The 57,671-nt window shown below is 61.3% G+C and carries 39 protein-coding genes (2 of these 39 cut by a window edge); 26 read left to right on the top strand and 13 right to left on the bottom strand.

Annotated features, from left to right (window positions below; genetic code table 11):
* The 6 genes from ACYZTK_RS01420 to phaR all read left to right on the top strand — a co-directional run.
* On the top strand, positions 1 to 691 hold the final stretch of the coding sequence (locus ACYZTK_RS01420) for an acyl-CoA synthetase (protein WP_462012800.1). Its footprint begins 932 nt before the window's first position; 691 of the gene's 1,623 nt are visible here — the last part of the coding sequence; its start codon lies beyond the left edge, outside the window; the stop codon is at positions 689 to 691.
* A 118-nt stretch (positions 692 to 809) separates the two neighbouring features.
* Positions 810 to 1,136, top strand: coding sequence for a DUF485 domain-containing protein (locus ACYZTK_RS01415; RefSeq protein WP_462012799.1), 327 nt, complete (start codon positions 810 to 812; stop codon positions 1,134 to 1,136).
* Entirely contained in the window at positions 1,136 to 2,806 is a 1,671-nt protein-coding gene (locus ACYZTK_RS01410) for a cation acetate symporter (RefSeq protein ID WP_462012798.1), read from the top strand. Before ACYZTK_RS01415 ends, ACYZTK_RS01410 begins: the two co-directional genes overlap by 1 nt.
* A gap of 63 nt (positions 2,807 to 2,869) precedes the next feature.
* Complete coding sequence (locus tag ACYZTK_RS01405) at positions 2,870 to 4,642, top strand: acyl-CoA dehydrogenase C-terminal domain-containing protein (protein WP_462012797.1); 1,773 nt, start codon at positions 2,870 to 2,872, stop codon at positions 4,640 to 4,642.
* A 126-nt stretch (positions 4,643 to 4,768) separates the two neighbouring features.
* Positions 4,769 to 6,037 carry an OprD family porin gene (locus ACYZTK_RS01400; protein WP_462012796.1) on the top strand — a complete coding sequence of 423 codons (1,269 nt, stop codon included), beginning with the start codon at positions 4,769 to 4,771 and terminating at the stop codon, positions 6,035 to 6,037.
* Positions 6,038 to 6,116: 79 nt separating this feature from the next.
* On the top strand, positions 6,117 to 6,665 hold the full coding sequence (gene phaR / locus ACYZTK_RS01395) for a polyhydroxyalkanoate synthesis repressor PhaR (protein ID WP_462012795.1): 549 nt from the start codon (positions 6,117 to 6,119) through the stop codon (positions 6,663 to 6,665).
* A gap of 34 nt (positions 6,666 to 6,699) precedes the next feature.
* On the opposite strand, the gene phaP is transcribed toward phaR, so the two are convergent.
* On the bottom strand, positions 6,700 to 7,278 hold the full coding sequence (phaP, locus tag ACYZTK_RS01390; RefSeq protein WP_462012794.1) for a TIGR01841 family phasin: 579 nt from the start codon (positions 7,276 to 7,278) through the stop codon (positions 6,700 to 6,702).
* Positions 7,279 to 7,519: 241 nt separating this feature from the next.
* On the opposite strand from phaP, the gene ACYZTK_RS01385 reads away from it, so the two are divergent.
* Positions 7,520 to 9,343: a DUF3141 domain-containing protein gene (locus ACYZTK_RS01385; RefSeq protein WP_462012793.1), complete on the top strand. Its 1,824-nt coding sequence runs from the start codon at positions 7,520 to 7,522 to the stop codon at positions 9,341 to 9,343.
* 16 nt (positions 9,344 to 9,359) lie between these two features.
* Here ACYZTK_RS01385 and ACYZTK_RS01380 read toward each other — a convergent pair whose 3' ends face one another.
* On the bottom strand, positions 9,360 to 10,397 hold the full coding sequence (locus ACYZTK_RS01380) for an AraC family transcriptional regulator (protein ID WP_462012792.1): 1,038 nt from the start codon (positions 10,395 to 10,397) through the stop codon (positions 9,360 to 9,362).
* A 312-nt stretch (positions 10,398 to 10,709) separates the two neighbouring features.
* On the opposite strand from ACYZTK_RS01380, the gene phaC reads away from it, so the two are divergent.
* The 3 genes from phaC to ACYZTK_RS01365 all read left to right on the top strand — a co-directional run bounded on the left by phaC (position 10,710) and on the right by ACYZTK_RS01365 (position 14,594).
* Positions 10,710 to 12,413: a class I poly(R)-hydroxyalkanoic acid synthase gene (gene phaC / locus ACYZTK_RS01375; RefSeq protein WP_462012791.1), complete on the top strand. Its 1,704-nt coding sequence runs from the start codon at positions 10,710 to 10,712 to the stop codon at positions 12,411 to 12,413.
* A gap of 72 nt (positions 12,414 to 12,485) precedes the next feature.
* The gene (locus tag ACYZTK_RS01370; RefSeq protein WP_462012790.1) at positions 12,486 to 13,631 is read left to right on the top strand and encodes a MalY/PatB family protein; all 1,146 of its coding nucleotides are present in this window, start codon (positions 12,486 to 12,488) and stop codon (positions 13,629 to 13,631) included.
* Between the two features lie 183 nt (positions 13,632 to 13,814).
* Positions 13,815 to 14,594: a TSUP family transporter gene (locus ACYZTK_RS01365; protein ID WP_462012789.1), complete on the top strand. Its 780-nt coding sequence runs from the start codon at positions 13,815 to 13,817 to the stop codon at positions 14,592 to 14,594.
* Here ACYZTK_RS01365 and nudC read toward each other — a convergent pair.
* Together nudC and ACYZTK_RS01355 are read right to left on the bottom strand one after the other, a co-directional pair.
* Positions 14,562 to 15,392, bottom strand: a complete 831-nt coding sequence (nudC, locus tag ACYZTK_RS01360; protein ID WP_462012788.1) for an NAD(+) diphosphatase — start codon at positions 15,390 to 15,392, stop codon at positions 14,562 to 14,564. The two genes, ACYZTK_RS01365 and nudC, sit on opposite strands and share 33 nt — an antisense overlap.
* Positions 15,393 to 15,398: 6 nt before the next feature.
* Complete coding sequence (locus ACYZTK_RS01355) at positions 15,399 to 16,211, bottom strand: crotonase/enoyl-CoA hydratase family protein (protein ID WP_462012787.1); 813 nt, start codon at positions 16,209 to 16,211, stop codon at positions 15,399 to 15,401.
* Positions 16,212 to 16,769: 558 nt separating this feature from the next.
* Here ACYZTK_RS01355 and glgA point away from each other — a divergent pair.
* The 13 genes from glgA to ACYZTK_RS01290 all read left to right on the top strand — a co-directional run bounded on the left by glgA (position 16,770) and on the right by ACYZTK_RS01290 (position 35,956).
* Entirely contained in the window at positions 16,770 to 18,356 is a 1,587-nt protein-coding gene (gene glgA / locus ACYZTK_RS01350; protein WP_462012786.1) for a glycogen synthase GlgA, read from the top strand.
* Positions 18,357 to 18,371: 15 nt separating this feature from the next.
* Entirely contained in the window at positions 18,372 to 20,168 is a 1,797-nt protein-coding gene (gene treZ, locus ACYZTK_RS01345) for a malto-oligosyltrehalose trehalohydrolase (RefSeq protein ID WP_462012785.1), read from the top strand.
* The gene (malQ, locus tag ACYZTK_RS01340) at positions 20,165 to 22,243 is read left to right on the top strand and encodes a 4-alpha-glucanotransferase (RefSeq protein WP_462012784.1); all 2,079 of its coding nucleotides are present in this window, start codon (positions 20,165 to 20,167) and stop codon (positions 22,241 to 22,243) included. The genes treZ and malQ overlap by 4 nt, the downstream gene beginning before the upstream one ends.
* Entirely contained in the window at positions 22,240 to 25,017 is a 2,778-nt protein-coding gene (locus ACYZTK_RS01335; protein ID WP_462012783.1) for a malto-oligosyltrehalose synthase, read from the top strand. Before malQ ends, ACYZTK_RS01335 begins: the two co-directional genes overlap by 4 nt.
* A gap of 21 nt (positions 25,018 to 25,038) precedes the next feature.
* Positions 25,039 to 25,368 carry a DUF2934 domain-containing protein gene (locus tag ACYZTK_RS01330; protein ID WP_462012782.1) on the top strand — a complete coding sequence of 110 codons (330 nt, stop codon included), beginning with the start codon at positions 25,039 to 25,041 and terminating at the stop codon, positions 25,366 to 25,368.
* Between the two features lie 228 nt (positions 25,369 to 25,596).
* Entirely contained in the window at positions 25,597 to 27,756 is a 2,160-nt protein-coding gene (glgX, locus tag ACYZTK_RS01325) for a glycogen debranching protein GlgX (RefSeq protein WP_462012781.1), read from the top strand.
* A gap of 1 nt (position 27,757) precedes the next feature.
* Positions 27,758 to 28,750, top strand: coding sequence for an acyl-CoA dehydrogenase (locus ACYZTK_RS01320; RefSeq protein ID WP_462014992.1), 993 nt, complete (start codon positions 27,758 to 27,760; stop codon positions 28,748 to 28,750).
* Complete coding sequence (locus ACYZTK_RS01315; protein ID WP_462012780.1) at positions 28,747 to 29,505, top strand: PIG-L deacetylase family protein; 759 nt, start codon at positions 28,747 to 28,749, stop codon at positions 29,503 to 29,505. The genes ACYZTK_RS01320 and ACYZTK_RS01315 overlap by 4 nt, the downstream gene beginning before the upstream one ends.
* Positions 29,502 to 30,101 carry a class I SAM-dependent DNA methyltransferase gene (locus ACYZTK_RS01310; protein WP_462012779.1) on the top strand — a complete coding sequence of 200 codons (600 nt, stop codon included), beginning with the start codon at positions 29,502 to 29,504 and terminating at the stop codon, positions 30,099 to 30,101. The genes ACYZTK_RS01315 and ACYZTK_RS01310 overlap by 4 nt, the downstream gene beginning before the upstream one ends.
* Positions 30,102 to 30,233: 132 nt before the next feature.
* Positions 30,234 to 30,992 (top strand): PIG-L deacetylase family protein, encoded by a 759-nt coding sequence (locus ACYZTK_RS01305; RefSeq protein ID WP_462012778.1) that lies wholly within the window; start codon positions 30,234 to 30,236, stop codon positions 30,990 to 30,992.
* 55 nt (positions 30,993 to 31,047) lie between these two features.
* Positions 31,048 to 31,848, top strand: a complete 801-nt coding sequence (locus tag ACYZTK_RS01300) for an endonuclease/exonuclease/phosphatase family protein (protein WP_462012777.1) — start codon at positions 31,048 to 31,050, stop codon at positions 31,846 to 31,848.
* A 109-nt stretch (positions 31,849 to 31,957) separates the two neighbouring features.
* Positions 31,958 to 34,579, top strand: a complete 2,622-nt coding sequence (locus ACYZTK_RS01295) for an autotransporter family protein (RefSeq protein ID WP_462012776.1) — start codon at positions 31,958 to 31,960, stop codon at positions 34,577 to 34,579.
* Between the two features lie 312 nt (positions 34,580 to 34,891).
* A complete protein-coding gene (locus ACYZTK_RS01290) occupies positions 34,892 to 35,956 on the top strand; it encodes an autotransporter domain-containing protein (RefSeq protein ID WP_462012775.1) in 1,065 nt (354 codons plus the stop codon).
* Positions 35,957 to 36,066: 110 nt separating this feature from the next.
* On the opposite strand, the gene glgB is transcribed toward ACYZTK_RS01290, so the two are convergent.
* The 4 genes from glgB to ACYZTK_RS01270 form a co-directional block, all read right to left on the bottom strand.
* On the bottom strand, positions 36,067 to 38,298 hold the full coding sequence (gene glgB / locus ACYZTK_RS01285) for a 1,4-alpha-glucan branching protein GlgB (protein ID WP_462012774.1): 2,232 nt from the start codon (positions 38,296 to 38,298) through the stop codon (positions 36,067 to 36,069).
* Positions 38,299 to 38,300: 2 nt separating this feature from the next.
* Entirely contained in the window at positions 38,301 to 41,642 is a 3,342-nt protein-coding gene (gene treS, locus ACYZTK_RS01280) for a maltose alpha-D-glucosyltransferase (RefSeq protein WP_462012773.1), read from the bottom strand.
* A 188-nt stretch (positions 41,643 to 41,830) separates the two neighbouring features.
* Positions 41,831 to 43,828 carry an alpha-1,4-glucan--maltose-1-phosphate maltosyltransferase gene (locus tag ACYZTK_RS01275; protein WP_462012772.1) on the bottom strand — a complete coding sequence of 666 codons (1,998 nt, stop codon included), beginning with the start codon at positions 43,826 to 43,828 and terminating at the stop codon, positions 41,831 to 41,833.
* 510 nt (positions 43,829 to 44,338) lie between these two features.
* Positions 44,339 to 44,845, bottom strand: coding sequence for an MgtC/SapB family protein (locus ACYZTK_RS01270; protein ID WP_462012771.1), 507 nt, complete (start codon positions 44,843 to 44,845; stop codon positions 44,339 to 44,341).
* A 121-nt stretch (positions 44,846 to 44,966) separates the two neighbouring features.
* On the opposite strand from ACYZTK_RS01270, the gene ACYZTK_RS01265 reads away from it, so the two are divergent.
* From ACYZTK_RS01265 to mapR, 3 genes are all read left to right on the top strand, one after another.
* Entirely contained in the window at positions 44,967 to 45,200 is a 234-nt protein-coding gene (locus ACYZTK_RS01265) for a DUF3203 family protein (RefSeq protein WP_462012770.1), read from the top strand.
* 195 nt (positions 45,201 to 45,395) lie between these two features.
* Complete coding sequence (ccoG, locus tag ACYZTK_RS01260; protein WP_462012769.1) at positions 45,396 to 46,826, top strand: cytochrome c oxidase accessory protein CcoG; 1,431 nt, start codon at positions 45,396 to 45,398, stop codon at positions 46,824 to 46,826.
* A gap of 148 nt (positions 46,827 to 46,974) precedes the next feature.
* Positions 46,975 to 48,384, top strand: a complete 1,410-nt coding sequence (gene mapR, locus ACYZTK_RS01255) for a GntR family transcriptional regulator MpaR (RefSeq protein WP_462012768.1) — start codon at positions 46,975 to 46,977, stop codon at positions 48,382 to 48,384.
* 112 nt (positions 48,385 to 48,496) lie between these two features.
* On the opposite strand, the gene ACYZTK_RS01250 is transcribed toward mapR, so the two are convergent.
* The 5 genes from ACYZTK_RS01250 to ACYZTK_RS01230 form a co-directional block, all read right to left on the bottom strand.
* Positions 48,497 to 49,243 carry an SDR family oxidoreductase gene (locus ACYZTK_RS01250; protein ID WP_462012767.1) on the bottom strand — a complete coding sequence of 249 codons (747 nt, stop codon included), beginning with the start codon at positions 49,241 to 49,243 and terminating at the stop codon, positions 48,497 to 48,499.
* A 194-nt stretch (positions 49,244 to 49,437) separates the two neighbouring features.
* On the bottom strand, positions 49,438 to 51,519 hold the full coding sequence (locus tag ACYZTK_RS01245; RefSeq protein WP_462012766.1) for a putative bifunctional diguanylate cyclase/phosphodiesterase: 2,082 nt from the start codon (positions 51,517 to 51,519) through the stop codon (positions 49,438 to 49,440).
* 291 nt (positions 51,520 to 51,810) lie between these two features.
* The gene (locus ACYZTK_RS01240; RefSeq protein ID WP_462012765.1) at positions 51,811 to 53,286 is read right to left on the bottom strand and encodes an efflux transporter outer membrane subunit; all 1,476 of its coding nucleotides are present in this window, start codon (positions 53,284 to 53,286) and stop codon (positions 51,811 to 51,813) included.
* Positions 53,283 to 56,390 (bottom strand): efflux RND transporter permease subunit, encoded by a 3,108-nt coding sequence (locus tag ACYZTK_RS01235; RefSeq protein WP_462012764.1) that lies wholly within the window; start codon positions 56,388 to 56,390, stop codon positions 53,283 to 53,285. Before ACYZTK_RS01235 ends, ACYZTK_RS01240 begins: the two co-directional genes overlap by 4 nt.
* On the bottom strand, positions 56,387 to 57,671 hold the 3' portion of the coding sequence (locus ACYZTK_RS01230; RefSeq protein WP_462012763.1) for an MdtB/MuxB family multidrug efflux RND transporter permease subunit. The gene runs 1,820 nt beyond the window's last position; the window shows 1,285 of its 3,105 coding nt (coding positions 1,821-3,105); its start codon lies off the right edge, out of view — the gene reads right to left on this strand; the stop codon is at positions 56,387 to 56,389. Before ACYZTK_RS01230 ends, ACYZTK_RS01235 begins: the two co-directional genes overlap by 4 nt.

Raw genomic sequence — 57,671 nt, 5'->3', positions numbered from 1 at the left:
GATTGGCGCCGTGGAGCAGATGGGCATCAAGGTCACCCACGTGTATGGCCTGACCGAAACCTATGGCCCGGTAACGCTCTGCGCCTGGCACAGCGAATGGGATGAATTGCCGCTGGAAGACCGCGCGCAGATCAAGTCCCGCCAGGGCGTACGCTACCCGACACTCGAAGGGGTGATGGTTGGCGATTCGAAGACCCTCGAACCGACCCCGCGCGATGGACAGACCATCGGCGAGGTGTTCATGCGCGGCAATACCGTGATGAAGGGCTACCTGAAAAATCCCACCGCCACCGCCGAGGCCTTCGAAGGCGGCTGGTTTCATACCGGCGACCTGGCGGTGTGTCACCCCGACGGCTATGTCGAGATCAAGGACCGGCTCAAGGACATCATCATTTCCGGTGGCGAGAACATCTCCACCATTGAACTCGAAGGTGTGCTGTATCGACATCCCGGTGTGATGGAAGCGGCAGTCGTCGCCCGGCCCGATGAAAAATGGGGGGAAACTCCCTGCGCGTTCATCTCGCTCAAGGCCGATCACCAGGACGTTCGCGAGGCCGACATCATCAGTTTCTGCCGTGAACACCTGGCCGGCTTCAAAGTCCCGCGCACAGTGATCTTCACCCTGCTGCCGAAGACCTCGACCGGAAAAGTGCAGAAGTACGTCCTGCGCGACAGGGCCAAGGCGCTCTAACCCGAACAACGCGTCAACTCCTCAGGCGGCAGGTGCATTCCTGCCGCTTCGGGTTCGTGCGGGGCGAATTTGGCCTCGCGCCTCACACCGATAACAACAACACAAGGTGGAGCTACCCATGAAAGACATCCATTCAACCGATACCCAACGCTGCGAAAGGATTCGGGCCAACCCGAAATTCCTGCAACTGGTCAGCAGCCGTTCGCGCCTGGCCTGGTCACTCAGTGCTGCGGTGCTGGGCACCTATTACCTGTTCATGCTGGTGGTGGCGTTCTTCCCGCAATGGCTGCATGCACCACTCGCCGAGCATCGCATGCTGACCCTCGGCATGCCGGTGGGCGCGGCGATCATCGTGTTTTCCTGGTTACTGACGGGCTGGTACGTGTACCGCGCCAACACCCGCTTCGATGCGCTGGGCGCGGCCATTCTCGAGGAGAGCAAGTGATGAGTATCCTGCGCAAACTACTGGCAGCTGCCACCGGCCTGCTGCCCGCGACCCTGGTATGGGCCGCACCACTGACCGGCGTAGCTGAAAAACAACCAATGAACCTGCACGCGATCGGCATGTTTTTCGTGTTCGTCCTTGGCACTCTGGCCATTACCTGGTGGGCCGCACGCCAGACCAAATCCACCGCCGATTTCTACACCGCCGGCGGTGGCATTACCGGCTTCCAGAACGGCCTGGCCATTGCCGGCGACTATATGTCCGCCGCCACACTGCTGGGGCTGTCGAGCCTGGTGTTCGCCAAGGGCTACGACGGTTTTATCTACACCATCGGCTTTTTTGTCGGCTGGCCGATCATCACCTTCCTGATGGCCGAGCGGCTGCGTAATCTGGGGCGCTACACCTTCGCCGATATCGTTTCCTATCGCCTGGACCAGAACAAAGTACGGATCTTCGCCGCCTTCGGTTCGCTGACCGTGGTGTGCTGCTACCTGATCGTGCAGATGGTCGGTGCCGGCCAGTTGATCAAGCTGCTGTTCGGCCTCGACTACCCGGTGGCCGTGGTGATCGTCGGCGCACTGATGCTGGTGTACGTGATTTTCGGCGGCATGATCGCCACCACCTGGGTGCAGATCATCAAGGCCGTGTTGCTACTCGCTGGCGGCACCACCCTGGCGGTGATGGCCATGTCGCAGTTCGGTTTCAGCTACGAGGCCCTGGCCACCCGGGCAGTCGAGGCGCATGCCAGCGGCTGGAACATCATGGGGCCGGGTTCAATGCTGGCCGACCCGATCAACACCGCCTCGATGTCCCTGGGGTTGGTATTCGGCATTGCCGGATTGCCGCACATCCTGATGCGTTTCTTCACTGTGCCCAATGCCAAGGAAGCGCGTAAATCGGTGTTCTACGCCACCGGTTTCATCGGTTTCTTCTTCCTGGTGGTCTGCACCCTCGGCTTCGCTGCGATGGTGATCATCGGGACGGACCCGCAGTACTACGTCAACGGCGAAGTCGGCGGCACCCTGGTGGGTGGCGGCAACATGGTCGCCATGCACCTGGCCAAGGCAGTGGGCGGCAACCTGTTCTTCGGTTTCCTCTCGGCCGTGGCCTTCGCCACCATCCTGGCGGTGGTGTCGGGGCTGGCACTGGCCGGTGCTTCGGCAATTTCCCATGACCTGTACGCCACGGTCTTCAAGAAAGGCAAGGCCACCGAGAAGCAGGAAATGCGCGTGACCCGCATGGCCACTGTGGGCCTGGGCATCATCGCAATTCTGCTGGGCATCCTGTTCGAGAAGATGAATGTCGCGTTCCTGGTAGGCCTGACTTTCGGCATCGCCGCGTCGACCAACTTCCCGGTGCTGATCATGGCCATGTACTGGAAGGGCCTGACCACCAAAGGCGCGATCATCGGCGGCTTTGCCGGGTTGATCTGCGCGCTGGTGCTGGTGATCCTTTCGCCTGCCGTCTGGGTCACCGTGCTCGGCCATGCCCACGCGATCTTCCCTTACGACCACCCTGCCCTGTTTTCCATGCCGCTGGCGTTCCTGGTGATCGTCGTGGTGTCGAAACTCGATCGCAGCGTGCGGGCCGACAAGGAGCGTGATGCCTACGCCGACCAGTTTGTCCGCGCCCAAACCGGCCTTGGCGCCGCCAGCGCTTCAAGTCATTGATTGACCGGGCGCGGCTGCTTGAACAGGCCGCCGCGCCCATCGTCCAACTGTGAGGTTCACGTTATGCCCGAATTCAACGCCCCGCTGCGCGACATGCGCTTTGTCCTGCACGAAGTGTTCGACGCCCCGGCCCTGTGGGCGCGCCTGCCGGCCCTGGCCGACAACGTCGACGCCGCCACCGCCGATGCGATTCTCGAGGAAGCGGCCAAGGTCACGTCGCACCTGATCGCGCCGCTCAACCGCAGCGGCGACGAAGAAGGCGCTCAATGGCAGGACGGCCAGGTCAGTACGCCGATCGGTTTTAAACAGGCCTACAGCACCTACATCGAAGGCGGCTGGGTCGGCCTGTCGGGCAACACCGATTTTGGCGGCATGGGCATGCCGAAGATGCTCGCCGTGCAATTCGAAGAAATGCTCTACGGCGCCAACTCGAGCTTCGCCCTGTACTCGGCACTAAGCTCCGGCGCCTGCCTGGCACTGGATGCCCACGCCAGCGAAACCCTGAAACGCCTTTACCTGCCGCCGATGTATGAAGGTCGCTGGGCCGGCTCCATGTGCCTGACCGAAGCCCACGCCGGCACCGACCTGGGCTTGATCCGCACTCGCGCCGAACCTCAGGCTGACGGCAGTTTCCATATCACCGGCAGCAAGATCTTCATCACCGGTGGTGATCAGGACCTGACCGAGAACATCATCCATCTGGTGCTGGCCAAACTGCCGGATGCACCGGCCGGGCCAAAGGGTATCTCACTGTTTGTGGTGCCCAAGGTACGGGTGAACGCCGACGGTTCCCTCGGTGCCGCCAACGCCGTGAGTTGCGGTTCGATCGAACACAAGATGGGCATCAAGGCCTCGGCCACCTGCGTGATGAACTTCGACGGCGCCAGCGGCTGGCTGGTCGGTGAGGCCAACAAGGGCCTGGCAGCGATGTTCACGATGATGAACTACGAGCGCCTGTCCATTGGCATCCAGGGCATCGGCTGCGCTGAAGCGTCCTACCAGAGCGCGCTGACGTACGCCCGTGAACGGGTGCAAAGCCGCGCGCCGACTGGCGCCATCGCTCCCGACCAGGTGGCCGACCCGATCATCGTTCACCCGGATGTGCGCCGCATGCTGCTGAGCATGAAAGCCATGACCGAAGGCGGTCGGGCGTTTGCCAGCTACGTCGGCCAGCAACTGGACCTGGCGAAGTTTGCCGATGATGCAGAAGAACGTGACAGCGCACAGAACCTGGTGGCGTTGCTGACCCCGGTGGCCAAGGCGTTTTTTACCGACAGTGGCCTGGAAAGCTGCATCCATGGCCAGCAGGTGTTCGGTGGTCATGGCTACATCCGCGAGTGGGGCCAGGAACAACTGGTGCGCGACGTACGGATTGCGCAGATCTACGAAGGCACCAACGGCATCCAGGCGCTGGACCTGCTCGGGCGCAAGGTGGTGGCCAATCACGGCGTAGTGCTGCGCCAGTTCACTGACGAGATCCGCCGGTTCACCGACCAGCCCGATGCACCTTACGTGACGCAGCTGCTCGATGCCGTACGACGCCTGGAAAACCTCAGTGACTGGGTGCAGGACCAGGCCGAGACCAACCGCAACGAAATCGGCGCGGCGTCGGTGGAGTATCTGCATCTGTTCGGCTACGTCGCCTATGCCTGGCTCTGGGCACGCATGGCCCACGTCGCCGGAAAAAAACGCAGCACCGACGACAGTTTTTACGGCGCGAAGATTGCCACCGCCGACTTCTACATCCACCGCCTGCTCCCGCGCATCCTGAGCCTGGAGCAATCGATTCGCGCCGGCAGCGCCTCGCTGTACGGCCTGACGGCTGAACAGTTTTAACGATTGAACCGCGCGCGGCGTCTTGCTCCTCTCTTTGGGCGTCGCGTTTTTTCTTCGAACAGCCCTCGCCGCCCGGCGGGGGTCGCCAGATCCGTTTTCTCATAATAAGAACAAAGGGGCTTTACCATGGATCGTCACACCCGCACTCTCGCGACCCGACTGCTGCTGGCCGGGGGCGTCATCAGCCTCGCGGCTCCCGCCTCTGCGGACTTTATCAAGGACAGCAAAGCCAGCGTCGAACTGCGCAACTTCTACTTCAACCGCGACTTTCGCCAGGACAACGCCGCGCAATCGAAACAGGAGGAATGGGCCCAGGGTTTTCTCCTTCGCTTCGAATCGGGCTTCACCGCAGGCACCATCGGCGTCGGCTTCGACGCCATCGGGTTGCTCGGGGTCAAACTCGATTCCAGCCCTGATCGCGCCGGCTCCGGCTTGCTAAAACGACATGGCGATATCAGCCAGGGCGCACAGGACGAGTACGCGGAAGTTGGCCTGACCGCAAAACTGCGCGCAGCTAAAAGTGTGCTGAAACTGGGCACACTGATGCCCAAGCTGCCGACGCTGCTGGCCAACGATTCGCGCCTATTGCCACAGACTTTCCAGGGCGGCCAGTTGAGCTCCCTGGACATCCAGGGCCTGGCCGTGGATGCCGGGCGCCTGACCCAGGTCAACCAGCGGGACTCTTCCGATTACGAGGACATGGGCATCACACGTACGGGGGCGAAAGGCATCACCACCCGCAACCTGACCAGCGACAGCTTTGATTTCGCCAGCTTGAACTACAAGTGGACACCGGACCTGGCCACCGGCTACAGCTACGGCCACCTGGACAATTTCTACAGCCAGCATCTGGTTAACCTGACCTACGTCCTGCCCGTTACGGTCGGCCAGTCGTTGAAAACCGACCTGCGCTTCGCCCGCTCCACCGACGATGGCGGCAGCAATGTCGACAACAATGCGCTGGGCGCGATGTTCACCTACAGCCTGGGCGGACATGCCTTCGGCTTGGGCTACCAGGGCATGAGCGGCGACACCGGTTATGCCTATGTCAATGGCACCGATGCGTTCCTGGTGAACTTCGTGCAGATCGGTGACTTCGCCAGCAAGGACGAAAAATCCTGGCAGGCGCGGTACGACTACAACTTCGCGGCCATGGGTATCCCTGGCTTGACCTTCATGACTCGCTATATCACCGGGTCCGACATCGACCTGGGCAATAATCGCCCCGAAGGCAAGGAATGGGAGCGCGACACCGACATCGGCTACGTGGTGCAAAGCGGGCCGCTTAAGAATGTCGGGGTGAAATGGCGCAACGCGACCGTGCGCTCGAGCCACTTTGGCAGCGACCTGGATGAGAACCGCTTGATTGTCAGCTATACCCTGCCGATCTGGTGAGCACGAGTTCGTCCCCACGCCCTGTGGGGACGATTGGCGAAGGCGCGCGCAACGGCACTGGCGATGAGAGTAGGATAAGATGCCTGCCAACCAGGCCCGCCGCGAGACGCCCCGCATGACCGATATCACTCCCCGCCTGATCAAGAAATACCCCAACCGCCGCCTCTATGACACCCACACCAGCAGTCACCTGACGCTGGCGGATATTCGTCAATTGGTGGTCGACAAGGTGGTGTTTCAGGTCGTTGACGCCAAGACTGGCGAGGACCTGACGCGCAGCATCCTGCTACAGGTCATCCTGGAAGCAGAAAGCGGTGGCGAGCCGATTTTCACCAGCGAGATGCTGATGGGCATTATCCAGTTCTACGGTCCCTATCAAGGTGTGCTCGGCAGTTATCTGGACAAGAGCATCCAGACCGTGATCGATATCCAGTCGCAGACCGGCGCGCAATCTTCCGAAGCCTGGAGCACCTTCATGCACCAGCAGGCGCCGGTGATGCAGGACCTGATGCGCCAGTACGTCGATCAGTCCAAGGCGCTTTACCTCAACACCCAGAACCTGTTTGGCATGTTCGGCGCAAAGCCGGATACCGAAAACGGACCGAAAAAAAATGGCGACGGGGAATAACCCATCGCCATCGGTGCCGCTGGCCTGATCTGACTTACTTGTTACCGCTGGTAGCCTTACCGCTGGCTTCTGGTGCGGCCTTTGCCGGTGCGACGGCTGCTGCGGTCGCTGCGGTGAAACCACTCTGAGCCACATCCGCGGCCTGCTTCGCGGCTTTCTGTGCGCTTTCAAACACGGTGCCGGCATTGGCCAGGCCCGACTTGAAGGCGGCGACTACTGGCTCTGAACCGGCTGGCGCATTTTTGCTCAAGGTCTCGACAAACTCTTGAACCTGCTGGGTCCCGCTCTCGACCTGGCTCGAACTCAGCTTGGCGATATCCGCCTGGGTGTCAACGATCAGCGCTTGAACCTGGCGGTTGAACTCGGCCAGGCGTTCGCCCTGCGCGCTCGGCTGGGTGAACGAAGCCTGCAGGTCGGCGAAACCCTGTGGATCACGCACGGCCAGCAACTTGCGCACACCAGCGAAGTGTTCCTCGGTGGAGTCGCGCAGTGCCTTGAACTGCAACTGGCTCAGTTGTTCAACGCTGGCGAAGACTTTGCCGCTGATTTGCTGCAAAAGATCGAGGTTGGCTTTCTGGGCGGTCTGCAGTTTTTCCGAATTGAAAAAAGACATGCTGGAATCTCCTGGTACTGGAAGGCCCGAAGGGCCAAGGACGCGACGGCGATCCTGCAGTCATCGCGTTAGTGTTGATATTGCAGTGCACAAAAGCGTTTGGCAACGGGTATTTTGTGCGGCGCACAATTAATCGTGTTCGCCTCGCTGCTATTGGCGCTAGACTCCTGTTCATCGGGCATCCCGTTGGATTTTGTTAGCGCCAAGGGGCAGCTCCCATGCAGGGCGTCAGGAGAACACCATGGACCAGGCAGAAAATATTGCAGCGCACGATAACACGCCAAACACGCCGCCCGACTTGCTCGCACACCTGAACCAGCTGCAGCAGCTCAACCTGCGCAACGTGCTGAGCGCAGTGCATGAGCGCCAGGCCAGCACCTTTGCGCCATCAAGGCTGGAACAACTCAGGCAACCCACCGTCGCCGACTGGCAGCAATACCTGACCGATCTCGGCCAACGCAGCCTGCTGTTCTGGGACACCCTGCGCCAGCGCGGCGACAACACCCTGGCGCATGAACGCGCCGGGTATCCGCTGCTGCTCAAGTTCGACCATGAACTGCTGCTCGCCGGCGAGGACCTGCCGCGCCCGGTCAATTACTCGCTGCTGAAAATCTTTGATCGCCCGGGCCAACCCATCGACCCCGGCCAGCCGCCGGTGATCATCATCGATCCGCGGGGCGGTCATGGCTCAGGTATCGGCGGTTTCAAACAGGACTCGCTGATCGGCGAAAGCTTGCGGGCCGGGCATCCCACCTACTTCATCGCATTCAGCCACGCGCCCAGCCCAGGGCAGACCCTGTACGACATCGTGCAGGCACAGGCGCAATTCATCGCAATGATCAGCGCCCGCCACCCTGACTGCGCCAAGCCGGTGGTCATCGGCAACTGCCAGGCCGGTTGGGCACTGATGAGCCTGGCGGCCCTGAGGCCGGAGCTGCCAGGCCTGATCATCGTCAACGGCGCGCCGCTGTCCTATTGGGCCGGCACCCATGGGCGCAACCCGATGCGTTACACCGGCGGCCTGCTGGGCGGCGGCTGGATGGCGCGGCTGGGCAGCGACCTGGGTAATGCGCGGTTCGACGGCACCTGGCTGGTGAGCAATTTCGAAAGTCTCGACCCGGCGAATGCCTGGTGGGGCAAGTACTATCACCTGTACCGCGAGGTCGACAGCGAGGCCGAACGTTTTCTCGACTTCGAGCGCTGGTGGGGCAGCCCGACCCTGCTCAATGGCGAAGAGATCGAGATGATCGTCGACCAATTGTTCATCGGCAACCAACTGTCCGGTGGCGTCGGGCGCAAGAGCAACGGCCTGGACCTCAAGCGCATCGAAGTGCCGGTGGTAGTGTTTTGCTCCGCTGGCGACAACATTACTTCGCCGCAACAGGCGCTGGACTGGATCACTGATCTCTACCCAAGCGATGCCGCACTGAGCGCTGCCGGCCGCACCATCGTCTACCTGCGCCATGCCAGCATCGGGCACCTGGGAATCTTCGTCTCCGGCGAAGTGGCCCGCCGCGAGCACCGTGAGCTGCTGGGCGCGGTTGACACGATCAATGCATTGCCGCCGGGGCTGTATGAAATGCTGATCGAGGATTTGCCGGAACACGCGCCGACGCCCTATTCGGTGCGCTTCGAACCGCGCTGCATCGCTGACATCCATGGCGATACGCAGGCACCTCGCAATAACGAGCGCGAGTTCGCATTAGTCGAACGCGCCTCTTCCTTCAACAACTGCGTTTACGATGCCTGGGTCCGCCCATTGATGCGGCAGGTGATCAATGAACCGGCGGCCGAGCTGCTGCGCCGGACGCATCCGTTCCATCAGCAGCAATTGCTGTGGAGCAGCCTCAACCCGGCACTGTGGTGGCTGGCGGCAGGCGCGGCCGAGGCCCGGGGAAATCGCCAGTGCGCCAGCGCGGACAACCCATTGCTCGCCTGGCAGGACCTGTATTCCGATCAGTTGCAGGATGCCTTCAACGGCTACCGCGATGTGCGAGATGCCGCTCAGGAAATGAGTTTCTACGGGGTGTATGGCGCGCTGGACGGTCTCATCGGCGATCGATGAAGGGCTCAACGCCGCGTCACACTGGCGCGGCTTCCTCGATCTCGAACGACTCATCAGCGCGATACTGCCCCGGCGTCATGCCAAACCAGCGGCTGCAGGCCTTGTTGAAGCTGCTGTGATCATGGAAACCGAGCAGGTACGCCACATGCTTCATGTTGAAGTGCGAATGGCGCAGGTAGAAATCCGCCAGCTGGCGGCGCACCGCATTTTGCACATCCTTGAACTGCGCACCATCCTTTTCCAGCGCCCGTTGCAGCGTACGCTTGCTGATGTTCAGCGCCGCCGCGATGGACTCCATGTCGCATAGGCCCTGGCCCTGGCTGAGGCGCTCGGTAATCAGCGCGCGAATCCTGCCGAGCATGGTAAAACCGAACAACAGGTCCAGTTGCGCCTCGGCAAAACTGTCGTGTACCAGTGCCAACGCTTCGTTGGCCATGCTCAAAGGCCGCAGCAGTTCCTGCCCATCGAACAGGATGCTGTCGTAGGCCGAGCCGAAATGCAGCTCGCAGCCGAACAGGCGCTGATGTTCTGAAGTATCTGGCGGCTCGGGATAGCTGAACTCAACACTGATGGGTTGCGGCAACTTGCCGTCACCCAGCCAGCGACAGATACCCAGCAGCGAGGCCAGGCCGGCATCGGCATATTGTCGGGGCTTGATCGAGCCGGACTGCTGGTGGTCGAGTGACGCCAGGCGGTAGTGGCCCTGCTCCGGCACGAAAAACAGACTGAAGCCGGTGCCGATCAACGGGCTGAATCGCACCAGTCGTTCGAGGGCGCGTTTCAGATTGAGGCTGGACATCATGGTGTAGCCGACGATCTGGAAACTGCGGGGATGGAAATGCCCATAGGCTTTGAGGCCGATGTCCGGGTCCGCACTGGCCTGGGCGGCCAGTTGCCACAGGCGATAGATCACCCTGCGCTCACACAGCGCCCCCGGGATGCTGGCGAGCGTCATGTCCAGTCCGGCATCGTGGCACAAGCTGGCAACATCCAGCCCTTCGGCCGAGAGCGTGTTGACCAGCACATTGGCGTAGCCTGAACTCATTCTGTACATGGTGTCCTCGATGACGTGGGTGCTGGACACGCGTGCAGCTGATGATAGGCGCCGGCCTGCTTCGGGGTGTTGATCTGTGTCGGATATGCGAGGACTTTGTCCTCGAACGCAGCCTCGCGTGGCTCGGCAGCTGCTACAACCTCCTGGCGGCTTGGCGCCGTTGGACACCAGACAGTCACCCTGCAACACTTCCGCACGACCCGGCGATCGCCAACACTCACCCATCTTGCAGCGCAAAACAATAAAAGCCACGGACTGTATGAAGTCGCTTGGTCGTATTGCGTTGTTCTCGGCAAATAGGGGTGGGATTTGATGGACAACAAAGCGCAAGCGTTCACTAGCTACTGGTCAGGCCAGGTCCCGTTCATTGCCTCCTTTGCAGTGCAACAATTACGACAGTGGGTCAGCAGTAATGCCTGGTTTACCGGGCAGGACTACGACGCCTGGTTCGAGCTGCCGCGCGCAACCCTCGATCGCCTGCAAGCCGAGTATCAGCAGCAATGGGCCGAGCTGGGCCAACGGGTGCTAAGCGGCCAGCCCTTCAGTTTTGAAGACCGACGATTTGCCAGCGGCAACTGGAGCCAGCCGCTGTACGGCTCTCTCGCGGCGTTTTACCTGCTCAACGCCGGCTTTCTGCTAAAGCTGCTCGATCAGTTGCCGATCGAGGCGAAAAAACCGCGCCTGCGCCTGCTGTATCTGGTGGAGCAAGCGATCGCGGCAGCTGCACCGAGTAATTGCCTGGCGAGTAATCCCGACGCATTGCAACGGTTGGTCGACACCCAGGGCAGCAGTTTGCTCACGGGCTTGTTGCATCTGGCCAGCGATCTGCAGGAAGGCAAGATGCGCCAGTGCGACCGCGATGCTTTCAAGGTCGGCGTCGACCTGGCCAACACGCCCGGGCAAGTCGTATTCGAGAATTCGCTGTTCCAGCTGATTCAGTACTGCCCGCAAGCACCAACCAGCTATCGGCGCCCGGTGTTCATCGTGCCACCGTCGATCAACAAGTTCTACATCCTCGATTTGCGCCCGGACAACTCGATGGTCGGCCACTTGCTGCAACAGGGACATCCGGTGTTCCTGATGTCGTGGCGCAACTTTGATCAGGCACACGCCGGCACCACCTGGGACGATCTGATCGAAACCGGCATCATCCAGGCGCTGCAAGTCACTCGCGAAATCAGCGGCGAGCCGCGGCCCCACTGCGTAGGGTTTTGCATCGGCGGCACGCTGTTGAGCACGGCACTGGCCGTGTTGGCAGCCCGTGGTGATCGCGAGATCGCCAGCCTGAGCCTGCTGACCACCTTCCTCGATTACCGCGACACCGGCCCCATCGACATCTTCGTCGACGAACAGCTGGTGGCTCACCGCGAGCGCACCATTGGCGGCATCGACGGCCCGATTGGCCTGTTCAAGGGCGAGGACATGGGCAACACTTTTTCACTGCTGCGCCCCAATGACCTGTGGTGGAACTACAACGTCGACAAATACCTCAAGGGCCAGAAACCCAATGCCCTCGACCTGCTGTTCTGGAACAACGACAGCACCAACCTGCCAGGCCCGTTGTACTGCTGGTACCTGCGGCATACCTACCTGCAGAACGACCTGAAATCGGGCGAGCTGCAGTGTTGCGGGGTCAAACTGGACCTTCGCATCATCGAGACGCCCGCCTACATCCTGGCTACCCACGACGACCACATCGTGCCGTGGCGCAGTGCCTATGCCAGCACTGAACTGCTCGGCGGCCCCACACGTTTCGTGCTGGGAGCGTCTGGGCATATCGCTGGCGTGATCAATCCGCCGGCCCGGGAAAAACGCCATTACTGGACCCATGATCAGATCACCCTGGATCCGGATGCCTGGTTCGAAAATGCCCGGCAGCACCCGGGAAGCTGGTGGAATGACTGGTTTGCCTGGCTCGCCGAACACGCCGGTGAGCGCCAGCCATCGGTGCAGCAGATGGGCAATGCGCAGTACCCGGCACTGGAACCGGCACCGGGGCGTTATGTCATGCAGTGAATACGTGGCTCAGACAGGGGTTGGGCGTTTATCATGGGCGCCATTCCACCCCTGCCTCTAATGAGCACCTGCATGACTTTCGATTTTGATCAGGTCTACGACCGCCACGACACCGGCAGCACCAAATGGAGTCGTTACCCGAACGATGTGCTGCCGATGTGGGTCGCCGACATGGACTTCGCCGCACCACCAGTGATCATCCAGGCGCTGCAAAAACGCCTGGAGCATCCGTTGCTGGGCTACAGCGTGTGCCAGGACAATCTGCGTGAAGCGATCGTTGCCGATCTGTGGCACAAGTACGCCTGGCGCGTCGATCCCCAGGCACTGATCTTCCTGCCGGGTGTTGAATCGGGATTCAACATGGCGTTGAAGGCGCTGGTCCAAGTGCAACAGAACGTCGTGGTGCAGGTGCCCAATTACCCGCCGCTGCGCCATGCACCCGGGCATTGGGGGCTGAACAAGGTCGAGCTGGGTTTCGATGCCCAGGCGGATGGCAGCTACAGCACTCCACTCGATACCCTGCGCCAGGCACTGAAAGGTGGCGGCGCCTTGCTGCTGAGCAATCCGCACAATCCACTGGGCAAGGCGTTTGGCCGGGAAGAGCTGCAAGCGGTGGCTGATATCTGCGTCGAGCAGGACGCCTGGATCATCTCTGACGAGATCCACGCCGAGCTGTGCTTTGACGGTCGTGTGCACATTCCCACGGCGTCGCTTGGCGCAGACATTGCCCGGCGCACCATCACCTTGATGTCTGCGAGCAAGGCCTACAACATTGCCGGCCTCAAGACTTCTTTCATGATTATCGAAGATCCGGCGGTGCGCGCGCAGGTCAACCACGCTCGCTGTGGCATGGTCGACAGCGTCAACCCCCTGGGGCTGGAAGCTACCCGAGTCGCCTATAGCGAAGCCGGGCCGTGGCTGGCTGAACTGAAAACCTACCTGCAAGCCAACCGCGACTGGCTGGTGCAGGCCGTGCACAGCCGCTTGCCGGGGGTGAGCATGAATGTGCCGCAGAGTACCTACCTGGCCTGGCTCGATTGCTCGGCATTGGGCCTGGCCAATCCGCAGCAATTTTTCCTCGAACAGGCCAAGGTCGGTTTGAGTGCGGGCCTGGATTTTGGCGACCAGCATCAGCAATTCGTGCGCCTCAACTTCGGTTGCCCGCGGTCGTTGCTGGAAGAAGGGATCGCCCGTATGGAACGCGCCCTGAATTCCTGATCTTGGTGGGAGCAAGGCTTGCCCGCGAATGCGATGCTGAATGCATTGGCGCCATCGCGGGCAAGCCTTGCTCCCACAGGGGGCAATTGCGCATGCGAAAACTGTATTTCACCCCGACCACTGGGTAAGATGTCGCCCCTTCCCCCGCAGCCCCGTTCTGCACCCGCCGAATAAGCCGATTCCATGCCTTTCGAACTCAGCGTTGACCTCACCACCCTGGCCATTCTCGCCGTAGTGGCTTTTATTGCCGGTTTCATCGATGCCATCGCTGGCGGTGGCGGGCTGTTGACCACTCCGGCGTTGCTTACCGCCGGGTTGCCGCCGCACCTGGTACTGGGCACCAACAAGCTCAGCTCGACCTTCGGCTCGGCCACGGCCAGCTTCACCTTCTACCGGCGCAAGCTGTTCCACCCGCGCCAGTGGGTGCACGCCATCGTTGGTACGCTGATCGGTGCGCTAACCGGCGCCGTGGTCGCGCACTACCTGCCCGCCGAGTGGCTGAACAAGATGCTGCCGGTGATCGTGTTTGCCTGCGGCCTGTACCTGTTGTTTGGCGGCACGCCCAAGGCGCCGCTGGACAGCGATGCGCCGATCCGCAAGAAGTGGCAGTCGACCCAGGGCTTCACCCTGGGCTTCTATGACGGAGTGGCCGGCCCCGGTACCGGTGCATTCTGGACCGTCAGCAGCATGCTCATGTACCCCATCGACCTGGTGAAGGCCAGCGGCGTGGCGCGCAGCATGAACTTCGTCAGCAACATTGCGGCGCTGTCGGTGTTCGTGTTTTCCGGGCAGGTGGACTGGATCATCGGCCTGAGCATGGGCCTGTCGGTGATGGTCGGGGCATTTTTCGGGGCTCGCACCGCCATCAGCGGCGGCGCGAAGTTCATTCGCCCGGTGTTCATCACCGTGGTGCTGGGCCTGACCGTGCGGTTAGCCTGGCAGCACTGGTTCAGCGTGGCCTAAGCGGCGGGCCACGTAGACGTCGATCAGGTAACGGGCAATCGAGCGCGACGCCGGCAATGGCGGCAGCTCGTGCACGTTGAACCACTGGGCGTCTTCGATCTCGTCTTCCTGGCAGACAATTTCGCCCCCGGCATACTCGGCGTGAAAGCCCAGCATCATCGAGTGCGGGAACGGCCAGCACTGGCTGCCCAGGTACTGGATGTTCTGCACTTCAATCTGTACTTCCTCGCGCACCTCGCGCACCAGGCACTCCTCGGCCGACTCTCCTGGCTCGGCAAATCCGGCCAGCGTGCTGTAGACCCCGGAGACAAAACGCGGTGAGCGCGCCAGCAGGATTTCATCACCACGGGTGATCAGCACGATCATGCTCGGGGAGATCCGCGGGTAGCTGCGCAAGTCGCAAGGTGCGCAGTACATTGCCCGTTCCCGTGGCACCTGCTGCATCGGCTGGCCGCAATTGCCGCAGAAGCGGTGCTCGCGAGCCCAGGTGCCGATTTGCGCGGCATACCCCAGCACCTTGTAGAGCGTGTGATCGCCTTCGAGCATGAACGCGCGCAGGCCTTTCCAGTTGCAGCCCGGTACTTCGCTGCTACTGCGCAGCTCCAGCAGGTACACCGGCTCACCGTCCAGATGGCCGATGCCATGCTCCGCCAGTACCGACAGATCCTGGCGTTTGAGCCATTCCCGGGGGAACAGCGCGCCGTTGTCGTCGTACAGAAAGCCTTCGGGGCTGCGGGCCACGGCCCAGCCGCCGGGATGATCAGTGTCCAGTACTGCAGTGGTCCAGCGTGAAGTCATGTTTATTCAATCCAGAAATTCGGGTTTCTGTTTACTCATATGGGCGGCCATGGCCACGCGCAAGTCGGTGGATTGCAGCATCGCGGCATTCCAGGTGGCGACATACTCAAGGCCATCATCGATGCGATGGTCGCGCATGTAGCTGATCATTTCCTTGGTGCCAGTGATGGCGATCGGTGACTTGCTGGCGATCTCACGGGCAATGCCCAGCACGCCGTCGAGCAGGCTGTCCTTGTCGCTGTAGAGGCGATTGACCAGGCCCATGTCGCGCGCCTCCTCGGCGCCAAATGAGCGACCAGTGTAAGCCAGTTCGCGCAGCATGCCGTCACCGATGATGCGCGGCAAGCGTTGCAGGGTACCGACGTCAGCCGCCATGCCGATATCGATTTCCTTGATTGAAAACTGCGCGTCCTCAGCTGCGTAGCGCATGTCGCACGCGGCAATCAGATCGATCGCACCGCCCAGGCAGTAACCCTGAATAGCCGCGAGCACCGGCTTGCGGCAGTGGTCGACAGCGGTGAACGACGCCTGCAGGGCAAGGATCTTGCGCCGTAACAGGCGGGCATTGCGCCCGACATCCTTGCCCATTTCATTGGCGACGCCGGCCAGCATCATCAGGTCGATGCCCGAGGAGAAATGCTTGCCTGCACCACTGATCACCACCGCCCGCACTTCGTCGGTGTCGTCGATCCACTGAAAGATCTCGATGATCTCGCTCCAGAACGCCGCGTTCATCGAGTTGATCTTTTCCGGGCGGTTGATCTGCACATGGGCGACTTTATCCGCCAGTTCGACGGTGAACGCAGTGTACTGAGACATGGCAGTGATCCTTGACCTGGGAAAAATAAGGCCCGAACTATAACAAGGCTACCTGTCCCCCAGTAAGGCAGTGGTTCGGCCAAATGCGGGACTGGCCTGCACGCACCACAGCAGTGCAACGAAGTTGTCACAGTCCGCCCATTATTGTGACCCGCCGGTCATATTGTGAGGCGCCATGCAAAAAAAACTGCCCTTCGTCGGTGCGTACACCTATCGAAGCGCTCAGGCCGTTACCCTTTGAAACGGATTGTCGAACAATTTGTCCATCTGGACTGGCCCGCTCTAGGTTCTGGCCTAGACTCATTTCTGGTGGGTAAAACCGGTCGGTCACAGGTCGGGAAAATAGAAGAAACTTTTGCCGCTGGCGGCAGGTCAGCTTAAAGGTGGGTGAGTTGCGGATGGTTCGATCCTTGCAATAGCCCTCTCCAGCCATTGTGCTTCAACGCGTTGGCAGCCTTTGCTCACCGACGCGGCGCGTTTGCGCCCGGCCACAGGGATAGGCCTAAAGACACCGTTGGTGGCAGTCCTGGAATTAGATCAATAACACGGGAGATCCAAATGATCAGTGCGGCTTTAGATATTCAGGGAGAACGTGCTCATCAGCAGGTCGGCGAGTCGAGCACCGTCAATGCGCAAGCAGCTTCACCAGTCATCGTGCCCAGTGCACGTACGCTGACACCGGTAGCCAGTCAGAATCCGAACAAGAAACGCGTGTTGTTCGTTACCTCCGAAATTGCCGACCTGGTCAAGACCGGCGGCCTGGGTGACGTGTCCGCCGCGCTGCCGCGAGCGATGGCGCACCTGCACGACGTGCGAGTGCTGATTCCCGGTTATCCGCAGGTGCTCAACAGCGAGAATCCGATCCATATCATTGGTGAGCTCGGTGGTCATGCAGCACTGCCACCTTGCAAGATCGGGCGCATGGACATGCCTGATGGCCTGGTCATCTACGTCCTGATCTGCCCCGAACTCTACGAGCGCGAAGGTTCACCCTACGGCGCCAACAATGGCCGGGACTGGCCCGACAATCATATTCGCTTCGCCCGCCTGGGCTTGGCCGCTGCCGATATTGCTGCCAACCTGGCGCAGATCCACTGGTGCCCGGACCTGGTGCACGCCCATGACTGGCCAGCCGGCCTGGCGCCTGCCTACATGCACTGGCGCGGCCAGCGCACCCCGACGCTGTTCACCATTCACAACCTGGCCTATCAGGGCGTGACCAGCCTGGGTTCTTGCCCGGAGTTGGGCATCCCGACCCATGCCCTGCAACAGGAAGGCATGGAGTTCTACGGCAAGATGTCGTTCCTCAAGGCCGGTATGGCCTACGCCAGTCACATCACCACAGTCAGCGCGACGTACGCCCAGGAAATCACCACGCCGGACTTCGGTTGTGGCCTCGACGGTTTTCTCGCCGCCAAGACCCAGCAAGGCCTGCTGAGCGGTATTCCCAACGGCATCGACGAAAGCTGGGACGCGGCGACCGATCCACACCTGTTCTGCCCCTTCAGCATTGGCGACTGGGACGGCAAGGCGGTCAACGCTGCGCACGTACGCGAGCTGTTCGGCCTGGATGACTCCGAAGGTCCGCTGTTTGCGGTGGTTTCGCGCCTGGTCTATCAGAAGGGCCTGGACCTGACCGAAGCAGTCTCCGAATACATCGTGCAGTCAGGCGGCCAGATCGCAATCATCGGTCGTGGCGAGCCGGAAGAAGAACAAGCCATGCGTGAACTGGCCCTGCGTTTCCCCGGCAAGATCGGCGTGCGCATCGGGTTCAACGAAACCGACGCCCGACGCATGTTTGCCGGCAGTGATTTCCTGCTGATGCCTTCGCGCTACGAACCTTGCGGCCTGAGCCAGATGTACGCCCAGCGTTTCGGCTCGTTGCCGGTGGCACGCAATACCGGCGGCCTGGCCGACACCATTGAAAACGGCGTGACCGGCTTCCTCTTCAACGAATCCAGCGCCGAAAGTTATCAGGAAGCCCTGAGCCGCGCGTTCAAGGTATTTGCCTATCCGCAACTGCTCAACGCCATGCGTTGCCGGGCCATGGCTGCACCCTTCAATTGGTGCAAGGCCGTGGAACCCTACGCCGAACTTTACGAACAACTGGTCGCCAAGGCGCTGGGAAAATCGCACCGACAGTAAGAGGATGCTTTAGAGATGCCGTTACGGACCCTTGAAACCTGGCCCCACGGCGCAATTATGCTGGACGCAGAGCACACGCGTTTTGCCTTGTGGGCGCCAGATGCGTTTGACGTCAGCGTCGAACTGGAAGATGGAAAATCCTTACCACTGCTGCCCCAGGCTGATGGCTGGTTCGTGATAGAGACGCGCTGCCCGGCCGGCACGCGATACCGCTACAACATCGATGGCAGGTTGCAAGTCCCGGACCCGGCCTCCCGGGCTCAGGCCAGTGGCGTGCACTTGCACAGCGTGGTGGTCGACCCCAGCGCCTATCAATGGCAACACACCCGCTGGCAAGGTCGGCCGTGGACCGAGGCAGTGATCTACGAGCTGCACGTCGGTGCACTCGGTGGCTTCGTGGCCGTTGAGGAGCACCTGCAGCGCCTGGTCGACATGGGCATCACCGCGATTGAACTGATGCCCCTGGCGCAGTTTCCCGGCAAGCGTAATTGGGGCTATGACGGCGTCCTGCCCTATGCACCCCAGTCGTCCTACGGCACCCCCGAACAACTCAAGCATTTAATCGACACCGCCCACGGCCTTGGCCTGGCGGTGATTCTCGACGTGGTTTACAACCACTTCGGCCCCGATGGCAATTACCTGCATTGCTACGCCAAGGGCTTTTTCAACCAGGACAAGCACACCCCCTGGGGCGCGGCGATCGATTTCCGCCGCCGCCAGGTGCGCGACTTCTTCATCGATAATGCGCTGATGTGGCTAATGGAATATCGCTTCGACGGCTTGCGCCTGGATGCAGTGCACGCCATCAAGAGTCCGGATTTCCTTCACGAACTCGCCCAACGAATCCGCGAGCAAACCGCCCCGTCGCGCCACGTTTGGCTGATGCTGGAAAACGAACACAATCAGGCCAGCCTGCTGGAAGAGGGCTTCGATGCGCAGTGGAACGATGACGGCCACAACGCGCTGCACGTGCTGATCACCGGTGAGACCGAGGCCTATTACGCCGACTACGCCGAGCAGCCGACCCAGCAATTGGCCCGATGCCTGAGCGAGGGTTTTGTGTTCCAGGGCCACATCAATCGCCATGGCGAGACCCGAGGTGAACCGAGCGGGCACCTGGAGCCCACGGCGTTTGTGCTGTTCCTGCAGAACCATGATCAGATCGGCAATCGTGCCTTTGGCGAACGCCTGCATCAACTGGCGCACCCCGATGCGTTGCATGCGGCCACCGCGTTGCTGTTGTTGTCGCCGATGATTCCGCTGATGTTCATGGGCGATGAGTTCGGTGCTGAAGAACCGTTCCTGTTTTTCACCGATCACCACGGCGAACTGGCGGAACTGGTGCGCGAAGGCCGACGCAATGAGTTTGCGGCATTCAGTGCCTTTGCCGATCCGGAAAAACGCGAGCGGATTCCCGACCCCAACTCGCCGCAGACCTTCGAAGCATCCATACCCAATCTGGCGCCTGCCGAACCCCCGGCCATCCATGCGCTGTATCGCCGCCTGCTGAGCCTGCGCCACCAATACATCATTCCCCGCCTGCCCGGCGCTTGTTCCCTGGGTGCCGACGTGCTGGGCCAGGGTGCGGTGGCGGCGCGCTGGCGCCTGGGCGATGGCAGTGAGCTGCGCATTGACCTGAACCTCGGCGACGCGCCCGTGGTCCACACTTCACAGGCCGGTGCCAAGGTGTTGTTCGAACACCCCGCACGGACAGCCAGCCTGTTGGATGAGGGGCATCTAGCCCCGTATAGCGCGCTAGTCAGCCTCAAGGCCGCACCCCCTTTGCCAACCCCGGATGGAGAGCGCCAATGAGTGATGCGCAACTGGAAATTCTCGCCAGCCGCGCCGGCCTGGCCGTCGACTGGATCGACGCCAACGGCCGCCCGCGAAAAGTAGCCGCCGCAGTCTTACGCAATGTCCTGAGCGGCCTTGGCCACCCGGCCGGCACCGCTCAGGAAATCGACGCCAGCCTGTTGCAGCTGCAAGAAGTACAACAGACTCGCCACCTGCCGCCCCTGCTCACCGCAGACGTAGGCGTCGGGGTCGACCTGGCCCATTACTTCGAACCTGAAACGCCTTGTGAAATCCACCTTGAAGACGGCTCGCGCCTCAGTCTCAAGCTGGATAGCAATTCGGTGTTGCCAGGGCTGGTGCCGGTCGGATATCAACACGTCAGCATCGACGGCCAGCAATTCACCCTGGCCGTGGCACCCGCTCGCTGTTACAGCGTCGGGGATGCGGTGGACAGCCCAATCCCCCGCGCCTGGGGCCTGAGCGTACAGCTGTATTCCCTGCGTCGTCCGGGCGATGGCGGATTCGGCGATACCCTAGCCCTGGAAGATCTGGCCCGGGTGGCCGGTGAACGAGGCAGCGAAGCGCTGGCGATCAGCCCGATGCACGCCATGTTCAGCAGCGACAGCCAACGTTACAGCCCGTATTCACCTTCCAGCCGCCTGTTTCTCAACAGCCTGTACGCCGCCCCGGGGGCCATTCTCGGCGAACGCGCGGTGCGCGCCGCCATTGACGCCACCGGTTTGGCCGCGCAATTCAAGCACCTTGAAGAACTGCCGCTGATCGACTGGCCTGTTGCCGCCGAGGCCAAGCATCGTCTGCTGCAGGCGCTGTATGAAGGCTTCGTCCAGGGTGAGCACCCGCTGCATGTCGACTTCAGCACCTTCCGTCACGCCGGTGGCGAGGCCCTGGAAAATCATTGCCGTTTCGAAGCCATTCAAGAGGCTCGCGCCGCCAAGGGTGAATCCCTCGACTGGCGTGAGTGGCCCGAACAATGGCAGGACCCGCGCAGTACTGCGCTGGCCGAGTTTGCTGAAGAAAACGCCGGACGCATTGGCTTTTTCGCTTTCTGCCAATGGCTGATCACCCGCTGCCTGGAGCGCGCGCAAACCGTCGCCCGCGGCAGCGGCATGCGCATCGGCCTGATCGCTGACCTCGCCGTGGGCGCCGATGGCGGCGGCAGTCAGGCCTGGAGTCGCCAGGACGAACTGCTCGCCTCCCTTACCGTTGGCGCACCACCGGACATTCTCAACCGTACGGGCCAAGGCTGGGGCATTTCCGCGTTCTCGCCGGAAGGCCTGGTGCGCAACGGCTTTCGCGCCTTCATCGAGATGCTGCGGGCCAACTTCGCCCACGCCGGTGGCCTGCGCATCGACCATGTCATGGGCCTTCAACGGTTGTGGGTGATCCCCAACGGCGCCTCCCCTGCCGATGGCGCCTATCTTTACTACCCGGTGGATGACCTGCTGCGCCTGCTGACCCTGGAATCCCATCGATACCAGGCAATTGTCCTCGGCGAAGACCTCGGCACGGTGCCGGAAGGCCTGCAGGAAAAACTCATTGCACGTTCGATCCTTGGCATGCGCGTGTTGCTGTTCGAACAGGACAACGGGCACTTCAAGTCGATCCTCGACTGGCCGGATAACGCCCTGGCAACGACCAGTACCCATGACTTGCCCACGCTCAACGGCTGGTGGCATGGCCGCGATATCGACTGGAACTCGCGCCTGGGCATGACCGACGGCGCCGGTGAAATCGAATGGCGCCAGCACCGCGAACGCGAGCGAGAAGGCCTGCGCCGGGTATTGGGCGAGGACCCGCAGAACTTTCGCGAAGAGTCCCACGAAACCGACCAGGTGCTCGACGCCAGCGCGCGTTTCCTGGGCCACACCCGCGCGCCGCTGGTGCTGTTACCGCTGGAAGATGCCCTGGGCATCGAGCAGCAGGCCAACTTGCCGGGCACCATCAATACCCACCCCAACTGGAGCCGGCGTTTGCCGGGCTACAGTGAAGCCCTGCTCGATGACCCCGACGCCGCCCGGCGCCTGGAACTGCTCGCCTGCGCGCGACTTCAAGCCGGTGAGCGTGACCAATGATCCAGCCAGCCATTCAACCGCTGCGCGCGACCCTGCGCTTGCAATTTCATAAAGATTTCACCCTCGATCAGGCGGTGCCGCTGGTGCCGTACTTCGCCAGCCTGGGCATCAGCCACGTCTACGCCTCGCCCTTGCTCGCCGCTCGGGCAGGCTCCATGCATGGCTATGACGTGGTCGACCCGACCCAGGTCAATCCGGAGCTGGGAGGTGAACCCGCCTTGCGTCGCCTGGTGGCGGCGTTGCGCAAACAGAACATGGGGCTAATCCTCGACATCGTCTCCAACCATATGGCCGTCGGCGGCAGTGACAACCCGTGGTGGCTGGACTTGCTGGAGTGGGGCCGACTGAGCCCCCACGGCGAGTTTTTCGACATCCAGTGGCATTCCCCCGACCCGCTGATGGAAGGCCAGTTGCTGCTGCCGTTTCTCGGTACTGACTACGGCGTCGCGTTGCAGGAAGGCACCCTGTCACTGCGCTTCGATCCGCAGCGCGGTTCGTTCCACGTCGAGCATTACGACCATCACTTTCCGATCTGCCCGAACAGCTACGGCGAATTGCTCAAGAGCGATGACGAGCGGCTGAAATTTCTCTCCGATCGTTTCAGCGCCCTGAGCTATCAGACCGACGCGCACAGCCTGGCCGTTCCTCTCAAGGAAGAGTTGCGTGAACTGGCCCGGGATCCAGCGATCCTGCAGCGCATTGAGCAGAATCTACAAGGCTTCGACTCGCTGACCCGAGACGGTTTCGAGCGCCTCCACCAGCTGCTCGAGCGCCAGAGTTATCGCCTCGCCAGCTGGCGCACTGCGGGTGACGACATCAACTGGCGGCGCTTTTTCGACGTCAACGAACTCGGTGGCCTGCGCGTTGAGCGCCCTGCCGTCTTCGAAGCCACCCATGCGAAGACTTTCGAGCTGGTGGCTGAAGGACTGATCGACGGCTTGCGCATCGATCACATCGACGGCCTGGCCGACCCCCGGGGTTATTGCCGCAAGCTGCGCCGTCGGGTGGACGCGCTGTCGCCGGACCGGCACCTGCCGATCTATGTCGAGAAGATCCTCGGCGAAGGCGAAACGCTGCACCGCGATTGGTCGGTGGATGGCACCACCGGCTACGAGTTCATGAACCAGTTGTCGCTGTTGCAGCACGATCCCGAGGGCGCCCAGCCTTTGGGCGAACTGTGGAACAAGTACAGCGAGCGCCCTGCCGACTTCCGCCAGGAAGCCCAACTGGCCCGCCAGCAGATCCTCAATGGATCACTGGCCGGCGACTTCGAAAGCGTCGCCAATGCCTTGTTGCAAGTGGCCCGGGATGACCTGATGACCCGCGACCTGACCCTGGGCGCCATTCGGCGCGCGCTGCAGGAACTGATCGTGCACTTCCCGGTGTACCGCACCTATATCAGCCCTCGCGGACGCTCCAGCGAAGACGATGTATTTTTCCAGCAGGCCATGGACGGAGCACGGCAAACCCTTGGCGAAGCCGACTGGCCGGTGCTTGATTGCCTGGCCGGATGGCTCGGTGGCAAACCATCGCGTGCCCGCCCGATCGGCCGCTCGCGCAAGATCCTCAAGCACGCCTGCGTACGTTTCCAGCAACTGACTTCACCGGCGGCGGCAAAGGCTGTCGAAGACACCGCGTTCTATCGCTCGGCAGTGTTGCTGTCGCGCAATGACGTGGGCTTCAGCACCGAACAGTTCAGCGCACCGGTTGGCGATTTCCACGAGGTTTGCCTGCAGCGCTTCGAGGCGTTCCCGGACAACTTGCTGGCCACCGCGACTCACGACCATAAACGGGGTGAAGACACCCGGGCGCGCCTCGCAGTATTGAGCGAGCGCAGTGCCTGGTATGCCGAACAGGTGCCACTCTGGCAAACCCTGGCCCGGCCGCTGCGCGATGACGACCAGATGCCGTCCACCGGCGACGAGTTGATTCTCTATCAAGCCATCCTTGGCAGCTGGCCGCTGGACCTGCGCAGTGACGATCAGCCGGCGCTTGAGGACTATGCCAAGCGCATTTGGCAGTGGCAGCAGAAGGCATTGCGCGAAGCCAAATTGCAAAGCAGCTGGAGCGCCCCGAACGACACCTATGAGCGCGCCACCCAGGTGTTTATCGAGCGTTTACTGCTGAGCCCTGACGGTGAACTGCTGCGTTCCGCCCTGGGCAACGCCGCCCAGACTCTGGCTGCACCCGGCGCCCTCAACAGTCTGGCGCAAACCTTGCTGCGCATGACCGTACCTGGGGTGCCGGACCTGTATCAGGGCAACGAATACTGGGACTTCTCGCTGGTCGATCCGGATAACCGCCGGCCGGTGGATTACCCCAGCCGCCAGCAGGCCATGCAGCAGGCGCTGGCACTGCCAGAATTGCTGACGAACTGGCGCGACGGGCGCATCAAACAGGCACTGATCCGGCGCACGCTCAACCTGCGCGCCGAGCATGCCGAGCTGTTCGCCCGCGGCACCTATCAGGCGCTGGAGGTGGTTGGAGAACAGGCGCATCGGGTGCTCGCGTTCTTGCGCGAACACGCAGGCGTTCGGGCCGTGGTGATCGTGCCGATACGTTGCGCGCAACTGCTGAAAAACGGTGCCGAACCGCTGATCGATGCGCTGCAGTGGGGCGACACCCGGGTCAAATTGCCGTTTGATGCATCCGCAGAAAATCTAAAGGGACTTTTTTCCAGCGCCACAGTCACAAACCACAGGGAGCTGAACATCAGCACCGCGCTGGGCGATTTCCCGGTCAATCTTTTAATCCAGTTTTCTACCCAAGCTTGAGTTCAGTTCAGGAGCATAGCGATGAGTACCGACGATAAACGCGTTCGCGAATTTGCCTATCAGATCTGGGAATCGGAAGGGAAACCCGAAGGGCATGAAGCCCGGCATTGGGAGATGGCGCGCAAGCTGGCGGAAGCCGAAGCACTGGCCCCCAGCAAGTCGCCGAAGGCTGCCGGCAGCAAAGGTGCCGCGAGCAAGACGGCGAAGCCGGAGGGCAAGGTCGATGACAAGCCTGGCGCCAAGCCAAAGGCTGCGGCAAAAGCCAAGCCGGCCGCTGCTGCCTCGGTGATTCCGCCGGGTGAAAAAGCCTCCGAGAAAAAACCGCGAGCGCCAAAAAAACCCGCGGTCTGACGCTCGACTATTTGATCTGAAGAAGCCTGTGGCGAGCTTGCTCGCCATCGAGGGTTCGTTTGCTTTCGAAAAACTGAAGAACGCTTGGATCCTGTGGGAGCGGGCTTGCTCGCGAAGGCGGCAGAACATTCAACGCTGGAGTTAAATGTTCTGGCCTCTTCGCGAGCAAGCCCGCTCCCACAGGGTCGTACCTCACGACATACACGTCCCCCATTTGCAGGAGCACTTATGAGCAGTCCAAAAAAACCCGCGACCGAACCTCACGCCGAGGCCTCGCGCATTCGTGAAGGCCTGCCCTTCCCGCTCGGTGCCACCTGGGATGGCCTGGGGGTCAACTTTGCGCTGTTTTCCGCCAACGCCACCAAGGTTGAACTGTGTATCTTCGATGACGCCGGCGAGGTCGAGCTCGAACGTATCGAACTGCCTGAATACACCGACGAGATCTACCACGGCTACCTGCCAGACGCCCACCCGGGGCTGATTTACGGCTATCGAGTCTACGGTGCGTATGACCCGGCCAACGGTCACCGCTTCAACCACAACAAGCTGCTGATCGACCCCTATGCCAAGCAACTGGTTGGCGAACTGAAGTGGTCCGAAGCCCTGTTCGGCTACACCATCGGTCACCCTGACGCCGACCTCAGCTTCGATGAACGCGACAGCGCGCCCTTCGTGCCCAAGTGCAAGGTCATCGACCCGGCGCATACCTGGGGTCACGACCACCGCGTCAGCGTGCCGTGGGACAAGACCATCATTTACGAAACCCACGTACGCGGCATCAGCATGCGTCACCCGTCGGTTCCGGAAAATGTGCGCGGCACCTTTGCCGGGCTGATGGTCGATGACGTACTGGAGCACATTCGCAAACTGGGGGTTTCCAGTGTGGAGTTGCTGCCGATTCACGCCTTCGTCAATGACCAGCATCTGTTGCACAAGGGCATGACCAATTACTGGGGCTATAACAGTATTGCGTTTTTCGCCCCAGACCCCCGTTACCTGGCCAGTGGCAAGATCGCCGAGTTCAAGGAGATGGTTGCGCACCTGCACGAAGCCAATCTCGAAGTGATTCTCGACGTCGTTTATAACCACACCGCAGAAGGCAACGAGCAAGGCCCGACGCTGTCCATGCGCGGTATCGACAACGCGTCGTACTACCGTCTGATGCCCGACGACAAGCGCTTCTACATCAACGACTCGGGCACCGGCAACACCCTGGACCTGAGCCACCCGTGCGTGCTGCAGATGGTGACTGACTCCCTGCGCTACTGGGCCACGGAAATGCACGTGGACGGCTTCCGCTTCGACCTGGCAACCATTCTTGGCCGCTACCACGACGGTTTTGACGAGCGCCACAGCTTCCTCGTGGCCTGCCGCCAGGACCCGGTGTTGCGTCAGGTGAAAATGATCGCCGAGCCCTGGGACTGCGGCCCCGGTGGTTATCAGGTCGGCGGCTTCCCACCGGGCTGGGTCGAATGGAACGACAAGTTCCGCGACACCGTGCGCGCGTTCTGGAAAGGCGACGACGGCCAACTGGCGGACTTCGCCAGCCGCATGACCGCGTCCGGCGAGATGTTCAACCAGCGTGGCAGACGTCCCTATGCGTCGGTGAATTTCATCACCGCCCACGACGGTTTCACCCTCAATGACCTGGTGTCGTACAACGACAAGCACAACGAGGCCAACGACGAAAACAACCAGGACGGCAGCAACAATAACCTGTCGTGGAACCATGGCGTCGAAGGCCCCACCGACGATCCGGAAATCAACGAGCTGCGCCAGCGGCAAATGCGCAACTTCTTTGCCACCTTGCTGCTGTCCCAGGGCACGCCGATGCTGGTGGCCGGTGATGAATTCGCGCGCACCCAGGACGGCAACAACAACGCCTATTGCCAGGACAGCGAGATCGGCTGGGTCAACTGGGACCTGAGCGAAGACGGCAAGGCTCTGCTGAAGTTCGTCAAACGCCTGATCAAGCTGCGCCTGGCCTATCCGATCCTGCGTCGTGGGCGCTTCCTGGTGGGTAATTACAACGAAGATATCGGCGTCAAGGACGTCACCTGGCTGGCCCCGGATGGCAGCGAGATGTCCATCGAGCAATGGGAAGATGCCCATGGTCGCTGCCTTGGCATGCTGCTGGACGGTCGCGCCCAGGAAACCGGTATTCGTCGCAAGGGCGCCGACGCCACCCTGTTGCTGGTGGTCAATGCACACCACGACATCGTCAACTTCACCTTGCCGGAAGTACCCGAAGGCGTGTTCTGGACGTGCATGGTGGACACCAATCAGCCATCGATCCGCGGTCAGGAACGCTTCGAGTTCGGCCACGAGTATTCGGTCACCGGCCGTTCGTTGCTGCTGTTCGAACTGCAGCGTGAAGAAGACGAGTGAAATGGAGCTCAAGGCGTTTCTTGATCGCCAGTCGACGGATTACGACAGCACCCAGGCACTGGGAAAGTGCCTGGAGCAACTGGTAGAGGCCGGTCTTGATCGACTGCCACTGCCGGGTGCAGGCCAGACGCTGGAACGGTTCCAGCGCCTGACGGCGGTTGGCGGGCATGATTTGCGGTTGTGCAAATTGTACGAGGGGCACACTGATGCGCTGGCGATCTTGCAGCAACTGGGTGCTGCCACTGCGCAATTCGGCAGCACTTGGGGCATGTGGGCCGCAGAGCCGCCCAATGCCAGGGTCCGAATCACTTCCGGGCCCCAGGGCGTCGCGCTGAATGGGCGCAAGGCCTGGTGTTCGGGAGCGGCGGTGTTAAGCCACGCCCTGCTGACCGCCTGGGACGACCAGGACCGCCAGCAACTGGTGGCGGTAGCGTTGGCACAGCCCGGTGTGACCGTGACGGATCAGGGTTGGCAGGCGGTCGGAATGGGCGCGACCGGCAGTGTCGAGGTGTTGTTCGACAATGCCCAGGCGCTGGCCATTGGCAACCCTGGCGATTACCTGCAACGCCCTGGCTTCTGGCAAGGCGGAATCGGTATCGCCGCGTGCTGGTACGGCGCGGCCTGCAGCATCGCTGAACGCCTGCGCGAACACTGCTCTCACCGCGAAGAACCGCACGCCCTCGCCCACCTGGGCGCCGTCGACAGTGCCTTGCACGGCGCTGGCGCGGTACTGCGTGCCAGTGCGCTGGCTATCGATTCAAACCCTATGGACGACGCTGAACTACTGGCCCGGCGAGCTCGCGCTGTAGTCGAGAACGCGGCCGAGCAAACCATTCATCATGTTGGCCGCGCCTTGGGCGCCGGCCCTTATTGCAAGGATCGACAGTTCGCGCAACTGAGCGCCGACCTGCCGGTGTTCCTGCGCCAGAGTCACGCCGAGCGCGATCTCGCGGGCCTGGGGCAAAAAATCCGCACAGGCACATGGACGTTATGAAAACCAACCCCATCGTTGGCCAGGGCACGCCGTTACGCTCTTGGCAGGCGTCCAGTCATCTGGCGCAATTGCCGGTGATCGATATTCTGCAACTGGTGCCTGAAGGCTCCCGGGCGGTGATCATTGCGCCGCACCCGGACGATGAAATTCTCGGCTGTGGCGGTATCCTGCAGCTGCTGGCTGATGCTGGCCGTGACCTGCAACTGATCTCGGTCACCGATGGCAGCGCCAGTCATCCGGGCTCCCAAACTTGGCCGGTCGAGCGCCTGAGTACAGTTCGCCCGCAGGAATCGGTAGAGGCCTTGCGACGCCTGGGTTTGCCGTTGCACAGCCTCAGATGGTTGCGCGGTGGTTTTGCCGACAGCCGGGTAGCGGCCCGGGAAACCGAGTTAAGCGCCTTTATCCAGCGCCATCTGCGTGCCAGCGATGTGGTGTTCACTACCTGGCGTGAAGATGGTCACTGCGATCACGAAGCCGTGGGGCGTGCCAGTGCCGAGGCAGCCCTGCGTGTTGGAGCCACCCTGCATGAGCTGCCGGTGTGGACCTGGCACTGGGCAACGCCTGAGGATAGCAGCGTGCCTTGGCACCGGGCGCGCAAGATACTGTTGGCGCCGGCACTGATCGCGCGCAAGCGACACGCGATTCATGCCTTCGCCAGCCAACTGGAGGGCGACCCGCAGATCGGCTTGCCACCGGTGCTGGCGCCCTACGTGCTGGAGCGTCTACTGCAACCCTTTGAAGTGGTGTTCCTATGAGTGTCGAGGACCGATACTTTGACGGTCTGTTTGCCAACAGTGACGACCCCTGGGCATTCCGCCAGCGCTGGTACGAGCAACGCAAGCGCGCCATTACCCTGGCTGCGCTGCCCCGTCCGCGCTACCGGGCGATTTTCGAACCGGGATGCGCCAATGGCGAACTGAGCGCCGATCTGGCCACCCGCTGCGATCGCCTGCTGTGCTGCGATACCGCCAGCGCCGCCGTCGCCTTGGCGCGAACGCGTTTAAGCATGTTTAACCACGCTGAAGTCCACCAGGCGCGGTTGCCCGAGCAATGGCCTTGCGAGAAATTTGATCTGATCGTGCTCAGCGAGGTCGGCTACTACCTCGACGCCGAAGACCTCAAGCGCCTTATCGCACACGCCCTGGCCTCCCTGACAGCCGACGGCCAATTGCTCGCGTGCCACTGGCGCCCGCCCATCGACGGCTGTCCGCTCAACGCTCGCCAGGTCCATGACCTGCTGCACGAGCACCTGCACCTGCCACGCCTGGTGCTGCATCAGGAAGCCGATTTCCTCCTTGAACTCTGGAGCCGCGAACCGCGCTCGGTCGCGGCGCTGGAGGGCCTGCGATAAAGCAAAAAAAACGTACCAGATAGAACATCCACGCGACGAATCGCAATACATAAGCAATACTCCTTGCGCGGCAATCCATGGTTTGGAGCGCCCGCCCCCCTGCTCATACACCCGGAACAAGGACGTGCCCCGATGAAATTCGTCTCCCTCAGCGAAAGCAGCCTGCCCGCGCAGATCTGGAACAGCGCGGCGCAACTGGACAACATCCCTGTGATCAACACCGAGAGTCTCGTACCTCCGGGCGCTCGCGCGGTGGTAATCTCGCCTCACCCCGGCGATGAAGTGATGATGTGCGGCGGCTTGCTGCAACTGCTCAGTGCCCTGGGCCACCCCCTGCAACTTATCTCGATGACCGATGGCAGCGCCAGTTATCCGGGTTCGCAGCAGTGGTCGGAGAAACGCCTGAGCGTGTTCCGCTCCCAGGAAAGCGTCGAGGCCTTGCGCCGGCTCGGCATGCCGATGCACAGCCTCAAATGGATTCGTGGCGGTTTCAGTGACAACGCCCTGACCGAGCACGAAGCCCAGTTGACCCAGTTCATCGCCCGCTACCTGCGCCCCGGCGATGTGGTGTTCAGCACCTGGAGCGAGGACCGTCACCTCGACCACGACGCCGTCGGCCGTGCGGCTGCCAAGGCGGCGAAACAGGTAGGCGCGGCCTTCAACGAAGTGCCGATCCGCGCCTGGCACCGGCCGATCCGCGACCGCGAACAAATTCCCTGGCACCGCGCCCGCAAGGTGCGACTCGACACCTGGACCGTCGCCCGCAAAAGCCACGCCACCCATGCCTACGCCAGCCAGCTCGACGGCGAACCCGCCCTGGGCCTCGCGCCATTGCTGCCAAAGGTGTTGCTGGAACGGATGCGCCTGCCTTACGAAATCGTCTTCGTCTGAACTGCGCGCGCTCCCATCAGTCGCATACATAAGGAACCGCCCACCAGGAGTAAACGTGACCAGTGATCCAACGCGGCAGGCACTTGAAGACGTGCCGCTGAATACGCCACCGGCCATCCATCGCCTCAGAGTGCTGACGGTCAACACCCATAAGGGTTTCACCGCGCTCAACCGGCGTTTCATCCTTCCCGAATTGCGCGAGGCGGTGCGCAGTACTTCGGCGGACCTGGTGTTTCTCCAGGAAGTCGTCGGCGAACACGAGCGCCACTCCTCACGCCTTAACAACTGGCCGCAAGTCTCGCAATACGAATTTCTCGCCGACAGCATGTGGAGTGATTTCGCCTACGGGCGCAACGCGGTCTATCCCGATGGCCACCACGGCAACGCCCTGCTGTCCAAATACCCGATCCGCGAATACCGCAACCTCGATGTCTCGATCACCGGTCCCGAGCGCCGGGGTCTGCTGCATTGCGTGCTGGATGTGCCGGGCCACGCCGAGGTCCACGCGATCTGCGTGCACCTGAGCCTACTGGAAAGTCATCGCCAGCTGCAGCTCCAACTGCTGTGCCAACTGCTCGAATCCCTGCCCGATGAAGCGCCGGTCATCATCGCCGGGGATTTCAACGACTGGCAATTGCAAGGCAATGCCGCCCTCGCCCGGCGTGACTACCTGCACGAAGCCTTTGAACGCCATCACGGACGCCCCGCCAAGACCTATCCGGCGCGGTTCCCATTGCTGCGCCTGGACCGGATTTACCTGCGCAACGCCAGCAGTCACGACCCGCGAATCCTCGCCAACAAGCCCTGGACGCACTTGTCGGATCATCTACCCTTAGCCGTGGAAGTACACCTGTAACCGCCATAATGGGTGCACCACCTGTCATTTGTGACAGTAGTTTCCCTGCACTTCTCTTGGTAGGTTGTTGTGTAACGCACTGGATGCCATTCAACACGCGGAGACGAGTATGGAAATTGCGACAGCAGTGACTAAGTATCGTATTAAAGAATACCGATTTAGCGCCTGTGCCGTTTCCATCTGCCTTGGCCTCGGATGGCCGCAGTTTTCCCAGGCAAGCTGCACTTTCACGCCCACCGCCGGCAACGATACGCATGTTTGCGACAGCAACACCGGGGGCCCCCTGACCGACCTGCTCGGCAACAACACCCTGACGTTCCCCACCGGCGGCACCGGCCAACTCATCGGCAATGTCAACTTTGGCGCCGGTGCCGATGCACTGCTGATGGATTCCGGCACCCTGACCGGTACTGTCAACCAGGGGGATGGTGCCGACACCGTTCGCATCAGCAACGGCGTCATCACCGGCGCCGTAAACCAGGGTAATCAGGTCGATAACTTTGTCATGACGGGCGGGCGCATTCAGTCTCTCGCCCAGGGCGATAGTCGCGATACGTTCCTGATGACCGGCGGCACTATAGTCGGCGCCTTTGAAGATGGCGACGTAGCGAAGATGACCGGCGGCACCATCGGCCGAGTCGATATGAAACTCGACAACAACCTCTTCGACATGTCCGCAGGCGAGATCCTCGGCAACCTGGTGACCGGTTTCGGCACCGACACCCTCATTGTCTCCGGCGGCAAAATCGGCGGCAACATCAGCGTCAGCGGCGGCAACGACAGCATCACCGTCACTGGCGGTGAGATCGTTGGAGAGATCCGCGCCAGTCTCGGCGATGACATTTTCAATTGGAGCGGCGGGATCATTCGTTCGGCGATTTTGATGGCTGAAGGCAACGACCGCGCAACCCTCACCAACCTGACCGAGAGCACGCTGGCGCTGACCCCGAGCGTCGACGGCGGCCCGGGCTCCGACACCTTGAACTTCAATCAGGCCACCCCCGGCGGCGCTTCCCGCTACATCAACTGGGAGGCAGTGAATCTGAGCAACAATGCGCGCCTGGACCTGGCAAGCAGCTCACTGGTACTAGGTGACAGCACCAGCGGCACCGGAGCGATCAACGTCGACGCCAGCAGTACGCTCACCTCGGCACAAGGCAGCATCGCGCCTTTCACTGCAGGCCAGCTCGCGACCTTGAACAATGCCGGCACCATCGACCTCACCAGCGGCAACTCGCGCACCAACGACACGCTGACGGTGCAGGGCAACTACGCCGGCAACGGAGCCAAGTTGCTGCTGCAAAGCGTGCTCGGCGATGACAGCTCAGCCAGCGACAAATTGGTCGTGAGTAACGGTACCTTGACCGGCAATACCGTGATCACCGTGCAGAACCTCGGCGGAATTGGCGGGTTGACCCAACAGAACGGCATCCAGTTGGTCGAGGCGCAAGGCTCGGCCGTCAGCAGTAACGGGGCGTTTGCCCTCAACGGCGGCCTGATTTCCGCCGGTGCATTCGATTATCGCCTGTTCAAAGGCGGTGTCACCGCCGGCACGGCAAACAGCTGGTACCTGCGTTCGGCAGTCGTTGCCCCGGCAGTCATGACCATTCCCAACCCGGACCCGACGTTGCCGCCGATCACCGTACCGGTCGTTCCCGTGCCTGTTGCCGCACTCGCCCCGCCAGCGCAGGCGCCTGAACCCGGCAGTCCGCCGCTGCCAGTCCCGGCAGCACTGCCACCGCTACCCGAGGCTGTACCAGGTGCCGCGCCGATCGCGCTGTACCGTCCCGAAGTTCCCAACTGGTCAGTGTTACCCCCCGCAGCTGCACAGTTAACGCTGCTGGCCCTGGGCACCTTCCATGGTCGCCAGGGCGACCAACGCCTGCTCAGCGAAACCGGCGCGTTCGGCGCGGGCTGGGGCCGAGCTTATGGCAAGGACCTCGACCAGACCTGGGCCGGTACGGTAAAGCCGAAGTTTGATGGTTCGATCAAGGGCTATCAGGTCGGCAATGACATCTACGCCTCAGAATTCCGGGACGGGCTAACCCAGCGCACCGGTTTTTTCGTCGGCCACAGCAGCATGAAAGGCAATGTCGACGGCTTCAACGAAGGGTTTGAAGATAAACGCGCCGGCAAGATCGACCTGCGGGGCGATCATGTCGGCCTGTACTGGACGCTTGTGGGAGCAGGCGGCTGGTACTTCGATAACGTGGTCATGGCGACCCGCTTTGATGGCGATAACCGCTCCGAACGCGGGCTCAAACTCGACACCCGTGGTCATGGGCTGACCCTGTCCAGCGAAGCAGGTTATCCATTTGCCGTGTCTGAAAAATGGGTGATGGAGCCCCAGGTGCAGATCATCCACCAGAAGGTTTCCCTGGACAGCCAGAACGATGGTGTCTCCCAGGTCGACTTCGATTCCGACGGAGCCTGGACCGGCCGCGTCGGCGCCAGGCTCAAAGGCAGCTACCAGGTCAGCGGCCGCCCGCTGGAACCCTACGTGCGGGTGAACCTGTGGCGAACGTTGTCCGGCACCGACACGGTGACCTTCGACAATGTCGACACGGTCACCACCGAACAGAAATCCTCATCCGCCGATATTGGCGTGGGCTTGAACTTGAGCCTCGCAAAAGACGTCAGTATTTACGCCAGCACCGACTACAGCACCAATATTGACAGCCAGCAACTGCGCGGTGTGTCCGGCAATGTGGGCCTCAGGATTAGCTGGTAACCATCATGTATAGGCTCTGGCGCGCGGTTTTTTGACGATATTTCGTACAAACAACCACTTGCAAGCGCGCCGGAAAACAATCACTTATTAGCGCAAAATTAGCCATACCATTTATCGGCCATTTTCTTGACGCAATGTCAAGCATCTTCTTAGCTACACCGTACTACCCCCGGAAGTACTATCAGGAACAGACCAGCAGACCGCCCGAATTCGGGCAGGAGCAGGTTTGTCCTACTCAATTCGGTCGCCCCTCATTCGGGGTAGGAGAGACGCCAAAGCGAGATAGCGCATGCGATTGCAAGGTAGACCACCATGAAAACATCACTCACCCCTCAAGAGATCAAAGTCAGTTTTTACACCGTCTCGAGTTCGCTGCTGTTGTGCTCATCGGTGGGAGTACAGGCAGCGCCCGCCGAGGATGAGACCTTGCCCTGGTATCGCCAGGACGTACCGGTCATGTCGCTACCCGCCATCAGTATCACTGCGCCCTACCCCGGCCATGTCAGTGGCGCCTCCGATGCCCGCAGTTCACGCCTGACCATTGAAGACGCCGCGCCCTCGACCTGGGACCAACTCTATGGCCAGCCTTCGCGCCGGGCCCAGGACGATGTCCAGGCACAGGATTTCGCGGGGAGTGAATTCAGAGGGCCGGCGATCCTGACCCTGCAAAGTGCCACCGGGCATACCCAGCGAGTCGGCCTGGTTGGGGGCGTGAGCCAGTTCCAGAGCAACGGCAACGGTCTGCTGACCAGTCGCGCCCAGGCCGACCCCGGCACCGACACCCTCAACCTGCAAGGCCAGAGCCTCGGCGCCTATTGGAGCCTGACCGGCCCACAAGGCTGGCACGTCGATCTGACGGCCAGTGGTGGTCGGGTCAACGGTTTCAGCCGTAACGAACAAGGCGCCCGGCAGGTGACCGAGGGCAGCGCGGTGACGCTGTCGGTGGAAGGCGGATTTCCGATCGGGCTGAGCGAGAACTGGGTGGTCGAACCCCAGGCGCAGTTGATCAATCAGCGCATTACCCTCGATACCCCCTATGCAGGTTCGGGTAATGCGTCATCAAGCGACCTCAACTCCTGGAGCGGCCGTGTCGGTGCACGGTTGAAAGGTAGTTACGATATCAACGGCCTGGGCGTCGAGCCCTACGTGCGGACCAACTTGTGGCACACGGTTTATACCGGCAATACCGTGTCGCTGGATCAGGTCGACAAGATCAGCAGCAGCCGCAAGTCGTCGACGGTGGATGTGGGATTGGGTTTGGTGGCGAAGGTGACACCAGCGGTGAGCCTGTATGTCAGTGCCGATTACAGCAGTGATGTGGATGACAATGATCTGAACGGGTTGATTGGGAGCCTGGGTGTGCGGATGCGTTGGTGAGATTTGTTAGAAGCAAAGATCGCAGCCTGCGGCAGCTCCTACATCGACCGTGTGTTAACCCGATCCTGTAGGAGCTGCCGAAGGCTGCGATCTTTTGATCTAGCTTTTGATCAGACCTCAGGCCGCAAAATCAACACCGCCAACGGCGGCAAATTCAACGACAACGAAAGCGGCTGGCCATGGCTCGGCTCTTCCTCGGTAAACGCCCCGCCACCGTTGCCATAATTGGACCCGGCATACAGCGCCGCATCGCTGTTGATCACCTCGGTCCAGCGCCCAGCGAACGGCACGCCAACACGGTAGCCCTGGCGCGGCACCGGCGTGAAGTTGGCCACCACCAGCACCGGGCTGCCATCCTTGCTCCAGCGCATGAAGGCGTAGACGCTATTGATCGCATCGTCGCCGATCAACCACTGGAAGCCCTGCGGTGCGTCGTCCTGGTCGTGCATCGCTGGTACGTCGCGGTACAACCGGTTGAGGTCGCCCACCAGCTTCTGCACCCCCTTGTGTTCGGAATACTGCAGCAGGTACCAATCCAGCTGCTGGTCATGGTTCCACTCGCGCCACTGGCCGAACTCGCAACCCATGAACAGCAGCTTCTTGCCCGGGTGCGCCCACATGAAACACAGGTAAGCCCGCAAGTTGGCAAATTTCTGCCAGCGGTCGCCGGGCATCTTGTCGATCAGCGAATGTTTTCCATGCACCACTTCATCGTGGGAAATCGGCAAAATGAAGCGCTCGGACCAGGCATACACCAGGCCGAAACTCAGCTCGTTATGGTGATGCCCGCGATACACCGGATCCTGCTGGATATAGTGCAGCGAGTCGTGCATCCAGCCCATGTTCCACTTGTAGTCGAAACCCAGGCCGCCCTGTTGCGTGCTCTGGCTGACGCCGGGCCACGCGGTGGACTCTTCGGCAATCACCAGCGCGCCAGGCGCTTCAATGTTGACCACGTCGTTGAGGTGGCGCAGGAAGTCGATCGCTTCCAGGTTCTCCCGACCGCCATGGCGGTTCGGTACCCACTCGCCGGCCTTGCGCGAATAGTCGCGGTACAGCATCGACGCCACGGCATCGACGCGCAGGCCGTCGACGTGGAAATGCTTGAGCCAGTGCAACCCCGACGCCAGCATGTAGCCGTGCACTTCCGTGCGGCCGAGGTTGTAGATCAGCGTGTCCCAATCCTGGTGAAAACCTTCCTGCGGGTTGCCGTATTCGTACAGCGCAGTACCGTCGAATTGAGCCAGCCCGTGGGTGTCGGTGGGGAAATGCGCCGGCACCCAATCAAGGATGACGCCGATGTCCGCCAGGTGGCAGGCATTGACGAAGGCGGCGAAATCATCTGGCGAGCCGTAGCGCGCGCTTGGGGCGAATTGCGACAGCAACTGATAACCCCATGAACCGCCGAACGGGTGTTCCATGATCGGCATCAGTTCGATGTGGGTGAAGCCCAGTTCCTTCACATAAGGAATCAGCCGTTCGCCCAGCTCGTGCCAGGTGTACTGGCGTGCCACTTCACCCAGATCGTCCAGTTCACATTGCCAGGAACCGGCGTGCAGTTCATAGATCGACAGTGGCGCACTCGGATGCTGGCGCTCGATCCGCGATTGCATCCACGCCTGGTCCTGCCATTCGATGCTCAGCGGCGAGGCAACTTTCGACGCGGTGTCGGGCGGCAGCGTGGTTGCCAGCGCCATTGGGTCGGCCTTGAGTGGCAAGATGCCGTGGGAGCCGAGAATCTCGTACTTGTAGGTTTCGCCCGCCTGCATGCGCGGGATGAACAGCTCCCACACACCGGTCGGGTGACGCAGGCGCATGGGATGCCGGCGTCCGTCCCAGTTGTTGAAATCGCCGACCACCGATACGCGTTTGGCATTCGGTGCCCACACGGCGAAGCGCACGCCATCGACGCCGTCGATGGTCTTCAGCTGAGCGCCAAGGCAACTGCTCAAGTCCCGGTGATTGCCCTCGGCAAACAGGTACAGGTCCATTTCGCCGAGCAACGGGCCAAAGCTGTAGGGATCTTCGGCAACCTGTTCGCCGCCGGCCCAGCGGGTGCGCAGCAGATAAGGCTGGGCGCGGTGGAAGTGGCCGACAAAAAGTCCCGGGGTCTGGGTGGCTTCGAGGTTGCCGAGCTCTTCCCCGGAGTCCTTGGCGATCACCTGCACGCTCAGGGCGTCCGGCAGATAGGCCCGAATGAATTGGCCGCCATTATCGTCGCCATGGGGGCCGAGTATGGCGAAAGGGTCGGGATGTTCGGCGCGCACCAGCGCGTCGATGTCCTGCGATCTGGGCAGCAGCGCTTCTTTAGCGTGACCCAGTTCCTTGTTCTGGAAACTCATGACTACTCTCCACCAAGATCGGAAAAGGGTTTAAGCCCACTCAATAATCCATACAAACCGTGTAACGGCACGGGCAGCCAGGTCGGGCGATTTTCCGCCTCGTAGGCTATCTCGTACGCGGCCTTTTCCAGACCGAACAATGCCAGCGCAGCGTCCTCGCCTCCCGGATCTTGCCACGCATGAGCAAGACTAGCTGCCGCCAGCCGATAAGCGTCGACAAATGCCTGTCGTGCTTCATTTAAATAGCGATCGGCAACCCTGACCCGCGCCGCCTGCGCATCCTCGTTTATATCCACGTTGTGCACGTTGATGGTCATGGCCGCCGCGTAGTCGAACGAACGCAGCACGCCACTGACGTCTTTGTAGGGGCTGTGCTTGCCCCGGCGTTCGTGCAACGGTCGGGCCGGCTCACCTTCAAAGTCGATCAGGTAGGCATCGCCCTTGATCACCAGCACCTGGCCGAGGTGCAAGTCGCCGTGGACGCGAATCCGCAGGCCACCGGTAGCCTGTTTACCCAGTTCCTCAATGTGACTCAGGATCGCCTTTTTGTTGTCCAGCAAACGACTGACCAACGCCTGGTCCGCCGGTTCCAGTTCGCCTTGATGCTGCTTTAACAGCTTCAGCGCGTGTTCCAGCTGCGCGGCGACGTCCTTGGCCGACGCCAGGGCTTCTTTTTGCGTGGTGACTTGCGGCGCGAAGTCCGGGTCATCGGTCGACGCCGCCAGCACCTGGTGCATTTCACCCAGGCGCTGGCCGAGCATGCCGGCGAAATCCTTCAGCTCGCCCAGGGCGTTGTAATGTTGCTCCTGCTCGGAAATCGCTTCAGCGAGTTCGTCGCGCAATGCCCGCTCGAGGTTGTTCTGCGTCCATTCCCAGGCATCGCCCTGATTGCTGAGGAAACCTTGGGCGATCATCAGCAGCGTGTCCTCGCCTTCTGCGCTACGGCGAATCACCGAACCGAGCAGCGGGGAAATATTGGCGAAACCGGCGTTGGTCAGGTAGGCGCTCATCTCCAGTTCCGGGTGCACGCCGGAGGCGATTTTGCGGATCAGTTTCAGTACCAGGCTTTTGCCGACTACTACCGAGCTGTTGGACTGCTCGGCGGACAGATAGCGCACCTCCGATTCACCGGTCAGGCCCAACTCGGCGAGTGCGGCAGTCGGTTCGAAGCGAATCTCGCCTGCGTCCGATGCCAGCACGGTGTTGCTCTGCATGCCTTGCAGCACCGCGCGGATGAAGTTTTCCAGGGCAAATGCATCAGTGATGATGCCGACCTGACGACCCCGACGCACCCTCGACAGCGCGAGTTGCTGGGGCAATGCCGGGCCAACCTGGTCTTCGGCGATAAAGCCGAACGGCAGTTGATAGCGACTGGTCTGGCCATTGCTGGTGACGTCGATTTCGCTTAAAAGCACTGGGTGCTGTGCGTCGCCGAAGCGCACGCCGTAGGCCAGCTTGACGTTTTCGATGGTCGCGTCCTTGCCGGCGAACCAGCGACGGTTCTGTAGCCAGTTCGGCAAGATGCCCTGTTCCAGCGTGGTGCGCGATGGCGCTTCGAGCAGCTCCTCCATCCGGTGCTTGAGCACCAGGGTGGTGAAGTCCGGCAGGCTCTGCGCCGGCTCCACGTGCCAGCTCGGCATCTGGTTTTCCGCCGCCAGGGCGAACCAGTAGAAACCATAGGGCGCCAAGGTCAGCAGGAAATTCAGTTGGCCGATTGGCGGGAACGCATTACCGCCGAGCATTTCTACCGGCACCATGCCGACGAACGCCGACAGGTCCAGCTCCGCCGCTTGGGCACTGCGCGACACGTTGGCCACGCAAAGGATGATCTCGTGCTTGCCATCGTCGCCAGTGAACTCGCGGGTGTAGGCCAGGATGCGGCGGTTGCTCGGCGAGAGCATTTTCAAGGTGCCGCGCCCGAAAGCCTTGGATTGCTTGCGCACGGCGAGCATGCGCCGTGTCCAGTTAAGCAGCGAATGCGGGTCGCCGGCCTGGGTTTCGACGTTGACCGACAGGTAACCGTATTGCGGGTCCATGATCGGCGGCAGCACCAGGCTGGCCGGATCGGCGCGGGAGAAACCACCGTTGCGGTCGATCGACCACTGCATCGGCGTGCGCACGCCGTCACGGTCGCCCAGATAAATGTTGTCGCCCATGCCAATTTCGTCGCCGTAGTACAGAGTCGGCGTGCCCGGCATCGACAACAGCAGGCTATTGAGCAGCTCGACGCGGCGGCGGTCACGCTCCATCAGCGGCGCGAGACGGCGGCGAATCCCCAGGTTGATCCGCGCGCGACGGTCAGCAGCGTAGTAGTTCCACAGGTAATCGCGCTCCTTGTCGGTGACCATCTCCAGGGTCAATTCGTCGTGGTTGCGCAGGAAAATCGCCCACTGACAGTTGGCCGGGATTTCCGGGGTCTGGCGCAGGATGTCGGTGATCGGAAAACGGTCTTCCTGGGCCAGCGCCATGTACATCCGCGGCATCAACGGGAAGTGGAACGCCATGTGGCACTCGTCGCCGTTGAGGCCTTGGGCATCGGTGTCGCCGAAGTACAGTTGAGTGTCTTCGGGCCACTGATTGGCCTCGGCCAGCAGCATCCGGTCAGGGTAATTGGCGTCGATTTCGGCGCGGATCTGCTTGAGGACGTCGTGAGTCTCCGGCAGGTTCTCGTTGTTGGTGCCGTCGCGTTCGATCAGGTACGGAATGGCGTCCAGGCGCAGGCCGTCGATGCCCATGTCGAGCCAGTAGCGCATTACCGACAGCACGGCTTTCATGACTTGCGGGTTGTCGAAATTCAGGTCCGGCTGATGCGAATAGAATCGGTGCCAGAAGTACTGACCTGCCACGGGATCCCAGGTCCAGTTGGACTTCTCGGTGTCGAGGAAGATGATCCGGGTGCCGTCGTATTTCTGGTCGTCGTCCGACCACACATAAAAGTCCCGGGCGGCCGAGCCTTTCTTGGCCTTGCGTGCGCGCTGGAACCAGGCGTGCTGGTCGGAGGTGTGGTTGATGACCAGCTCGGTGATCACCCGCAGGCCGCGATCATGGGCCTCGGAAATGAACCGCTTGGCATCGGCCATGGTGCCGTAGTCGGGATGCACGCCGCGGTATTCGGCAATGTCGTAACCGTCGTCGCGACGCGGGGATGGGTAGAACGGCAACAGCCAGATGGTGTTGACGCCGAGGTCGGCAATATAATCAAGTTTGGCGATCAGGCCGGGAAAGTCACCGATGCCGTCGTTGTTGGAGTCGAAAAAGGATTTTACGTGTACCTGGTAGATCACCGCGTCCTTGTACCAGAGCGGGTCTTTGATAAAGGTGGCTGCCTTGGGTTTCTTCGCCATTTGAAACTCCTGATAAATTCGATCTTGCGATGCATCTGGCAAAACCGGATACCCCTGTAGGAGCTGCCGAAGGCTGCGATCTTTTGATCTTGATTCTTAGGGCATCTGCGTCAGCAAAAATTCAAGATCAAAAGATCGCAGCCTTCGGCAGCTCCTACGGGACCACAGTCAGCCTGTCATCCGCTTGTTCAAGAAACTGAAATCCGCCAGATCCCGAACGGTTGCTGAGCCGGGTCCAGGCGCATGAACTGGTACTTGCCATACCAGGTCCAGCGGTGCCCGTTCATCAAGTCTTCGCCCTGGATGTGCGCATCGTCCGGCAACCCCATTTCCCACAGCGGCAGCTCGAAGTTGGCTTCCTGCGCGTTGTACGGGTCGAGGTTGACCGCCACCAGGATGAAGTTGCTGCCATCAGCGCTGCGCTTGCCGAAATACAGGATGTTGTCGTTCCAGGCGTTGTAGATCTTCAACCCCAGGTGCGTATGCAGCGCGGGGTTCTGTCGGCGGATGCGGTTGAGCTGGGCGATTTCCGCAATGATGTTGCCCGGCGCATTGAAGTCCCGTGGGCGGATCTCGTACTTCTCGGAATTGAGATATTCCTCTTTGCCCGGCACCGGCGCGGCTTCGCACAGTTCGAAGCCCGAGTACATGCCCCAAAGCCCGGAGCCCATGGTCGCCAGCGCAGCACGAATGAGGAAACCTGCGCGTCCGGACTCATGCAGGAACGCTGGGTTGATGTCGGGTGTATTGACGAAGAAGTTCGGGCGATAACATTCGCGCCATGGCGACTCGTTCAGCTCCGCCAAATAGGTTGAAAGCTCGTACTTGGTATTGCGCCAGGTAAAGTAGGTATAACTCTGCGAGTAACCGACCTTGCCCAGGCGCGCCATCATCGCTGGCGTGGTGAACGCTTCGGCGAGGAAGATCACTTCCGGATACAGCGCCCGCACATCGGCGATCAGCCATTGCCAGAACGGCAGCGGTTTGGTGTGGGGATTGTCGACCCGAAAGATCTTCACGCCCTCCTCGACCCAGCCCACCACGATGTCGCGCAGTTCCACCCAGAGGCTCGGGATCGCATCGACTGCATAAAAGTCGACGTTGACGATGTCCTGGTACTTTTTTGGCGGATTCTCGGCGTATTTGATCGTGCCGTCCGGGCGCCAGTTGAACCAACCCGGGTGCTGTTCCAGCCACGGGTGGTCCTGGGAGCACTGGATGGCGAAATCCAGGGCGATCTCCAGGCCGTGGTCGGCGGCTGCCGCTACCAGGCGACGGAAGTCTTCGCGGGTGCCCAGTTGCGAGTGAATCGCCTCATGCCCACCTTCGGCGCTGCCAATGGCATACGGGCTGCCTGGGTCATCCGGGCCGGCGGTCAGGGAATTGTTCGGGCCCTTGCGATGGCTGCGACCAATCGGATGGATCGGCGGAAAATACAGGACGTCGAAACCCATGTCCTGAATCATCGGCAAGCGCGAGTGCACGTCATTAAAAGTGCCATGGCGCGCCGGATCGTCAGTAATCGAGCGCGGGAACAGTTCGTACCAACTGGCAAATTGCGCCAGCTCGCGCTCGACATCCACCGGATACTCCGGGCTGAAGCTGATGAAGGCGCGGTGATCGGCTTGCGCCATTAGCTCGGCGCTACGTTGGTGCAGGAACAGCGCGACCTGCTCGGTTTCGAGCAGTCCGGACAGTTCATGGTGCAAGGCGGCCAGCGCTTCGCTCAGCGGCCCATCGGCACGTTCGGCGGCGTGCTGCACGTGAGTGCGGCCTTCCTGCAGCTCCAGGCTGACCGGCACCCGCGCGGAGTGCTTTTTCTCCAGTTCGTAACAGAAGCTGGCGAACTGATCGATCCAGGCTTCGACGCAGAACACATACCGACCCTGACGCTCGACGGAAAATTGTCCTTGATAGCCGTTGTTGCCCAGCTCGCCCATGACCGCGCTGTGCCAGGTCTGATCGGCCTCGGAGCGCCAGCGCACGCGCACGGCCAGCTTGTCGTGGCCGTCGGCAAACACCTTGCTGGTGACCACGACGTCCTGACCCACCACGGCTTTGACAGCGAACTGCCCGCCATCGAGGATCGGCATGGTGTCTTCAATTGCGATTCGCGGCAGCAGTAGCGCCTGCGACAAGGGTATATGAGGGTTGTAGCTCAAATCTGCAGGATTTTCGGTCGTCATCGAGCATCTCTCCTTTACGCCCCATGGACGCTCTTGTACTGGGTCGACATTCGCAAAGCGGTCGGCCCCGGAATGAACTCACTAAGGTTCCGAGCGACCCTGGCCGGTAAAAGTTCACGCTCATTTGCCGGTTCAGTTGCGGGAATCAATTCGATGGAGCCATGGTCAACACACTTAAGCACGACTCAAGCCATGTGCCCTTGGAGATGCAGCGATGACGATTCCCAACCCTACTGAAACGCCTGATCCGAATATTGATACGCCAGTCATCCCACCGACGGATCCGCAGCCTGTGCCGGAGCAGGAACCGCCGGGAACCGTGCCGCCGCCGCGGGAAGAACCCCCGCAGACGATGCCGCCAGTGGTTGTTTAACGCACATCCCCCTTCAGGAGCTGCCGAAGGCTCGGGCCGCGATCGGACGATCTTTTGATCTTGACTCTTAAAACCAAGATCAAAAGATCGCAGCCTTCGGCAGCTCCTACGTAAGCCACCGACCGTTCCAACAGTTTTTACGGCGCATCCCCCGGATCTTTATCCAGCATCTTCACTATCCTCGGCATCACGCTGAAGATCGCCAGCGCCAGCAACGTACTCAACACCGCCGTCGACTCGCGCCCCAACCCCGCTGCCACTCCGATTGCCGCCGTCATCCACAACCCCGCTGCCGTGGTCAACCCCTTCACGTGTCCTGCGTCGCCTTCACTGTTTTTCAGAATGGTCCCGGCGCCAAGAAAGCCGATCCCGGCAATCACGCCCTGAACCACCCGGCTCATGGCATCGGCCTGAGACCCTGACATCTGCGGCACCAGCACAAACAACGCCGCGCCCAAGGCCACCAGCATGTGCGTGCGCACCCCAGCGGCCTTGCCTTTGTGTTCACGCTCGAACCCGAGAATGCCGCCCAACACAGCGGCAATCACCAGTCTCACGGTTATACGTGTCAATTGTGCTGCATCGCCAATATCAGCAAATTCCGCTTGCAGGGTTTCCCATACTTCATGCCACCAGGCTTTCATGCTGCTGTCCTTGTAATTGGAATGACACATGGACCACGGCAACCATTAATCGGTTGCACCGAACGATGACGACTGCCATGCGCCTAAAGCTGCAGAACCCCGCAGAAATAAGGACACCGCCATGACCGTTCGCATCGAAAACCAGACTTGCTTCTTCACTACCGAAAACGGCGAAGAGATTCGCTTGTGCACCGATGTCACCGTGATTACCGATTCGGACAAAGCCATGTCAGCGGTGGAGCTCGATGGCCAGCGCGTCTACATCACCGAAGCAGAAGCCGATGCATTGACCGTAGCAGGCGCCGTGGATGGTCGCAGGCATTTGAAAGCTACCGACAGTGATTCGGTGATTTGACTGACGCGCATCAATAAGGGCTTTGGGTGCCTGTTATAGGCGCCCTGGCACTGGCAGCGCAGGTGCTTCAAGTTGTCGCAGACGGCGGATCAAAGCTCATCTGATCCGCTTTTTATTGCAATACCTGAGTCTGTTATGCAAACAGATCGACGCTCATAGTGCTCCGGCCTGATGGAGGCTGATGAGCGAATGACCATGAGCGAAAGAATTCCCGTCCGAACCCTGGAAAATGACCTGTCCGTCCAGACTTTTGAGCCTTCGCGTACGAAGACGAAGACCAAGTCCAGCGACAATCTGATTCACACCCGCAGTTTTACCGGCCTGTTCCGCACATTGCGCCTGAGCGGTGCGGGGTTCCTGTTCCTGCTGTTTTTCGGCACGGTATGGCTGAACTGGGGTGGGCGCCAGGCCGTGCTGTGGGACCTGTCCGAAAGCAAGTTCCACATCTTTGGCGCGACCTTCTGGCCGCAGGATTTCATCCTGCTTTCGGCGCTGCTGATCATCGCCGCGTTTGGCCTGTTCGCGATCACCGTGTTCGCCGGCCGGGTCTGGTGCGGCTACACCTGCCCGCAGAGTTCCTGGACGTGGATCTTCATGTGGTGCGAGAAGATCACCGAGGGCGAACGCAACCAGCGGATCAAACTGCAAGCCGCTCCCTGGAACCTGAACAAGCTGCTGCGTCGTTCCGCCAAGCACACGCTGTGGCTGGCGATCAGCTTGCTGACGGGCCTGACCTTCGTCGGTTATTTCACGCCGATCCGGCCGCTGGCCGAAGAACTGCTGACCTTGCAGATGGCTGGCGTCAGCCTGTTCTGGGTGCTGTTCTTTACCGGCGCTACCTACATCAATGCCGGCTGGCTGCGTGAAGCGGTGTGCATGCACATGTGCCCCTATGCGCGCTTCCAGAGCGTGATGTTCGACAAGGACACCCTGACCATTTCCTACGACTTCGCTCGTGGGGAAAACCGTGGCCCGCGCAAGCGTGATGTGGCGCCCGCCACGGTCGGTCTGGGGGATTGCATCGATTGCCAGGTGTGCGTACAGGTCTGCCCGACCGGCATCGACATTCGTGACGGCCTGCAGATGGAATGCATCGGCTGCGCGGCCTGTATCGACGCCTGTGATTCGATCATGGACAAGATGGGCTACGCCCGAGGCTTGATCAGCTATACCTCCGAACACGAACTGCAAGGTGGCAAGACCCATCTGCTGCGGCCACGGCTGATTGGTTACACCCTGGTGCTGCTGGTGATGATCGGCGCCCTCGCCCTCGCGCTGGTGGAGCGGCCCATGGTTTCGCTGGATGTCAGCAAGGACCGTGGACTGTTCCGCGAGAACAGCCTGGGGCAGATCGAAAATATTTACAGCATGAAGGTCATCAACAAGACCCAGGAGCGTCAGGACTACCGCCTCACGCTGGTCGACGGGGACGGCTTCCAGCTGCAAGGCAAGACCGAGTTGAGCCTGGCGCCTGGGGAAATCATTGACGTGCCGGTGTCTGTGGCGCTGACCACGGAACGGCCGAGCAGCAGTTCGCAAACCATCGTATTCAAGATCGTCGATACGGATGAGCCAGAGGTTTACAGCGAGGCGAAGAGCCGGTTTGTTGCGCCGATGAATCGTTGATCCCTTAGACTGCGGTGCTGCCATCGCGAGCAGGCTCACTCCTACAGGGAGCCTGTACATTCCCACATGAGCCCGGCAAAACCTGTGGGAGTGAGCCTGCTCGCGATGAAGTCACCGCGAATTCACTGAACCACCGACCGGGCATTTAATGAAACGCTACGAAAAATTCGCCGATGACATCGCTGAACTGATCCGCTCTGGCGTCCTCGGCCCTGGGCAACGGGTCCCTTCTGTGCGCTACGCCAGCCAGACCTACGGCGTCAGCCCGTCCACCGTGTTCCAGGCTTATTACCTGCTGGAACGCCGCGGCCTGATCCGCGCCAGGCCGCGCTCCGGCTACTTCGTCAACACCCACGCCCCGAGCCCGTTTTCCGAGCCGGTGATCAGCAGCCAGGTGAATGAATCAACCGAAGTCGACGTCAGCGAACTGGTGTTCTCGGTCCTCGACTCGATCAAGGACCCGAACACCGTGCCCTTCGGCTCGGCGTTCCCCAGCCCCGCACTGTTTCCCCTGCAACGACTGTCACGCTCCCTGGCCAGTGCGACCCGCGACATGGACCCGCGCATGGTGGTCACCGACATGTCGCCGGGTAACCCGCAACTGCGCCGACAGATAGCCCTGCGCTACATGGTGGCCGGGCTGATGTTGCCGATGGAGGAACTGCTGATCACCAACGGCGCCCTGGAAGCACTGAACCTGTGCCTGCAGGCCGTTACTGAACCGGGCGACCTGGTGGCCATCGAAGCCCCGGCTTTTTATGCCTGCCTGCAAATTCTCGAGCGACTCAAACTCAAGGCCGTGGAAATCCCCGTGCACCCGCGCGAGGGAATCGACCTGGGCGTACTGGCGCAGACCCTGGAGCGGCATCCGATCAAGGCCGTGTGGTGCATGACCAGTTTTCAGAACCCCATGGGCGCGACCATGCCCGAGGCGAAGAAACAGGGGCTGGTGGAGTTGTTGCGCAGCCACCAGGTGCCTTTGATCGAGGACGATGTCTACGCCGAGCTGTATTACGGCCAGCAGGCACCTAAACCGGCGAAGGCGTTTGATACCGAGGGTTTGGTGATGCACTGCGGCTCGTTCGCCAAGAGCCTGGCGCCCGGTTACCGCATCGGCTGGGTGGCTGCCGGACGTTTTGCGCAGAAGATCGAGCGCTTGAAACTCATGACTTCGCTGTGTGCGTCGATGCCGGCCCAGGCGGCGATTGCCGACTACCTGCAACACGGCGGTTATGACCGCCACCTGCGTAAACTGCGTTACGCGCTGGAGGAACAGCAAAGTGCGATGCTGGCGGCGATTGCCCGCTATTTTCCGGCGCAGACTCGCGTCAGCCAGCCAGCTGGCGGGTACTTCCTGTGGCTTGAGCTGCCGGCGCAGATGGACTCGTTGAAGCTGTTCCAGATGGCGCTGGCCCAAGGCATCAGCATTGCGCCAGGGCCGATTTTTTCACCGACCCAGCGATTCAGGAATTGTATCCGGCTGAATTATGGCAGCCCTTGGGATGAGGTGGCGCAGAAGGCGATGGAGACGTTGGGGCGGATCGTACGGTCGTTTTAACGTCAAAAGATCGTCCGAACGCGGCCCGAGCCTGCGGCAGCTCCTACAGGGTTCGCGTACACCCGTAGGAGCTGCCGAAGGCTGCGATCTTTTGATCTTTGCTCTTCAGCCCCTAACGTCCACCACCCAAATCAACAAACGTCCCCGTCGCATACGACGCCTTGTCCGACAGCAACCAGACTATCGCCTCAGCCACTTCATCCGGCCGTCCACCGCGGGCCATCGGGATCGCCGACTCCAGCTTGCTGACCCGATCCGGGTCGCCGCTCAGCGCATGGAAGTCGGTATAGATATACCCAGGGCGCACCGCATTCACCCGAATCCCCTCGCCCGCCACTTCCTTGGACAGGCCAATGGTGAAGCTGTCGAGCGCTCCTTTAGAGGCGGCGTAGTCGACGTACTCGTTGGGCGATCCCAGGCGCGAGGCCACGGACGACACGTTGACGATACTGCCACCCTGGCCGCCATGCTTGGGCGACATGCGCAGGATCGCGTGCTTGGCGCAGAGGATCGGTGCAAGGACATTGGTCTTGAGGATCTTGAGAATTCGAAATTCGGACATTTCATCCACCCGGGACTTATGCCCGACGGTGCCGGCGTTGTTCACCAGGGCAGTGACCCGGCCCAGCTCGGCGTCGACCCGATTGAACAAGGCGACCACTTCATCCTCGATGCTGACGTCGGCGCGGACCGCGATCGCCTGGGCACCCAGCGCGCGCACTTGTTCGAGCACGCCATGTGCGGCTTCTTCGTCAGCCTGATAATTGATGCAGATCCGATAGCCCCGTTCGGCGGCCAGAAGCGCTGTCGCGGCGCCGATGCCTCGGCTCCCACCGGTGATGACGATGACTTTGTCCATGCTGACCTTCCCCATTTCTTGCGTAAGCAGTCAGGGGCAAGAATAACCGTCATCGGTGGTTTTTGCTTGATCTGGAGCGTCTTTACCGACGCTATCGCGGGTAAGCCTTGCTCCCACAGCTGACGAATGTGGGAGCAAGGCTTGCATGACCTGTGGGAGCAAGGCTTGCCCGCGATGAACGATGACGCGGTCGGTCAAACCGCCGCCATCTGCTCCCCACGCACAATATCCAGCATGAAGCGCTGCGCCGGCAGTGGATGACCAAGCAGATAACCCTGCAGCGAATCACACCCCAGTTGCGTCAGAAAGTCCTGCTGCACATCGGTCTCCACCCCTTCGGCAACTATCCGCAAGCCCAGCGCCTGGCCCAAGGCGACGATCGCCGAGACAATCGCAGCGTCATCACTGTCGCGCTCCAGGTCACGGACAAACCCGCGGTCGATCTTCAACTCGTTGGCAGGCAGGCGCTTGAGGTACATCAGGCTTGAATACCCGGTGCCGAAGTCATCGATGGACAAGTCCACGCCCATGTCCGACAGCGCCTGCAGCACAGTCATGCTCGCATCTGCATCACTCATGGCGGTGGTTTCGGTGATCTCCAGGGTCAGGCTGTTGGCCGGCAAATGGTGAGTCGCCAAGGCCTTGGCCACACTCTGCACCAGGCCGACGTGGCAGAACTGCAACGCCGAGAGATTCACTGCGATGCGCCAATCGGTATACCCGAGCACGTACCACTCGCGCATCTGCCGGCAAGCCTCGTTGAGTACCCATTCACCGATCGGAATGATCAGCCCGGTCTTCTCCGCCAGCTCGATAAACTTGTCTGGCAGCAACATGCCCTGGGTCGGATGGATCCAGCGCAACAGCGCCTCGGCACCCACCGGACGGCCATTGGCGGCATCGAACTTGGGTTGGTAATACAGACAGAATTGCTGCTGCTCCACCGCCGCGCGCAAGTCCTGCAACAGCTGCAGTTGCTTACGCGCGTTGGTGTTCATCGACGCATCAAAGAAGCTGTAGCCGTTCTTGCCACTGCCTTTGGCGTGATACATCGCCGCATCGGCGTTCATCAGCAATTCCTGCGCGGTTTCGCCGTTACCCGGAAACACTGCAATGCCTACGCTGGCGGATATCTGCAGGTCATGTTCGGCAACGCGGAACGAGCGCCCGATCAGCGAGACCTGGCGCGCCGCCAGATTCAGCGCATCATCCTGTTCCGCCAGTTGCACCAGCAATACAAACTCGTCGCCGCCGATTCGCGCGAGGGTATCCTGGCTGCGCAGATCCACTCGCAGGCGCTGGCCGACTTCGCGCAGCAACTGGTCGCCCATGTGGTGACCGAACGCATCGTTGACCGGTTTGAAGCCGTCCAGGTCGATGAACATCAGTGCAAAGCAGCCGCCCTGCTCGCGCACCACCAGCATCGCCTGGTCGATGCGGTCGGCCAGTAGCACACGGTTTGGCAAACCGGTCAGCGGGTCATGCAGGGCCAGTTGGGTCAGTTCGCGATTGGCCGCGGTCAGAGACAGGGCCAGACCCGCAGTGCGCGCTTCCATTCGCGCGTCGAGAATCGAGGTCAGCAAGGCAATGCTCAGCACCGCCAACGTGGTGATCAGCACCAGGTTGTCCAGGCCGTTGCCGCTCAGGCCGCTGGACGCCGAACCACAGAAACTACCGTCGGGAAAACGGGCTGCGGCCATGCCGGTGTAGTGCATGCCGACAATCGCGACGCCCATGATCACGGCCGCGCCCACTCGGATCAGCGCGACATGGGGGGTCTGTTTACGCAGCCGGAAGGCGATCCACAACGCCGCGCCCGATGCGCCGACCGCAATCACCAGGGATGCCGCAAACAACGTAGGGTCGTAATCGATCCCCGGCTGCATGTTCATGGCCGCCATCCCGGTGTAGTGCATGGCGCTGATCCCACTGCCCATGGTCAGCGCACCAAACAGCAACTGCCAGGCCGGCAGTAGCGGCTGGCTGACCAGCCACAGGGCAAAACCACAGGACAGCACTGCAATCAGCAGCGACAGCAACGTCAGGGTGACGTCGTAGCCCAGATCGATCGGCAAGGTGAACGCGAGCATGCCGATGAAATGCATCGACCATACGCCGACACCCATGGCAAAAGCGCCACCCGCCGTCCACAACGAAACCGCCCGGCCTTTGGCCGTGGCAATCCGTTCGGTGAGGTTGAGCGCAGTGTAGGAAGCGAGAATCGCGACGAACAGGGAAATGATAACCAGCGTGGGGGAATAGCTACCAGTAAGCATGGGACTTCTCGAAATAACCCCCGTACTGCTTCCCTTCTCGGTGGCGTGAATTTGGCGATTGTACTGATTCTCAACCAGAACGCACTGAGAAAATTAGCAAAAGGCCATCAAGGCGATGAAACGCTTGTTTGAACGGTGAACAAATGAAAACACCGTGCCCCTGTAGGAGCGAGCCTGCTCGCGATGGACGTCAGAACACCGCGTTAATCCAAGAAATACGCGTCTTCGTTAACGGCCATCGCGAGCAGGCTCACTCCTACAGGAGCCGACCGCAGTCGCAAGTGAAGATGATTATCGAGCAGCACTCTGCTCCAACTGCCCATCCCACCCGCCACCCAGCGCCGCAATCAGCTGCACACTGGCAATCAACCGGCTCTGCAACAGAGTGAGCATGCTGCGTTCATTGTTTAGCGCCGTGGCCTGAACCACTACCACGTCGAGATAGGCAATCAGCCCCGCCTTGTACTGATTCTGGATCAGGCGCAGGGATTCACGAGCCGCATCCAATGCCTGCTGGCGTACTGCGGATTCGTCTTCCAGCACCTTGAGCTGGACCAGGTAGTTCTCCACTTCACGGAACCCGTCCAGCACGGTCTGGCGATACTTGGCCACGGTTTCGTCATAGGCCGCTTCGCTGCGATCCACTTCCGCCGAGCGCTGGCCGCCGTCGAACAGGGTCATGGCCATTTGCGGCCCCACGGACCAGAAGCGATTGGGCACGCTGATCCAGTTCGAAGACGTGCTGCTGCTGTAACCACCATTCAGGCTCAGGGTCAGGTCCGGGTAATACGCCGCCTTGGCCACGCCGATGTTGGCATTGGCGGCCATCACCGAGCGCTCTGCCGAGGCGATGTCGGGCCGGCGTTCCAGCAGTTGCGACGGCAGGTTCAGCGGCACCTCGGGCAAGGCCGGGATATCCCTGGATTCCGCCAGCGTGAACTCCGCCGGCGGCAGGCCGATCAGCACCGCGATGGCGTTCTCAAACTGCGCGCGCTGCCAGATCAGGTCGATCATGTCGGCCTGGGTGCTCTTGAGCTGGGTCTGCGCCTGGGCCACCGCGTCCTTGCCGGAAACACCGGCGCGGTACTGGTTTTCGGTCATCTTCAGCGAGCGCTCATAGGCCTGGACCGTCGCTTCCAGCAGGCGTTTCTGCTCGTCAATGACGCGCAATTGCAGGTAATTCTGCACCAGTTCCGATTGCTGGCTCAGGCGCATGGCCGCCAGGTCGGCATAACTCGCCTGGGCATTCGCCGTATCGGCTTCCAGGCCGCGGCGCAGTTTGCCCCAGATGTCGGCCTCCCAGCTCACACCGGCCTGGGCCGTGTAGGTGTCGCGGATACCGCTGGAAGAACTGCTCAGGCTCGAGCTGCTACTGCCGGTACCCTGGCTGGAGCGGTTCTTGCCCACGGTCAGGTCCACCGTAGGAAAGAATGCCCCCCGGGCGCTGCGCACCAAGGCCTGGGCCTGGCGGTACTGGGCTTCGGACTGGGCCACGGTCTGGTTGGCGCTGTTGAGTTTGTCGATCAGGCGATTGAGCTGCTGGTCGCCATACAACTCCCACCAGGCCCCGCGCGCCAGGGAATCGCTGGGGTTGGCCTGACGCCAGCCGGCCGCTTCCTTGTACTGCACCGGTGCAGCCGCTTGTGGGCGCTGGTAATCCGGTCCGATGGCGCAGGCACTGAGCAAGGACACGCACAGGGCCAGGCTCAACAGACGCGAGCCTCGAGCCAAGGGAGCGGCCAGGTTGAAAAGCGAACGGTCAGTCATAGCGGAGTTTCCAGAGCAGCATCGGTACGCACCCCACGCCAGTGGTTGAAGCGATGGCGCAGTTTGTCGAGATAGAGGTAGACCACCGGGGTGGTGTAAAGCGTCAGCACCTGGCTGAAGATCAGCCCGCCGATAATCGTCAGGCCCAGCGGCTGGCGCATTTCTGCCCCTTCGGCGCGGCTGAGCAGCAACGGCAAGGCGCCGAGAATGGCCGCCAGGGTGGTCATCAGGATCGGCCGCAGGCGCTGCAGGCAGGCACTGCGAATCGATTCCAGCGGCGCCATGCCCTGATGCCGTTCGAGTTGCAAGGCCAGGTCGATCATCAGGATCGCGTTTTTCTTCACCACGCCGATCAGCAGGAACAGCCCCAACAGGGAAATCAGGCTGAACTCGCCGCCCAGGGCGTAGATCGACAGCAACGCACCGACGCCGGCCGACGGCAGGGTCGAGAGAATCGTCAGCGGATGGATGTAGCTCTCATACAGCACGCCCAGCACCAGGTACACGGCGACCAGCGCGCCGAGGATCATCCACGGCTGGCTCTTCTGCGTGGCAGCAAATGCGTCAGCGGTACCCGCCACCTTGACGATCACGTCCTCCGGCATGCCGAGCCGTGCAATCGCCCGCTCGATGGCGGCCGTCCCCTGCTCCACCGTGACCCCTTCGGCCATGTCGAACGAGATGCTCTCGGAGGCGAACTGGCCTTCGTGGCTGACCCGATCGTCTTCCAGGCTGTTTTCGTAATGGGCAATAGTCGACAGCGGAATCCGCGCGCCGTCGGCGGTGATCACCTGCACCTGCTTGAGGGTGATCGGGTCCTGGGCATATTTCGGATTGACCTCCATCACCACCTGATACTGATTCAGGCTGTCGTAGATGGTCGAGATCTGCCGCTGGCTGTAGGCGTTGTTGAGCACCGAGGTGACCATGTTCATGTCGACGCCCAGGCGCTTGGCCTGATCGCGGTCGACAATCAGCGTGACTTGCTGGGCGCCGCGACCCTCCCGGGCGTCGATGGCCGTCAGTTCCGGCAACGCCTTCAGCGCGGTCACGACTTTCGGGTACCACTCGCGCAACGTGCCGAGGTCAGCGCTCTGCAGGATGTAGGAATATTGCGAGGTGGTCTGCTCACGGCCACCGCCGAACTGCAGGTCCTGATCCGCCATCAACATCAATTGCGCACCGGCAACCTTGGGCATTTCCTTGCGCAGGCGTTCGATGACTTTCTGCGCCGAGATATTGCGCTCCTTGATCGGTTTCAGGCGCACCAGCATGAACGCATTATTGGTGCCGTTGCTGCCGCCGATGAATCCCGCAACGCTCTCTACGGCTTCGTCTTTCAACACTGCGCGGCGGAAGGTTTCCATCTTCGGCTGCATCACGGTAAACGATAGCCCGTCATCACCACGTACAAAACCGATCAACTGACCGGTGTCCTGTTGCGGCATAAACGTTTTAGGAACAACGACATATAGTGCAACGTTAACGCCTATTGTCACGAATAGACTGAGCAGTGTCAGGCGACGATGGCGCAGCACCCAGTCAAGGCTGGTCGCATATTTGCCGACCATCCACTCGTTGGTGCGCCGGCTGACCCGTTGCAGGCGATTTTCCTGGCCCGGCGTGTGCGGCTTCAGCCAGCGCGCACAGAGCATGGGCGTGAGGGTCAGCGAAACCACGAGCGACACGACGATGGACGCCGCTAGGGTGATGGAAAACTCGCGAAACAGGCTCTCGATGATCCCGCCCATGAATAGGATAGACAGGAACACCGCCACCAACGACACGTTCATCGACAGCAAGGTGAAACCGACCTCTTGCGCCCCCAGGTAGGCGGCCTTCATCGGCGGCACGCCTTCGTCGATGTGCCGGGAAATGTTCTCCAGCACCACGATGGCGTCGTCCACCACCAGCCCGGTGGCCAGGATCAACGCCATCAGCGACAGGTTGTTCAAAGAGAAGCCGTAGAGGTACATCACCGCGAACGTGCCGACCAGCGACACCGGCACCGCCAGGGTTGGAATGAGCGAGGCGCGGAAGTTGCCGAGGAACAGGAACACCACGAGGATCACCAGGGCCACGGCGATCAGCAGAGTCATTTCCGCTTCATGCAGCGTGGCCTTGATCACCGGCGAGCGGTCCATCGCCAGGTTCAGCTTGACGCTGGCCGGCAGCACGGCCTGTAACGCCGGCAACTGGGCCTTGATCTCGTTGACCGTCTCGATGATGTTGGCACCCGCCTGGCGGTTGATCACCAGCAGTACCGCCGCGTCATCATTGAAGAAGCCGCTGTTGTAGCGGTCTTCGACGCCGTCGCTGACCTTGGCCACGTCCTTGAGGCGCAACGCGGCGCCGTCGGCGTAGTGAATGATCAGCGACTCGTAGTCCTTGGCCTTTTCCAGCTGGTCGTTAGCCTGCACCTGCCACAGCCGCTCGCCGTCTTCGACCGAGCCCTTGGGCCGGCGCACGTTGGCATTGGCGATTGCCGTCCGCACATCGTCGAGGGCGATGCCGTACTGGTTCAGCGCCTGTGGTTCGAGCTCGATGCGCACCGCCGGCAGGGAGCTGCCGCCGATCTGCACTTCGCCGACGCCCTGCACCTGCGACAGGCTCTGGGACAGGATGGTCGAGGCCAGGTCGTACAACTGGCCTTTCTCCAGCACATCGGAGGTCAGCGACAGCACCATAATGGGCGCCTGCGACGGGTTGACCTTCTTGTAAGTCGGCATGCTGCGCATACCGCTCGGCAGCAGGTTGCGCGAGGCGTTGATCGCTGCCTGCACTTCCCGCGCCGCACCGTTGATATCGCGGTCGAGGTCAAATTGCAGGATCACCCGGGTCGAGCCCTGGCTGGAGCGACTGCTCATGGTGTTGACGCCGGCAATCGCCCCGAACGAGCGCTCCAGCGGCGTGGCCACGGTGGAGGCCATAACCTCGGGGCTGGCACCGGGCAAGCTGGCCTGGACCACGATCACCGGGAAGTCCATTTGCGGCAGCGGCGACACCGGGAGCAAACCGAAGCTCACGCCGCCCAGCAACATGATCGCCAGGCTCAGCAGCATGGTAGCGACCGGCCGCTTGATGAAAGGTCCGGACAGGTTCATGGCTGCTCTACCACTTCCACAGGCTCGGATTTATGGCCCCAACGACGACCGAGGCGGTCGAAGTAGAGGTAGATGACCGGCGTGGTGAACAAGGTCAGCACCTGACTCACCAACAGTCCGCCCACCATCACCAGGCCCAGGGGTTGGCGCAGTTCCGCACCGGAGCCGGTGGCCAGCATCAAGGGTACGGCGCCGAACAATGCCGCCAGAGTGGTCATCAGGATCGGCCGGAAACGCAGGAGCGCCGCCTGGTAAATCGCCGTCTCCGGGTCCAGGCCCTGATTGCGTTCGGCGTCGAGGGCGAAGTCGATCATCATGATCGCGTTCTTCTTGACGATACCAATCAGCAGGATGATGCCGATGATCGCGATCATCCCCAGGTCATTGCCACTGAGCAGCAACGCCAGCAGGGCGCCGACCGCCGCCGAGGGCAAGGTCGAGAGGATGGTGATCGGGTGGATGTAACTCTCGTAGAGCACGCCCAGCACGATGTACATGGTCACTACCGCCGCCAGGATCAGCAGCAAAGTGCTCGACAACGACGCCTGGAAGGCTTCGGCCGCACCCTGGAACTGGGTCTGCACGCCAAGCGGCATGCCGATGTCCTTCTGCACCTGCTCGATGATGTCCACCGCATGACCCAGGGCGACGCCGGGGGCCAGGTTAAATGACATCATCACCGCCGGGAACTGGCCGATGTGAGTGATCGCCAATTGCGCCTGGCGTTGCTCGATGTGAGCCAGGCTGGACAGGCGGACCTGGCCGCCATCGGTGGTCTTGACGTGAATCTGGTTCAGCGCGTCCGGGCCGATTTTCTCGCCGGCCTGCGCCTGCAGGACCACCCGGTACTGGCTGGCCTGGGTATAGATGGTGGAAATCTGCCGCTGGCCGAACGCGTCATACAGGGCGTCGGTGATGTTCGCCACCGAGACACCGACCCGGGAGGCCGCGTCGCGATCGATCACCAGGTAGACCTGCAGGCCCTTGTCCTGCAGGTCGCTGGCGACGTCGGTGAGTTCCGCTTTCTGGGCCAGTGCCTCAACCAGACGGCCGCTCCACAGGCTGAGCAATTGCGAGTCCGGCGAGGACATGCTGAACTGGTACTGCGTGCGGCTGACCCGATCCTCGATGGTCAGGTCCTGCACCGGTTGCATGAACAGCCGAATGCCGATCAACTTGTCCACTTCTGGCTGCAGGCGCGCGATGATTTCAGTCGCGCTCAGGTCCCGCGCGCTGTGGGGCTTGAGGTTGATCAGCAGGCGACCGCTGTTGAGTGTCGAG

It is taken from the genome of Pseudomonas sp. LB3P31 (assembly GCF_054897945.1).
The sequence above is the reverse complement of the archived record's forward strand: the minus strand, read 5'-3'. Positions and strand labels throughout refer to the sequence as shown.

Coding starts and splice junctions, on each gene's coding strand:
- ACYZTK_RS01385 (WP_462012793.1), top strand. CDS start 7,520: ATGGACCAGGCAGAAAATATTGCAGCGCACGATAACACGCCAAACACG.
- glgX (WP_462012781.1), top strand. CDS start 25,597: ATGAGCAGTCCAAAAAAACCCGCGACCGAACCTCACGCCGAGGCCTCG.
- ACYZTK_RS01320 (WP_462014992.1), top strand. CDS start 27,758: ATGGAGCTCAAGGCGTTTCTTGATCGCCAGTCGACGGATTACGACAGC.
- glgA (WP_462012786.1), top strand. CDS start 16,770: ATGATCAGTGCGGCTTTAGATATTCAGGGAGAACGTGCTCATCAGCAG.
- ACYZTK_RS01305 (WP_462012778.1), top strand. CDS start 30,234: ATGAAATTCGTCTCCCTCAGCGAAAGCAGCCTGCCCGCGCAGATCTGG.
- ACYZTK_RS01330 (WP_462012782.1), top strand. CDS start 25,039: ATGAGTACCGACGATAAACGCGTTCGCGAATTTGCCTATCAGATCTGG.
- nudC (WP_462012788.1), bottom strand. CDS start 15,392: ATGACTTCACGCTGGACCACTGCAGTACTGGACACTGATCATCCCGGC.
- ACYZTK_RS01245 (WP_462012766.1), bottom strand. CDS start 51,519: ATGCTTACTGGTAGCTATTCCCCCACGCTGGTTATCATTTCCCTGTTC.
- ACYZTK_RS01270 (WP_462012771.1), bottom strand. CDS start 44,845: ATGAAAGCCTGGTGGCATGAAGTATGGGAAACCCTGCAAGCGGAATTT.
- ACYZTK_RS01240 (WP_462012765.1), bottom strand. CDS start 53,286: ATGACTGACCGTTCGCTTTTCAACCTGGCCGCTCCCTTGGCTCGAGGC.
- ACYZTK_RS01410 (WP_462012798.1), top strand. CDS start 1,136: ATGAGTATCCTGCGCAAACTACTGGCAGCTGCCACCGGCCTGCTGCCC.
- ACYZTK_RS01380 (WP_462012792.1), bottom strand. CDS start 10,397: ATGTACAGAATGAGTTCAGGCTACGCCAATGTGCTGGTCAACACGCTC.
- malQ (WP_462012784.1), top strand. CDS start 20,165: ATGAGTGATGCGCAACTGGAAATTCTCGCCAGCCGCGCCGGCCTGGCC.
- ACYZTK_RS01365 (WP_462012789.1), top strand. CDS start 13,815: ATGCCTTTCGAACTCAGCGTTGACCTCACCACCCTGGCCATTCTCGCC.
- treZ (WP_462012785.1), top strand. CDS start 18,372: ATGCCGTTACGGACCCTTGAAACCTGGCCCCACGGCGCAATTATGCTG.
- ACYZTK_RS01315 (WP_462012780.1), top strand. CDS start 28,747: ATGAAAACCAACCCCATCGTTGGCCAGGGCACGCCGTTACGCTCTTGG.
- ACYZTK_RS01335 (WP_462012783.1), top strand. CDS start 22,240: ATGATCCAGCCAGCCATTCAACCGCTGCGCGCGACCCTGCGCTTGCAA.
- phaC (WP_462012791.1), top strand. CDS start 10,710: ATGGACAACAAAGCGCAAGCGTTCACTAGCTACTGGTCAGGCCAGGTC.
- ACYZTK_RS01405 (WP_462012797.1), top strand. CDS start 2,870: ATGCCCGAATTCAACGCCCCGCTGCGCGACATGCGCTTTGTCCTGCAC.
- ACYZTK_RS01275 (WP_462012772.1), bottom strand. CDS start 43,828: ATGACGACCGAAAATCCTGCAGATTTGAGCTACAACCCTCATATACCC.
- ACYZTK_RS01310 (WP_462012779.1), top strand. CDS start 29,502: ATGAGTGTCGAGGACCGATACTTTGACGGTCTGTTTGCCAACAGTGAC.
- glgB (WP_462012774.1), bottom strand. CDS start 38,298: ATGAGTTTCCAGAACAAGGAACTGGGTCACGCTAAAGAAGCGCTGCTG.
- mapR (WP_462012768.1), top strand. CDS start 46,975: ATGAAACGCTACGAAAAATTCGCCGATGACATCGCTGAACTGATCCGC.
- treS (WP_462012773.1), bottom strand. CDS start 41,642: ATGGCGAAGAAACCCAAGGCAGCCACCTTTATCAAAGACCCGCTCTGG.
- ACYZTK_RS01370 (WP_462012790.1), top strand. CDS start 12,486: ATGACTTTCGATTTTGATCAGGTCTACGACCGCCACGACACCGGCAGC.
- ACYZTK_RS01290 (WP_462012775.1), top strand. CDS start 34,892: ATGAAAACATCACTCACCCCTCAAGAGATCAAAGTCAGTTTTTACACC.
- ACYZTK_RS01355 (WP_462012787.1), bottom strand. CDS start 16,211: ATGTCTCAGTACACTGCGTTCACCGTCGAACTGGCGGATAAAGTCGCC.
- ACYZTK_RS01235 (WP_462012764.1), bottom strand. CDS start 56,390: ATGAACCTGTCCGGACCTTTCATCAAGCGGCCGGTCGCTACCATGCTG.
- ACYZTK_RS01265 (WP_462012770.1), top strand. CDS start 44,967: ATGACCGTTCGCATCGAAAACCAGACTTGCTTCTTCACTACCGAAAAC.
- ACYZTK_RS01415 (WP_462012799.1), top strand. CDS start 810: ATGAAAGACATCCATTCAACCGATACCCAACGCTGCGAAAGGATTCGG.
- phaP (WP_462012794.1), bottom strand. CDS start 7,278: ATGTCTTTTTTCAATTCGGAAAAACTGCAGACCGCCCAGAAAGCCAAC.
- ACYZTK_RS01400 (WP_462012796.1), top strand. CDS start 4,769: ATGGATCGTCACACCCGCACTCTCGCGACCCGACTGCTGCTGGCCGGG.
- ACYZTK_RS01250 (WP_462012767.1), bottom strand. CDS start 49,243: ATGGACAAAGTCATCGTCATCACCGGTGGGAGCCGAGGCATCGGCGCC.
- ccoG (WP_462012769.1), top strand. CDS start 45,396: ATGAGCGAAAGAATTCCCGTCCGAACCCTGGAAAATGACCTGTCCGTC.
- phaR (WP_462012795.1), top strand. CDS start 6,117: ATGCCTGCCAACCAGGCCCGCCGCGAGACGCCCCGCATGACCGATATC.
- ACYZTK_RS01295 (WP_462012776.1), top strand. CDS start 31,958: ATGGAAATTGCGACAGCAGTGACTAAGTATCGTATTAAAGAATACCGA.